Here is a 57,671-nt window from a genome sequence, read left to right on the forward strand (position 1 = left end):
GGCGAAACGGGAAATTTGAAGAAAAACCAACTGACATTACTAACTGAAGGTTGTATCTAATCCTGGGGGCAGGTCAAAGAATATGAACACATGAGGCAGGCAATCTGCCAGCATGCCGAACGGGCGGCAGTTAAATTGAGGGGAAAAAAACAATACTACAAACAGGTTTGTGCATTCATCAAAACCTCACCTTTTTCGCCCGGTGAGACTTACTACGGGAATGTGGCTTCAGAGATACTGATTTCGCCCAGCCAGGATTCCAGAGACATTATAGAGGCTGCGATGAGAGCTCTTGATCGGGTGTGGATAAGCGGCCATCGCTATGCCAAGGCAGGCGTTATGCTGAACGACTTCACTCCCTCAGGTGTTGCCCAGCTCAACCTCTTTGACGAAGTTCAACCGAGAGCGAACAGCAAGCCTCTGATGCAGGTGATTGGCCATATTAATCAGACCGGGATAGGGAATATCTGGTTTGCCGGAAGGGGCATAGCGCCTGCTTGGCAAATGAAGCGCGAGATGCTTTCACCAGCCTATACTACAACGCGCTGGAGTGATATTCCTGTCGCCAGACTCTAGACAATCCATATATGATGATTATTCGCAAACTTCTATGGAATGAATACGATGACGAATCCTTTAAGCTGGAAGAAATGGAGCGAGGTTTATTTAAACAAGAAACACAATAAGAGAGCCTCACTTGAACGATGGGGGCTACGAAATCTACATTCTGTAGAAACGCTTGATCACATTGTATCTGAAGTTAAAACAAAATACTTAAATAACAATCCTCATATCAAAGTCACCGCAAACTCAGTTTGGGTTGATGGGACACCTCAGGCTAAATTCACAGTAAGCAATTACAAACGTGTTTATGGCAGTTTATCTGCAATCAGCGGAAATGCTACACAGCCAAACGTTAGACCAGGCAAGGATGAAGTCCTGAACTGTGAGCTGGCAGACCTTCTGTTTATTTTCAATGAATTTGATAATCAAAATAGTTTCAAAAGAGTGCGCGCCGTTTTGTTACAAGGTAAATGCGCAGATAAAAATAATGTACTACCCGATGGTCCTTCAACAGAAAAAGAAAGGAAACTACTTGAATCAGTTAACCGGAATAAAGAGCTGACCTTGTATCCTGGTACAAAAGCGTCTGGTGCTGATATAGGATCGTATACGCTCGGAGGCAATACACCTGGACTCGCTGATTGTGCGAAGTATCTTATGATGCCAAAACATGAAAAATGGAACTACAAAGCACCTAAAAATACAGATCCTTATGTTATTGGTTGGCCAGAAAGTTTAACAAGCAAAAGTCTCGGTGTGACAAGTAATTACTTAGATGCTGTCATCCATGAAATGCTTCAGTCTCAAAGCATGGGAAAAGAAGTGAAATTTGACAATGGTGCAATTGACAGGACGTGCGAATGGTCAAAAATGATAGATGACTTGCTAACAAGTTACCAGTCCGTAACAATGAAAGGCTATAACTGCCAAAGACGTTTTTATAATTCATCTGGAGATATTCCTGACATCATCAACGGCCTTAGTTTGATGACCCATCATTTAAACTCGCTTAGATTTTTATCGCATGAAGAGCATTTTATTTTGCGACGTTGGCCTAGACATAAAAAATATTGGCAACCCCGTTTCGAAAATCTTGTAAATTTTGTTTTATCAGGTCAGGGGCCTATCATTTCGACAATAACTGTAAATGTTGATTATCATGAAGGTGAATATATCCGAGACTGAATAAGTAAAAGGCAGAAAATAAAACCCCGCATCTACGGGGTTTCGCGCTTGTCCTGATCAGGAGCCCATTCAAGTCCGCATTTATCGCAGGACCATTTGCCGTTTGGGTTTTTTCTTATGCCATAAAAGTTGCAAAAGGGACATGTTCTTGGCTTATACACTATTTTCCTTCCTCCTTCTGATAGACAGGGTCCGTTCCACGCGGAAACTTCAAGGCTTCGTTTCTGTAGTGCTGCAGTCTTTGTCTGAAGTATTCCTGAAGCTCTTCCGGTTGCTGTCTCTCGACTTCCTGAGGAATCGCCGGCAGGTTCATGCGTTCTTTATAAGCAACCCCTGATGCAGCCAGATGCACGTTGACCTTATCCCACTCTTCTTTGCTTTTTGCTGCTATGTTATGTGACATATGAAGCCCACCCTGAAAAAATCATATCAGGAAAGTTTTTTTTCAAGATTAATCTGTGGCTTTATATGAAGATTTTAGAAAAGCCAAGAGAGTATCCCTGCGCCCTTTTTTTATAAAAGTAATATAAAAAATTCAGCAAGATAAATCCTTTACGTATTTTTTACATCAGTGGTTATTGCTTTTACACTATCGCCCTTGTCCTATCGGATTTACCTCATCCACCCCGTATAGAGCAGGAGTATATCCTGCTGCTAAAGTTAATCGTGTTAAAAAAGTCGGAGTACAAGTACAATATTTTCCGTTTCCCAAGCGGCCCTTAGTTTCAGCTCTCCGGCAGGGTTTAGGCACGGAAAAAGCCCCCCGGCGTTACTGCTTTCCGTGGGGCCAGGTTATAGACAGGTGTTTTCCATTGTGTTGGGTTTGGAATGCAGGGGGATATCCCCCATCAAACTCTCGCAGACCATTGTGTATGGCAGTAAAACCACTTCATTATTTCGGAAATAGAACTGATTATTTCCTCTGAGTTTTTCCCATGTAACGACACCTCAGCAACAACCTGTCTTTCATCAGAAAAATAATCTCCATTCTTTGTAAATATTTTATAATTTGTAACCTGAGGGAAAGGGCATGATTCGGGTATATTTTCAATATAAGCATCGGTCATATTATTGGGAATTATTATCCACCCACACAGATTTTCAGGTTCTTTCTTTATTACTGGGGGTTTAACTTTAGCATCCAGATAAGCCATGAATGCTGTTTCTTTAGGATTGAAATTAAATACCGTTTCAATTGACGTCATAACAGGTCCACCTCCCGCTCTGGCAGCAATTTCGCATAATTTCAGTGTTCCATCAGTGCAGTAAAAAACCTCGGCATGAAAAGCAAAATTGACCGGGGAAGGTAGTGCAGAAATACATTCACTGACATATTCCACAAGTGGAATATATAAATCATCATCTGGTGAAAGAAGACAACTAGATATATAGTCACCATCTGGGAACCCCATACAGTTAGATACATACAGTGAAGGCCAGATGAATTTTATCTCATTATTAATGACTACGCCGTCAATATGGTACATGGGACCGGAAACGAACTCTTCAACCATCATATTTACAAGGTCTTCTGATGATTGTTTTAGTCCCTTATGGAGGGCATGGTAGAGGTCATTATCATTATGGAGTACACTAATACCTCTAGCTCTTTTGGATGTACGGGGTTTTAGTAATACGGGATAGCCATTATCCTTGATAAAATCAATAATATCTATTGCTGTAGTGATAATTTTAAAGTCAGGTACTGAAATGAGCTTTTCTTTCAGTATTTTCTTCATTATACCTTTGTCACGATAAGCCTCAATAGATTCGATACTGGCCCCCGGAAGAGACCAATTATTCCTTATAACCGCTGCTGGTAAGAGGTCAAATTCTCTCACACCAATAATGTGGTCAAATTTTACATGATTTTTTAATTGTTCGGCATGATAAAAAATCAAATCATCATTTTCAGGATGAAAACTGTTTATGGCGACGATCTCTTTAAAAGATGACCGGGTCTTCTCATCCATAGAACGAAATGATTGCTCAGACGTAATAAGATAACAATCATGTCCCTTATACCAGTCTGTCACCGGATTTGTGTTCAGTGCCTCATAATCAATAATAAGTAAGTTCATGATTGATCCTTTTTGTCAGACATCAGTTGACAGTTTCCTGGGGTTTATATTCAGCATCTGCGGGCAGCCAATTTTTCTTTTTCCATATTATGAACATACAAATGGCCTCAATAGCTCGATAGGCGAGAAATAAAAACCATAAAAATGCGATGTCATAGTGATGATATACGCAAAAATAAAGCGCACTCGGGATGAAAAGGAGCCACTGTAGAGGGATGGTCGTTATTGCAATTTTTTTGTTATAGCCAGCACCGAACATTGAAAATTTTAAAATCTGGGCAAATACTTCAGAAATTACCATAACAACAGTAATTTTGAACAGCCACACATAATCATTGACTATTCTGATATCTTTAATGAATACACTCATCACCTGGTGAGGATTGATCAGGATTAGCATTTGGATTATGAATATCACCATTCCCATTTTTAATGCAATATTCCCCCATTCTTCTGCATCCTTCAGTCTTTTGGCCCCAATCGATTTACTGACATATACTGCGGAGGCCATACCCATTCCGATTAATGGAGTAATGCTGAGCAGCATTAAATTATTCAGGACGGTGATGACGGCAAGAGACGGAGCGTTCATTTGTCCTGCTATGACGAACATCACAGCAAATCCCCCTGAGAAGAATAACTGCTGAGAACCCGCATAAAATGAAAGCGACGATATCGATTTTATTTTACTGAACGCATCATGTATTTTGAAAAAATGATATTTTTGCGGGAGGAATTTACCGCTTATAAGAAATGATAATGCACCAATGTAAAAAGCGAGACTTGTTCCCGCCCCGGCGCCGGAGATGCCATAACCTGAGTACACGAGTGTAAAACCAATAATAAAGTTAAAGAAATAAATTAATAAGATAATAATAACGCTGATTCTGTTCTCTCCAATAGCTGCGTAATATCCCCTTAAAGCTCTGACCATTCCAATAGCAGGAGCAGCAAATGAAAGCATATGCAGGTAACTGATACAGTTTGCCAGCAGGTAGTGATCATGTATAAAAAGAATAAGCACAGAGGGAAGTAAGTAACTCAAACCGATCACTCCAGCCCCAAGTAAAACAGCCACAATCAGAGCGCTGTGCAAAGCATTAATCGCCATATCTGAACGGTTGGAACCGACACTTTTAGCGACCTCTGTCTGTACACTAATCATTATCCCAGTAATTCCACTAGTCATGATTGAAAAGATGAAACCACAGAGACCAACAGCCGCAATAGCATCCATGCCAATACGGCCTACGATAAACATATCTACTATACTGTTAATGCTCTGTGACATCATCAGGAGCATAAACGGAAAAGAAGTACGTACTATCTCACGATATTTCCCGGATAGTTTAAATCTTATCATGGCGAACGTTACCTGCTTGCTTCGTTATGATGTCTTCCTGTTAAAGACAGGAGCAGATCAGCATCCTGCTGTGAACTTACCGACGCCCTAACCCATCCCGGAAGGCCAAAAAGGCCACAGTCTCTCATCGCTGCCCCTACAGCGGCCGCAGCCTCTGTATATTCGCAGCCCCCCTGTGGAGGCCTGAAACAGACAAAATTTGTACTGGAAGGAATAAACTCAATACCACATGAAACAAACTGCGATTCTATATACTGAATCCAGCCTTTAGTTTTTAATATGTTTTTCAGAAAAATATCATTATGTTGCAGAATAATAGGAACCATTTTCTGAGCAAATCTGTTAATTCTGAAAGGTAAAGCCAGTGCAGTATTGGCAACATCTTTGATGAGCTGCTCTGCTCCAAAAGCAAAACCAACTCTCAGCCCCGCCAGCCCATATGCTTTTGAGAATGTACGCAGTACAATGGCATTTCCTCCATCCGCTATATAGCTCAGAACTGAGTGCCGATCTTCATCAGCGAACTGAATATAAGCCTCATCTATTACAGGGATTACATTCAGTTCATTCATTTTTTCAATGAAAGAAATCACTTCAGATCTGGTTAGTACAGACCCGGTCGGATTATGGGGATTACACAGGAAAGCAACCGACGTATCCTGATTTACACTTTTAACAAAGTTATCAATACAACATTTAAGACTGCCGGAAAGTTCAGTATGAATGACACTTCCCCCACAGACTCTGGCTGCAGTTTCATAGCCAGGAAAAGTAGACATACTTGTAATAATGCTTTTCTTTTTTTTAAGTAAAGTCAGGCAAAGAAGAAGAATTATCTCATCTACACCATTGCCAGGCACTATCTGGTCAGGAGATATCAGATAATGACGTGAAATAGCATTTATCATCTCTGTATTACCAGGGTCAGGATATGTGCTTATCTTACTAAACTCATCACAGAATACCTCCCGGAAATCGTCAAGATTACCGCTGTCACTTTCGTTCAGATGTAGTCGGTGAGATACATGCACATCACTGGCATTGAAATTCATACAGCCACCTCGTCCTTTTTATATAAAATGCCAAAACAATAACTGCCTTTTCCTGCCCTTCTTGTTATGAACTTATGCTCGTGCCCTGCAGGTACATGAATAACTGCAGGTGAGGAATAAGTGGTCGTTTCCATATTGATGGTAACATCAATAACGGCCTCACCTGGTAAAGGTGAAATGAGGAAGTAGATTTCGTCTACTTCATGTTTATGGGTGTCCGCCACTGGTTTATCAACCAGACCAGAAATATCACCTCCTGCCAGTTCAAAAGGAACGCCATAAAACATTTCCTTCGTGATAAAGAAAGGCACTTTATTATGATGACCCTCAACCAGGAGCATCAGAGGGAGGTCTGTAACTGCTTTTTTATTTTTCATGCAAAGTCCCTGTGTAACACAAACAAATATGTGTTAGGTACATTTAGATATGTGACCCGCTCCAAGGAAAAGCCTGCCTCTGAAAAAAATCTCAAATATTGTTCTTTGTGGAATAATTTTATTTTCATAAAGTGATGAACGTACTCAAATCCATAGGTAAAAATAGGAGTATCATGCTTTAATGATTTTTCTTCAGATAAAAAGGTATCCGCAATGATAAAGGTCTTTGCATTAGGGAATGTCGACTGTAACTTCTTAAGTATCTCCACGGGATTTTTAATATTAAACAGATCATGCATCATCATGAAGGATAATACTGTATCAACGCGGGAGAATTTATCTATCAGATATGGTGAATCAATTGCATCAAGGACATTCTGATTGATGACTTCGACTCTGCCTTTAAGATTGTTTTTTTCAATGTTTATTTTAGCGGAGTCGATTGCTTTTGCACTAATGTCAATGCCAGTCCCAGTAACCCCATCAAATTTTCTACAAATGTCTATAAGCGCACCTGCCGCGCCGCAGCCTAAATCGGCAAAGCTCCTTGTTTGAAGTGATGATAATTCTTCGATGATAATATCCCACATGAACTGCTTATTAGCCTGGCGAGAACCTAATGCTACATTTGCACCATCAATCATGCTGCTCATGGTCATTTCTTTTTCTTTACTTATGTCAGTAAAGTTTCTTAAGAAACTACCATATCCGCCAACGGCCCATGTGAAAAAACCAATATTTTTCCGTATGTCATTACCTAACTCAGTTAACCGGTACTGTTCATCATTCTCATGGAACATTCCAAATTTAACAGCATAGTCAATGATTAACCTGATATTTTCCAAGCGTGTTCCGGAAAAATTTGCGTCATTTATTTCTGATTTACTTAGCGTGCTTTTATCTTTAAATAAATCTAGGATCCCCTCACGTGAAAGGTGATAGCATAGGTGGGAGCCGATATATCCGTTAAAAATATGGGAAGCCAACATTAATGATATCCTTTTTAAATTAAGGTCTCGTATGTCGTTCTGTACTGATACTTCACGATGTTATGCGAAGTCCACTTATCCCAGGGTTTTATTAATCAAATATCGAAGCGATGTCTCAGCCTGAGTGTGGCTGATATGTTTTATTTTTGAAATATTTTCTGTCGCAAATCTAACTCGCAATCATAAAAACACTGAATGTATAGATTTGTAAAGTCATATTTTTACATCAAACCCACTTAATCATTCCTTCAATTTGGAATTAAATCCTGTTTTTTTTATAATTAATAACATAAAAACTCATTGGCTTGATTTTTTTTATCATATAAGCAATGCACTCATGCCACGATTGGTTTTTTTCTCTAATCTGTATTTCTGCACGCCGTCAGCAAAAAGCCCCTTAATCCGGATACTCTTCTGCGTATCTGTGTACCTGTCGTTATTTTTCATACTTTTGGGTCTACCTGATGGCAGAGCAATACGTTATACACAGGCCCCCCCTGAGCCAGTAGTAAATATGGTCACGTCTAGTAAAGGGAGCACCGCAATTACTATGTGCATGCTCTGCGCAGAATATCTCATAGTCAGCATGCTCTTTGTTCGTTCTCAGGCACCGGACAATCCGGTGCCTGAGGACAGCGTTACTCCGCTTCACCGCATGCCGCCGCATGAATCTGACTGAAAAGACGTTTAGTCCAGGCATCAGTGACGTGCGTCGGATCGGATGAGATATACGTTGATACAACAAAGCTCCCGGCTTTGTTGCCGGTGGCGCCCGTGCCTTTGAACGTCCGGTGAACCTCAATCGTCAGCCTGTCATTTCCGGCCCAGTTCCTGGACATACGGTAATAGTTGCCGGGCTCTGCCGACCAGCTGGTGCCCTCTGAAATGGCCGAGGCTGACCAGCCCGCATTCCCCTGTCCGCTGTTGCGTGCGGCAGCCCCATCCCCGTCTGAGACGAAGCCAAACTTTTCTTTCAGACGCATCGCCACCGTATCGGCCGGTATGGCAATTGGGCCACAGGCATCGCTGACCTGATTGCGTTTTTTCCGGTGTGGTCTGGCCTTTTACATCTGAAGGAATTGGATGACCGTCATACAGCGAACCAGACTTGCCAATACCGCTCACGAAGCTGCTGCAGCCTGTAAGCGTGGTCGCCAGCACAATGGCAGAAAGAGTAAGTACTTTTTTTTGACATGGCATTCTCCGGTTTAGGGGCAGGATGCACCCGGCAGCTCGTGCCCCTGGCCACAAAGACGAATGGGATAGCGTCATTAGGAATGGCAATTACCGCAGAAAGATCAGCACTGGCATGCCCGCTGTCGCCGTCAACGTCCTGCAGGGCTTTTTTCAGCGCTGCCGCCTGTCGAGAGCTGATCTCGATTCCGGCTGAATCGCAGAAATCGTCAAAGGTGCTTTTTACCTTGTCCAGTCCGTCACGCAGGCTATCCGGATTGCTGATTTGTGCACCCACTCCCGGCAAGATGAGTTCGACGTCATGACTCGTATTGTGGCGGGTCATCAGCGCGAGGTTTGCCAGCGCAGCGGCTAGATAACCTGAAGATGCCACGCTGGTTCGCCCTATGGCATCCTTAGTTAGCTTGAATGAACAAGGAGCACATGTATTTTTACATGAATTTCCTATTTAACATTCATCCATTTATTTCAAATAGTTAGTAAGTCCAATAAGATCCGGTCCGTTAATTGTAAAACCTACTTATGCTTTTTGAGCAATTTACACTATTTCTTAGCGCCATATGCCCGTCTTTTCTCGATCATTCTTATATAAAAATCATGGAACTCTTTATATTGGCTTTCTCTCATTTCTTCAGGAAGCATTTCACGAGATTTTGACCAGGCATCCAGTTCCGGCTTACATTTAATGTATGCATCTTCGACGATTTTATTTGCTGGAGTTGTTGTGCTTATGAAAGGAATCGTATTGTTATTGAGGCATTCAACTTCGGATGTCATAAAACCGGGAGTGTTTGAAAATGCCAAAGCGGGATAAAAGATGCCTAAAAATAATACACGTCTCATTATGTAGTTTCCTCTTACTAATAAACTTGGTTAGTGATCTCCATTAATGCATTTCTGTAATTTAGTACGAGCTTATCTATGCCGAACCTGCTTGTTGCTCTCGGCGATGGAGGCATTGCTCATCAGTGCTATCACCGCCCGTCTGCTCCGCGCATCCTTTCGTAGAAATCTCGACTATCACCCAATCCCGGAAATCAAAACCTTACCATCACCTAAACCAAGCTCACTCACCCACTGAAATACAGCTTTAAAACCCCCCCAACGCAAAAACCCCCGCCGAAGCGAGGGTTTCAAATTTGTGGTGCCCGAACCCGGAATCGAACCAGGGACACGGGGATTTTCAATCCCCTGCTCTACCGACTGAGCTATTCGGGCAACGGGGCGCATTAAACCTTATGCAGGCCCCAGCGTCAAACGCTTTTCACAAAAATGAAATCAACTGACGGGTTTTCCATCAACCCGGATTGTCACGGACGAAAATTTAGCGATGCGCTCAAAAAGACACCGGATTTTCGCGCTGCCGAACGCCCTCTGACAGGCGATTTTTCGCTGCTATTTTGCTTTATCCACGATTTATCCGCGCTCTTTTTCCCAACCGTTTTTTTGCCATAAATCCGTCATCTGCGCTCATTACTCTAAGATTATTCCTGGACAATCAAGAGCCGCATCATGCAGTTACCCGCCTCTGTGAATACTGTGATTTCCGCCTCAAGCCGTTATGACGCACGGGTGCTCTGCATTGATGTTCCTTTTGTCAGCCCCGACACGGATAACCGTGCCGTGATGGCGCTGTTTGCCGAGCATAAAGATCTTATCGGCCTGCCCGTGGTTGAAAACGGCAAGCCGTTTGGCATGATTAACCGCCACATCTTTTTGTCGCAGATGGCGCGCCCGTTTTTCCCCGAACTCTATGACCGCAAAAGCTGTATCGCCTTTATGGATAAGTTCCCGCTGGTGATTGACGTGGAAAATACCCTGGAAAGCGTTGCACAGCAGGTGGTGGCTAACGGCGATAAGTCTGTGGCCGATGGGTTTATCCTGACCGAGCACGGGCACTTTATCGGCATTGGTTTAGGGATCGATCTGATTCGCCGCGTCTCCGATTTGCAGGCGCGCCAGCATCAGCAGATTTTACAGAGCATTGATTATGCGCGGGTGATTCAGGACGCGATGCTGGACCGCTCCAACCAGTTAATCGCCTCTCTGCTCGACGACTGGTGTTTGTACTGGCAACCGCGTGACGGCGTGGGTGGCGATTATTATGCCTTTCACCGTCACGACAGCGGCTGGCTGGCGGTGATCGCCGACTGCACAGGTCATGGGATTCCCGGTGCCTTTATGACGGTGATTTTGCAGTCTGCGCTGGAAAACGCGCTGCGCGAGGCCGATCTCCAGGCCCCGGCCAGCATCCTGCATGCCCTTAACCACCATATCAAACAAACGCTCGGCCAGTTGAATGCCTCCCAGCAAACGTCACTCTCTAACGACGGCTGCGATGCCATCGTGATATCGGTCGATACCGAGCGGCATCAGCTGCGCTGGGCCAGCGCCCGAACCCAGGCGTTTATGCTCAGCCACATCAGTAAAGAAATTACCTCGCTCAGTCAGGATCGCGTCGGCGTCGGCTATACCGATACGCCAGAAGACTATCACTGGCCTGAGCAGAGCTTAGCGTTTAACCGTGGCGACATGCTGTTTGTGCTGACAGATGGCGTCACCGACCAGCCGGGTGGCGAGCGCAATATCATGTTTGGTAATAAGCGCATCCAGTCTCTGCTGATGCGTTATCAGCAGTTGCCCATGCCGCAATTATCACTGGCGTTTCAGCAAGATTATTTAAGCTGGCAAGGTAACCAGGCGCGACGCGATGACGTCACCTGGTTTGGCTTTCGCTATTGACCGCACCGGGAAGAAAATGAAAAACGAGTCACTACGGGGTCTGCCCTTCAATACCGAATCGCAGTCCGGCCTTATTGCACTACAGTACACCGGCTTTTTTTCACCCCAGAACATCACGGCAATGGGTGAAGTAGTCAAACTGTTTCTGGAAAACCATGAGCAGTCGCAAAAGGTCAGACGGCGCCTGTTCTCCAGCTTTGTCGAGATTGCACAAAACATTTTACGTTACTCTCAGGACAGCCGGGCGCTGAGCCATAACGATCAGCTGTATCGCTTTGGTTCATTGAGCCTGCGCTACGATGATGGTCGCTACTATCTGGAAAGCGCTAACCTGGTCGCCAGTGACGCCACTCATCAGCTGCGCGGTGATTTGGATTCGCTGCGGGTGATGAATGCGGATGAAATTAAACAAGCTTATCGAAACCGTTTACGCGCTGAGAGTCCGGTCTGGAGCAAAGGCGCAAATATCGGCTTGCTTACCCTGGCGCGCGACGTCAGTGAACCGCTGGAATATTGTTTCCAGCCACTGGAGGCCAGCGAGCTCTCTGCCTTTTGGTTAAAGGCCACTATCTGCCATGACTGAAGAAACCCTTATGCAAACCATTCAACTTACCGCCACTGAATGTACGCCCGCCGTAGAGTTTGACTTTGCGGCCCACCGATTCTCCCTGAAAGGAGAATCCTGGCCAGAGAACGCCGCCGCCTTTTACCGGCCGCTGCAAAGCGCGCTGGAGTGCTGGCAGCCGCAGGCCAGCCAACCGGCAGAGGTGAATATTGACCTGAGCTATTTCAACAGCTCAAGCACCAAGATGCTGTTTGGGCTGTTCGATCAGTTCAACAGGCTGGCGCAGAACGGCTGCACGATAATACTCAACTGGTTCTACGATGCCGAAGACGACGTTTCGGAAGAGTTTGGTGAGGAGCTGTCGCTGGATTTCACCGCATTAACCGTGAAGCTGCATGCGGAACAGCGCCAATGACGCAACTTAACGAGCTGTTTCTGGAAGAAACCCAGGCACTCAATCAGGCCAGCCATATCGCGGCACAGCAAAGCCTGCACGCCGAAGAGTATCGCCAGGCGTTGCTGCAGCTTAACAGCCACTACCAGCGGCTGATGCGGGAAACCTACCGGCTAATCTCGCGCAGCGATCGGGCAGAGCGTGAGCTGAACCGGGTGAATGAACAACTTAACGAGCTGGCAACAGAGCTGGAGTACAAAGCCACGCACGATCCCCTGACCAATGTCTGGAACCGCAGCGCCATTATTCAACGCATCAGCGACACGCTGGATCAAACACCAGCGGCCTTAATCATCCTCGATATCGACTTTTTTAAACGCATCAATGATGAATACGGGCATCCCGTCGGAGATAAGGTGATTTGCGAGCTGGTGCAGCGCATTCAGCGTAATACGCCCGACATGGCCAGCATCGGCCGTATCGGCGGTGAAGAGTTCACCATCATGTTACCCAATACCTGGCTGGGTGATGCGGTGATCGTTGCCGGGGCCATTCTTGCCTCATTAAACGCCTCGCCGCTTAATGCCCTGCCAGAGCGGCTGGTCACGGCCAGCCTCGGCGTCAGTTGGGGCGCGGCGGGCACCCGGTTTGAAACGCTGTATACCCATGCCGATGCGGCGCTTTACGATGCCAAAAAGCACGGGCGTAATCGGGTATTCTTCCGCTAGCCTGCCCGATGCTGTACCACCTCGACCGGCGGTGTGGTGGTCGGCGGCAGGAAGATATGGTCAAGCAGCTGGCGCATGACCGGCGCGGCAACCACGCCTTCACCTCCGCCGTTTTCCAGAATCAGGGCCACCGCCACTTTGGGATCGTTGAAGGGCGCGAAGGCAGTGTAAAACGTATGGTCGCGCAGCCGTACCGGAATCATTTTGGCGTTATAGGTCTGGTTTTCTTTCAGGCTAAATACCTGCGATGTCCCGCTTTTCGCAGCAATGCCGTAGGGCGCAGTATGGAAATATTTATAGCCTGTCCCGTTCGGTGCGTTGGCCATGCCAAACATGGCATGCCGCACCAGTGACCAGTACGGTGAATGCGGATCGCCAACCTGCGCCTGGGGCAGTTTAGCCTGATAGAGCTGAACGCTGGTGCCGCGCTGCGATTTTTCCAGCAGATGCGGCGCAATCACCCGGCCATTATTAATTAACGTCACCAGCGCTTTCACCATCTGTATCGGGGTGGCAATCCAGTAGCCCTGCCCAATCCCCACCGACACCGTATCGCCCTGATACCACGGCTTTTTATGCACTTTCATTTTCCAGTCGCGGCTCGGTAGCAGCCCGCTGTACTCTTCGTTCAGGTCAATGCCCGTGGGCTGACCGTAACCGAATTTGCTGAGCATGGTGTGAATACGATCGATGCCCATCATAAAGGCCACCTGATAGAAGAAGGTGTCGGCAGACTCTTCGATAGCTTTGGTGACATCGAGCGTGCCGTGCCCGCTTTTTTTCCAGTCACGATAGCGACGATCGGTGCCCGGTAAGGTCCATGTCGGCCCACCAAAAAAGGTGGTTTGCGGGGTAATCACATGGGTTAACAGCGCAGACATCGCCATATAGGGTTTTACGGTGGAAGCCGGGGGATAAAGGCCCTGCGTGACACGGTTGATCAGCGGCAGATTTTTATCCTGCAGCAGCGTTTTGTAGGCCTTGTAGCTGATGCCTTTCACAAACGGGTTAGGATCGTAGCTGGGGCTGGAAACCATGGCCAGCACGGAGCCGTCGTGAGGGTCCTCCACCAGCAACGCGGCGCGCTGCCCGGCCAGCAGGCTTTCAATATACTGCTGCAGATGCAGGTCCAGTGTCAGGGTGATGTTCTTACCCGCCACCGGGGGCACTTCTTTCAGCACCCGGACAATGCGCCCATGGTTATCCACTTCCACTTCCTGATAACCCGGCTTACCGTGCAGCAGGGATTCATAATAGCCTTCAATCCCCTGTTTACCGATGTTGTGGTCAGCCGCGTAGTTTTCTGCAATACCTTCTGCATTCAGCCGTTTGTAGTCGTTGTCATTGATTTTAGAAACGTAGCCGATGACGTGTGCCAGATCGGCCCCATAGGGATATTCTCTGTCCTGATAGGTATCAATGCTGACGCCGGTAAAGCGAAACTGGTTTACCGAAAAGCGCGCCACCTCTTCGTCGGTGAGTTCCTCTTTGAGGATAACCGGCTTATAGCGGCTGCTCTGGTGAAGATCGTGCTGAAAACGTTCTATATCGTCCGGGGTCAGATCGATAAGCGGCGTGAGCTGGCGCAGCACGTCTTTCATATCATCCACTTTATACGGGGTGATGGTGATGTCGTACCAGGTTACGTTGCGCACCAGCGGAATGCCGTTACGGTCAAAAATCAGCCCGCGCGTGGGCGCGATAGGGATCATCTTGATGTCGTTTTGATTTGAACGTGTCTGGTAATAGCTGTGATCGCGTACCTGCAGGCGATACAGGTTTAAACCAAGAATGGTGAAGCAGATGCAGACCAGCACAAATGCCATCACGGCACGGCGTACAAATAACTTCTCTTCAGCGTCGAAATTTCGGAAATTCATCAGGCAGGTATTTTCAGTCTGGCATATTGTTATTTATTGTTCGTCTTCATGATAGTGACATAAGCGATCCTTGCCAGTGCCAAGATGCACAAGCCTGATGAAAAGTGTGTCATTTGATGAGAATGTTGCGAAAAGAACGGGAAGCGTAAATTTTCTGACGCGTTAACCCGGCAACAGCGCGCTGCCGGGTTAAGGATGACATTAATGACGTCGGGGTTTAATCACCCAGCAGTACTGATTCCAGCGCAATCTTAATCATGTCATTAAAGGTTGTCTGACGTTCTGCCGCAGTGGTCTGCTCATGGGTACGGATATGATCCGACACGGTGCAGATAGTCAGCGCTTTCGCACCAAACTCGGCGGCTACGCCGTAAATGCCTGCAGCTTCCATTTCAACGCCGAGAATGCCGTACTTCTCCATTACGTCAAACATCTGCGGATCGGGCGTGTAGAACAGGTCGGCAGAGAAGATATTCCCTACGCGCGCGTCGACGCCCAGATTTTTAGCCGCATCAACGGCGTTACGCACCATATCGAAGTCCGCAATCGCGGCAAAATCGTGATCTTTGAAGCGCATGCGGTTGACTTTCGAGTCGGTAGACGCGCCCATGCCGATAACGATATCACGCAGTTTCACATCGGCACGCACGGCACCACAGGAACCCACACGGATAATTTTCTTCACGCCAAACTCGGTGATCAGCTCTTTCGTATAGATGGAGCAGGAGGGAATACCCATACCGTGGCCCATTACCGAGATTTTGCGGCCTTTGTAGGTGCCGGTATAACCCAGCATGCCGCGCACGTTATTCACCTCAACGGCATTTTCCAGAAAGGTTTCTGCAATGTGCTTCGCACGCAGCGGATCGCCCGGCATCAGTACGACGTCTGCGAAATCACCCATTTCTGCATTAATGTGAGGAGTTGCCATAATTCTCTATCCTTTTTAAAAATTTCGCTGTTTTTACAGCATGTTCTTGCCGTAGTCCATGGGGGACAGGTCAAAATAGTGCGCGATCGTCTGGCCGATATCGGCAAAGGTTTCACGATAGCCCAGCGATCCCGGCTCAACCTTTGGTCCGTAAATTAAGATCGGGATGTGCTCGCGCGTATGTTCGGTGCCCTGCCAGGTCGGATCGCAACCGTGATCCGCCGTAAGGATCAAAATATCATCCTCTTTGACCCATTCCATGAGCTCTGGCAAACGGCGATCGAACAGCTCCAGCCCGCCCGCGTAACCCGCAACGTCGCGGCGATGGCCCCAGGTGGAATCAAAGTCGACAAAATTGGTGAACACAATCGCCTGATCCGGCGCAGTCTTCATTTCCTGAATGGTCGCATCAAACAGCGCGTCCAGCCCGGTGGCTTTCACTTTTTTCGTGATGCCCTGCTCGGCATAGATATCGGCAATTTTACCGACCGAAATCACATGACCGCCCTTTTCGTCCACCAGCTTTTTCAGCATGGTCGGCGATGGTGGCTCGACGGCCAAATCGTGGCGATTGCCTGTGCGCTCAAAGCTGCCTGCTTTGTCACCCACAAACGGACGGGCAATGACCCGGCCAATGTTATAGCCGCCTTCGGTCAGCTCTTCGCGGGCGATTTCACACAGTTCATACAGCCGCTCCAGCCCGAAGGTTTCTTCGTGGCAGGCGATCTGGAATACCGAGTCCGCCGAGGTGTAGAAAATCGGCTTACCGGAAGCCATGTGCTCTTCGCCCAACTGGTCGAGGATCACCGTACCCGATGAGTGACAGTTACCGAGATAGCCCGGTAAACCGGCGCGTTCCACCAGTTTGTCCAGCAGTTCCTGCGGGAAGCTGTTCTGCTTATCACTGAAATAACCCCAGTCAAACAGCACAGGCACACCAGCGATTTCCCAGTGGCCTGACGGCGTATCTTTGCCAGATGACAGTTCACGGGCGTAAGCATAAGCGCCCGTAATCTTAGCCTCAGGGTCCAGTCCCGGCGGAAAACGCCCGGTTGAAAGCGCTGCCGCTTTGCCCAGCCCCAGCGCGGTCAGATTCGGTAAGTGCAGCGGCCCTTTACGACCTTTATCCGCCTGACCGTTAAAACAGGCTTCTGCGATATGACCTAACGTATCTGAACCTGCATCACCGAATTTATCGGCATCTTTGCTGGCACCGATTCCAAAGGAATCCAGCACCATAATAAAAGCACGTTTCATGCCAGTCTCCTGCGCCAAAAGCGCGCGACAAGTCAAAAAAAAGCGATCAGATCAGTATACCCGAATCCTGTGCGGTATACAGTCGCTATCCGCGTTAACCCACCTCAGTCACCCGGCGATACACGACGGGCGTGGCCGCTGGCGCGCTGTCACCCAGCGTGATGGCCGCTTTTACGGCGGCAGCGGCCTGCTGCCAGTGCGCTTCGCTGCTGGCATGAATAACGGCTAACGGACGGGAGGCATCCACCTGCTCACCCAGGGTAATCATGTCGCTCAACCCGACGCTGTAATCAATGGCATCGCTGGCGCGCTGGCGTCCACCGCCCATCGCTACCACCGCCATGCCCAGCGCGCGGGTATCCATATGGGTAACACAGCCCGCGCTGTCGGCATAAACCGCTTTGCTCATCGTCGGCGCAGGTAAATAGCTGTCGTAGCGCTCAACAAAATCGCTCGGGCCCTTTTGCGCCGCCACCATGCGGGCAAACACCTCTGCAGCCTTGCCGTTATCCAGCACCGTCATTAATTTTTCGCGTGCCTCAGCATCATTTTCTGCCAGTTTGCCGGAGATCAGCATTTCGCTGCACAGCGCCAGCGTCACTTCCAGCAGGCGCGGGTTACGCTGCGCACCGGTTAAGAAGCGCACCGCTTCACGCACTTCCAGCGCGTTACCGGCCGTGGAGGCCAGCACCTGATTCATATCTGTTAACAGCGCCGTGGTTCGGCAGCCCGCACCATTGGCCACGCCGACAATGGCCTGCGCCAGGTTTTCAGACGCCTCATAGGTCGGCATAAATGCGCCTGAGCCGACTTTGACATCCATCACCAATGCATCCAGGCCCTCGGCCAGCTTTTTCGCCAGGATCGAGGCGGTGATCAGCGGAATGGAATCCACGGTGGCCGTGATATCACGTGTGGCATAGAACCGTTTGTCCGCCGGCGCCAGGGAGTTGGTCTGGCCGATAATCGCCACGCCAACCTGTTTAATGGTCTGGCGGAAGTGGTCATCACTGGGGAAAATATCAAAACCAGGAATCGCTTCGAGCTTGTCTAAGGTGCCGCCGGTGTGCCCCAGCCCGCGACCTGAGATCATCGGGATATAACCGCCACAGGCGGCCACCATCGGCCCCAGCATCAGCGACGTGACATCGCCGACGCCGCCCGTGGAGTGCTTGTCGACCACCGGCCCGTTGAGGTTCAGGGATTTCCAGTTCAGCACAGTGCCTGAGTCACGCATCGCCATCGTCAGCGCCACCCGTTCCGCTAGCGACATATCGTGAAAATAAATGGTCATTGCCAGTGCGGCAATTTGTCCTTCGGAAACGCTGTTATCGCGCACGCCGTTAATGAAGAAACGGATCTCGTCTTCACTCAGCGCGTGGCCGTCACGTTTTTTTCGAATGATTTCTTGTGCGAGGTACAAAGTTGCCCCCTTACGTCAGGGAAAGAGGAGAAAAGGCGGCCGGATGCCGCCCAGAAATATCAGTAGCCTGACTGACGAGTATCGCTGCTGTGTCCAAGCGTGTTCAGCAGGCTTGCCAACAGACTGGAGGCACCAAAACGGAAGTGGCGCGCATCAGCCCAGTCAGCGCCCAGCGTATCTTCTGCCAGTTGCAGATAGATGGCGGCGTCTTCCGCCGTGCGCACACCACCGGCAGGTTTAAAACCGACCTGCGCTTTAACGCCTTTATCGCGGATCACACTCATCATGATCTGCGCCACCTCTGGCGTCGCGTTTACCGCCACTTTACCGGTTGAGGTTTTGATAAAGTCAGCCCCGGCGTCAATGGCAATTTCTGAGGCCTGACGAATCAGCGCTTCCTGCTTCAGCTCGCCGGTTTCGATAATTACTTTCAGCAGGACATTGGCGTCAGCGCAGGCGGTTTTACACGCCTTCACCAAATCAAAACCCACCTGGGCATTGCCCGCCATCAGCGCGCGGTACGGAAAAACCACGTCCACTTCGTCAGCACCGTAAGCGATAGCCGCACGGGTTTCGGCCAGCGCAATCTCAATGTCGTCATTGCCGTGGGGGAAGTTGGTCACGGTGGCAATACGCACATCCGGGGTTCCCTGCTCACGCAGTGTTTTACGGGCAATGGGAATAAAACGCGGATAAATGCAGACGGCTGCGGTATTGCCCGCCGGGGATTTAGCCTGATGACACAGTGCAATCACTTTCTCATCGGTGTCATCTTCATTCAGGGTGGTTAAATCCATCAGTTTCAGCGCGCGCAGGGCCTGCTGTTTGATATCGGTCATAGCGATCTCCAGAACATGGGGTGAATCGTTGAATCACCCTTGCATGTGATAATAGTAACAATTCGGGGCCGGGTAATATGTGCCATACGTCACATCAAAGTATGAAACAACTGCAATATCTAACAAGAAAGTGGATTAATGCACGCTATCCGGCCGAGTCAACCCAGTATAAGCCAGCACTGAGAATGTTACTATTATAACATTTTGGTGAGAAAGGGGTAAACCGGCGGGATTACGGAAGAAGAAAAAGGCTGTGGCTGTTATGCCATAGCGCATCGGCGATCGTGTCGGGCGATTCGTCACGCAGTTCACACAACACCTGCCACACCTGAAAGGCACGCTCTGGCCGGTTAGGCTGTCCCTGAAAACCGTTGAGGGGCATATCCGGTGCATCGGTCTCCAGCAACAGCGAGGAGAGCGGTAGCTGCGCAATGGTCTGCCGGGTTTTACTGGCTCGGGGATAGGTAATGGTGCCGCCCACGCCAATCGCATAGCCGAGTTTGATAAACGCCTGTGCCTGTTGCAGGCTACCGGCAAAACCGTGCACGACGCCGCGGCGCGGAAGATCGTGACGGCGCAGATGCAACGCCAGTTGATCGTGCGTGCGGCGCGAGTGCAGGATCACCGGCAGATCGTAACGTTTCGCCAGCTTCAGCTGCGCATCCAGAAAATATGTCTGCTGATCAAAATGGGGCTCTTCACGATAACGATCCAGACCGATTTCACCGAGGGCGACCAGTTTAGCGGGCCGCTGTTGCAGCAACCTTTCAAGCTCAGCGAGGTGCGGCTCTTTATGATGTTCAATCACAATCGGATGCAGCCCCAGGGCAGCATAAAGGGCCTGATGCCTGCGAGCTAACTGGCAAACCAGGTCAAAGCGCCCGGCCTCCACTGACGGCACAATAATTTTTTCAACGCCCGCGTTCGCGGCCTGGCGCAGACTGGCGTCGACCTCATCCACGAACGGCGGAAAATCAAAGTGGCAGTGGGTATCCACAAACCTCATGCCAGCGAACCTTTACTGTAGGCATCATCGTTGCCTGCCAACGGCGTGATCACCGCCGCGCGCTCCGGTTCATTCGCCACCGGCGCTGATGGCAACACGATATCCAGCCCGGTTGCGGGTTCGGCATCGCTCAGCCACTGGCCAAGCGTGGCCATAAAATAGCGGCCACAGCGACGTCCAAGATGGTAGTCCTGATTGAGCGAAGCGACCCGGCTGCCCAGCGCGTTACTGGCTAAGGCGCGCGGCGGGAAGATTTCGATGATGCGTAAATCACCCGGTGGCTTCTCAATAAACTGCTGGGTTTCACGGTAGCTCTGCTCGTGATGATGCAGGATATTGATCATCGGCTGCAGCGCACTGCCGTTGAACCAGCGCTCCATGCGCGTCATCCAGCGCGGCGTGTCAAACATCTGAGAGGGCACGGTGCGGATCACCACAATGGTATCCGCGCCGCGTTTTGCGGCCTCCCGGACGGGAATCGCGTCACTGACGCCGCCATCCAGATAGCTTATTCCTTCCAGATCCACGCCCAGCCGATAAAAGCCCGGAATCGCACTGGAAGCTTTAATAATTTCCAGCCAGTTATCGCTGGTGGGCGCAAAATAACTGGGCGCATAGTCATCACTGCGACAGGCACACATATAGAATTCGCGCCCGTTCGCAAACAGCGTTTCGGCACTGCTCATCGCCAGGGGAAATTCACTTCGGGTAATATCGATCAACCAGTCGAGGTCAATAAGATTGCCCCCGCGTAAGAAACGTAGCGGATCGAAAAACAGCTTGCTGGTGGTATAGCGCGTAATGACCCGACGTGCGTAGCCCGGCTGTGCACACACAAAGGCAGACAGGTTCTGTGCCCCGGCTGAGGTGCCAAGCAGTAACTGGAAGGGGTTGAATTTAGCCCGCTGAAACTCATCTAAAACGCCAGCGGTAAAGATGCCGCGTTGACCGCCGCCCTCGCAGACTAAGGCGATTTTCCTGGCTTTAAAAGGTGTGAGAGCAAGGGGTTCAATCGCCCCCAGCGTCACGGGAATACGTATACCCAATGTACCGACCTCAGATTGGGTTCCCGATAGACAAATGTAGGGAATGCAGGGAGTAGAATTGTGGGTCGATACTAGCACGGAGAACCAGCTATGGTGTCCATAAATTGTGCTATTGGCGTTGCGCCGTTTAACACATCGTTGCGAATATGAAGCATCCTTTGCTTCACAATAACATTCGCTACAAATAACTGGTCTCCGTTTAATACTGGCTACGCCAGCATTAAACTGTCTGGATCATCGCTATAGCTTTTTACGGCCAGTGAACAAGCTGATGAGGAACAGAATAATACCCACCACGAAGACCACTTTAGCGGCCCAGGCTGCGGTACCGGCCAGGCCACCAAAACCTAATGCAGCAGCGATCAGTGCAATCACCAGAAAAATAATGCCCCAACGAAACATAAGCCTCTCCTTCACCATTTAATATTGAACTGCTTGTTTCATCCCAACGATGGGTATTTTTATCAGTGCGGCCTCGCGGGGAAGCCGCACCGGGTCGTGTTAAGACTTGACCTTCAGGTCATTTTTAACACTTTTTACGCCTTCGATAGCTTTAGCGATGCTCTCAGCACGGTCAGACTGTGCCTGATTCGCCACTTCACCTGAGAGCTGAACCACACCATCCGTGGTTTCAACTTTCACGTTACGTGAAGGAACCATGTCATCAGCTAATAGCTTAGCTTTAATTTCGCTGGTTGTAGCAGCGTCACCGGCATAACCTTTCATTGACTGGTTTTTTGCGTCTTTCACGTGCAGTTTGTCGCTGACGGATTTCACGCCTTCCACTTTTTTCACCACGGCCACGGCTTTTTCAGCCTGGTCTTGTGAGGTGACAAAACCGCTCAGCGTCACCACGCCCTTATGGGTTTTGACAGAAATGTCGGTGCTTTTGATGGAGTCGTCATCAACCAGGGCCGCTTTCGCTTTGGCGGTCACGGCGCTGTCATCCATAAAGCCGCCCACTGATTTCATTGAGCTGTCGATTTTAGAACCGGCGCTGTCAGCCGTCTGTGACGCTTTCTGAGACGCGGATTCCTCTGCAAATGCGCTTCCGCTCAGCAGAGCAGTACCGATCATCGCAGCCATCAATGTTTTAGTAATCTTCGTTGTGTGCATCGATATCATCCTTCTATCTGTTAACTCGCCCAAAACTGTGGGCGCAAGAGCAGCAAACAGTGCTGCTGCGGCACTGGACGCAGGGAGAAATAAGTCTCTTTAACCGTCCGATGAAGTAATCATAGTCGGGATTTAGAGATTTGCTTGGGTAACTGGTTGATCGTGCGTCAAAAGCGAGGAAAAAGCGTGTTTTAGGAGGGTTCTGTATCTGTTAAAACAGGGCCATCCCGCGCTGGAATGGCCCTGCAGGCGCGGATTAATGCTCGCGGGTTTTGCGGAACGTCACATCAGGATAGCGTTCCTGCGTAATGTTCAGATTCACCATCGTCGGCGCGATATAGGTCAGGTTATCACCGCCATCCAGCGCGAGGTTAACCTCGTTTTTACGCTGGAAATCTTCAAATTTTTTGGCGTCACTGCACTCGACCCAACGCGCCGTAGAGACGTTAATCGCCTCATAGATGGCTTCAACGTTGTACTCGCTTTTCAGACGCGCAACGACCACGTCAAACTGCAGTACACCCACGGCGCCCACAATCAGGTCATTGTTATGCACCGGGCGGAACACCTGCACCGCGCCCTCTTCCGACAGCTGTACCAGCCCTTTCAGCAGCTGCTTTTGCTTCAACGGATCGCGCAGGCGGATACGGCGGAACAGTTCTGGGGCGAAGTTCGGAATCCCGGTGAACTTCATGTTCTCACCCTGAGTAAAGGTGTCGCCAATCTGAATGGTGCCGTGGTTGTGCAGGCCGATGATATCGCCCGGATAGGCTTCTTCCACATGCGAACGGTCGCCTGCCATAAAGGTCAGGGCATCAGAAATCACCACGTCTTTGCCGGTGCGCACCTGGCGCAGCTTCATGCCTTTTTCATAGCGGCCGGAAACCACGCGCATAAACGCCACCCGGTCACGGTGTTTAGGGTCCATGTTGGCCTGAATCTTAAACACGAAGCCGGTGAATTTCTCTTCTTTGGCTTCAACCTTGCGGGTATCGGTATCGCGCGGCATGGGACGTGGCGCCCACGCCACCAGGCCATCCAGCATATGATCTACGCCGAAGTTACCCAACGCGGTTCCAAAGAACACCGGAGAGAGCTGACCGCTAAGAAATGCCTCTTCATCAAATTCGTTTGAAGCACCCTGCACCAGCTCCAGCTCATCACGCAACTGAGCGGCCAGCTCTTCGCCTACCGCCGCGTCGAGTTCCGGGTTATCCAGGCCTTTGACGGTGCGGACTTCCTGAATGGTGTGCCCTTTACCAGTCTGATAGAGATAGGTTTCATCTTTATAAAGGTGATAAACCCCTTTAAACAACTTACCGCAGCCTATCGGCCAGGTGATGGGCGCACAGGCAATTTTTAACTCGCTTTCCACTTCATCCAGCACTTCCATCGGATCGCGGATGTCACGGTCGAGTTTGTTCATAAAGGTGAGGATGGGCGTATCACGCAGGCGGGTGACTTCCATCAGCTTGCGGGTACGATCTTCAACGCCTTTTGCCGCATCGATCACCATCAGACAGCAGTCAACGGCAGTCAGCGTACGGTAGGTATCTTCAGAAAAGTCTTCGTGCCCCGGCGTATCCAGCAGATTTACCAGGCTGTCACGATAGGGAAACTGCATAACCGACGTCGTAATCGAAATACCACGCTGCTTTTCCATCTCCATCCAGTCAGACTTAGCATGCTGGTTAGAGCCACGGCCTTTTACCGTTCCGGCGGTCTGAATCGCCTGTCCGAACAGCAGGACTTTTTCGGTAATGGTGGTTTTACCGGCATCCGGGTGCGAGATAATTGCGAAGGTGCGGCGGCGTGCCACCTCTTCTAAAAAGGGATTAGACATGAGTAAATTCTTCTCAACGTAGCCACGCACTAACAGGCGCAGCAGATAAATCACGGTGGCCGGCAGAACCTTACCGGCAGGTAAACGGTGCCAAATGCGACTTTATGTCGTCGCGGGGTGAGCGCAAAGTTACATTGGCGTGCTTCCGGTTACCTGGTCAACTTTAAGGCGGCATAGCATACAATATTTTGTGCTAATGGCCTACAGCGTACCGAAGAGAAAGTCACGTCGGCCTGAAACTCCGCCCAGCAAGGCTTAGCACAGATGCGGCGGTCAGTGCGCGCGGCACAGTCATCCCGCCGCCAGCCGTGGCTGTGAAAGTGAAAACCCCCACGTCACTGCGGCCCGGTACCGGTTAATCCACCAATTCAATCCCTAAGCTTTCCAGCAGAGACACCGCCTCAAGGCGCGAAAATTTGGCTTTAGTGACCGTATTGTTTAAGACATCAATGCTGTAATTCCATGCGTCGGTAAAATCGGCGCCCCGCAACAGCGTGTGATTGAATAAGCTGCCTGTCAGCTCCGATCCGCTGAACGTTGCGCCAGTCAGATCGCACTCTCTGAAGTCAACCTCCGCCACTCTGCACGCCTCCATTTTTAGCCCCTGAAGCTTAAGGCCATAAAAGGATGCGCTGGTCAGCATGCAGCTCACAAAATACAGCTCATGATCCAGATGAAAATCAGGCCAGTAGGCTTTTGTCCAGTCGATGCCGGTCAGCTTGCACTCCGTGAACTGCAGGCCATAAAAGCGGGTATTCGGCGCATCCAACAGGCTCAGATTACAGTGCCTGAAAGTACAGTTAATGAACTTACAGGCGGTAAACTGCGCAGAGGTGAAGTTGACGTTACTAAAGTCGCAGTCTTCAAAATGGGTTTCAGCGATGGTCAGACCGGTGAAATCCTCTTTTGAAAAATGGGTATCATAAAATTCAGCGTGACTGTCGATACGTTGCATATTCACCCTTATCGGTTAACGGTGGCATTTTACCAAAAGCTTATGCGATTTTTTCGCGACGGAACCTTCTGACGATCACCCTTCACATTTTGCCTCATGAACCGTCATCGAACATGTCTGTTCAGCGTGGCGGGCAAAAAAACGCGCGGTCCGATCGCGTACCTGATTTTCCTCTGTCGCCTCCCCAGGCCGCATACAGACTGCGCCTCAGCCGTCCGCAACATCGCTGAGGATCGGCGCACGCCTCGCCTGGTTAACATTCGGGGAGCGAATTGACCGTGCGAAAAGCAGACCACAATGATAATCGCTCGCATTCAACAGTTGAAATAATTCTTTTTAAATCAATCAGATAAATTGCAACTTTTTCAACAAAAGGCTTCCCATTCGTTACCAGACTGTTGCATAATTCACCACTAATTTAATGACAATCAAAAGGACGCGGCCATGCTGACTGCTGAAATGACTGGACGTTTAAACGACCAGCTGAACCTGGAATTCTTCTCCGCCAATCTCTATTTACAAATGAGTGCGTGGTGCAGCGATAAAGGCTACGAGGGCGCAGCGTCCTTCCTGAAAATGCATTCGCGTGAAGAGATGCAACACATGCAGCGCCTGTTCGACTATCTGAGTGATACAGGTGGTATGCCGGTGCTGGGCAGCATTGCTGCACCGCCCGTTGCTTACAATTCGCTGAACGAAGTGTTGATTCAGGCGCTGGATCACGAAAAGCTGATCACCAGCAAAATCAACGAACTGGCGCACTCTGCCATGACGACGCAGGACTATTCAACCTTTAACTTCCTGCAGTGGTATGTTGCAGAACAGCATGAAGAAGAGAAACTGTTTAAAACCGTGCTGGATAAACTGGCGATGGTGGGCGACAGCGGTAACGGTCTGTTCCTAGTCGATAAAGACCTTGGACGCATGAGCACCGAAAACCACTCAGCCTGAACATAAACCGGCCCACGCAGGTGGGCCGGTTATCAATATTGCGGATGACGACAGCCTGATGCGCTATCGCTTACGCCAGCCGATAACATGACGTCCTTTCACCGTTGATCCACAGCGAACGCTGCTCACCCGGCGGCAACATAATCGCTATCTCACGCCACGCCGGCAGATAATCGCCGCGCTTTTCAATGGTCAGATCCAGCCGTGACGCGCTACTGGTTAAAGACCAGTTCAACCATAACGCATTGCCTTTCTGCCAACCGTGGGTTTCGCCGTCGTCATCGAACACCTCACCCTGGGTAGTGGCATCGCCCGGCACAGGCCAAATCTGCAGCTCACGCACGTTATCACGTTGCGCATCGGTGGTGGTTTCGCACTGTCCCAGAGGGATAGCGGCCCCGGCTCGGACCAGCAACGGCAACCGATCCAGCGGCGCATCCAGCGTCACGGTTTGTCCGCCCGCCAGCCAGTTGCCGGTGTGCCAGTCATACCAGCCGTGGGTATTTTCCGGCAGATAAACCTGGCGCTGGCGTGCGCCCTGCTCCACCACGCTGGCCACCAGCAGATCGCGCCCCAGCATAAAATCATCGCACTCGTCGTACGTACGGGGATCGTCCTCATGATCGAGGAAGGTCGGCCGCAGCATGGGTTCATCCTGCTCGCTGGCCTGCCAGGCAAGCGTATACAGATAAGGCATCAGACGATAACGCAGGCGGATCGCCTCGCGGATCATCGGTGTGGCTTCCGGATACATCCATGGCTCGTTCACCGTATGATCGTCATTCCAGGAGTGAATGGTAAACCGTGGATGCATCACGCCATTCTGCACCCAGCGTACAAACAGCTCCGGATCGGGTTTATCCCCGGCAAAGCCGCCCACATCGTGCCCCACGTTAAACAGGCCTGACAGGCTCATCCCTAATCCCATGCGGATGTTGTAGCGCAGGGTTTGCCAGTTTGTCCGGTTGTCCCCGCTCCAGGTCTGCACATAGCGCTGCATCCCTGCACAGCCAGAACGCGAGATCAGATACGGCCGCTTCTCTGGGGCAAAGCGCTGCTGAGCTTCCATCGAGGCCCGCATCATCAGTAGCGGCATCACCGGACGAATATGCTTGATGGCGATGGGCTGACCAAAGCCATAGCAGCGCGCTTCGCCGTCCCAGACTTCATATTCGTTATTGTCGTTCCAGGTAGAATCGATGCCTTTTTTCAGCAACTGCTCAGTGACGTTTTGCTGCCACCACGCCACGGTTTGTGGATGGGTAAAATCCAGATGCGAGCCTTCGTCATCCCAGAACACCGAGCGTTCAGGTCGATCATGTTCCGAATCGCGGATAAACAGTCCCTGGTCCGCCACTTCTTTGTAACGTGGATGATCCTGCAGCAGACAAGGCTTGATATTGGCTGCCAGCTTCATCCCGGCCTGATGGAAAGAAGCGCTCATCCCCTCCGGGTTCGGCACCTTGTCGTAGTTCCAGTTAAACACGTAGCGCTTATTGTTAATGGAGGTGTAACCCGACGACAGCTGAAACGAATCGCAGGGAATTTCATGCTCGCGGCACAGCTGGATAAAGGACAGGAGTTGCTGCTGCGCATCAGGCGCATCCGTGTAGTGCATAGTGGAACCGCTATAGCCCAGGCTCCACTTCGGCTGAAACAGGGTACGACCGGTAAGGCGAACAAAGGCCTTGGTGACATCCAGCAGCGTCGGACCCAGCATCATGTAGTAATCCAGATCGCCCGCCTCCGCACGGTAGCGACGATAAGGCAAATGGTAATTATCTAACTCATTGCCCAGATCCAGCCAGCTGCTGCTGAGGTTATCGTAAAACAGGCCAAAGCTGACGCCGTCACGCTGGGTCAGCGTGAAGGGAATATGCTTGTAGAGCGGATCGGTACTGGCCGCGTTATAGCCCATGGCGTCCAGGTTACGCATCTCATAACGACGGTTAACCCGGTTGAGGTCGCCACTTTTTTCACCCAGGCCGTAAACCCGATCCTGCGGCTGGCGGCGCTGATAATGTTCCACACCATCGCCATGCATGTTCAGCAGGTAAGCCCCGGTATGGCGATCGACCGCCAGCGGTTGCCAGCCAGTGCCGTCAAAATGTTCCCAGCTGAGGCACAACGGATAATGCACGGTGACGCGCAGCCGGTCAGTGGCCAGACGGATTTGCTGCGCCTCCTGCTCAACGGTAAAGGCGGGCAGCGTAAAGCCTTCTAACGACTCGCGATCGCGTCCCTCCCATGGCACATCCTCCTGGGGAGCAATGCTCCAGGTGCGGTTGAGCGCCAGCTCTCCATCGCGTTTCAGCAGCACGCGCATCAGGCCATTTTCTAATACGTAAATACGTAAAAAGTGACGTTGCTCGACTTTCAGTTCGACGAAATTCGCCGCCTGGTGATGAAGCGTCCATGTCTTAAGCGTTTTCATCAGGTTACCCTCAATTTTTAGCAGTACGTTGGCGGCGTTCGGCGATAAACATCACCAGGAAAACCGCGCCAATCAGGTCAAAAAAGCCCATGGCAATAAACAGGGGATTAAAGCCAATGGTGTCGGCCGTGACGCCGATAATCAGCGAGAAAATAAAGCTGGCGATCCAGGCACAGGAGCCGCGCATCCCGTTAACCGTTGCCATCTGGCGGCGATCAAAACGCTCGACCACCAGCGCACTCAACATGCAGGAGATCACCTGGTGACCGAACCCGCCGATGGAGATCAGGGCGATGGCCAGATAGGGATCTTTAACCAGCGTCATTAGTGCCAGAGAGATCATCAGGGCAGCCCCGGTCACAGAACTGGCAACGATAGAGTTGACGCGGGAGCAGCCAAACCAACGCACATAGAGTTTGGTCAGATAACCGCTGGCGATGCTGCCCAGATCCGCAGCCAGGAAGGGCAGCCAGGCAAACATCACGATCTGTTTCAGATCCATGCCGCGTTCATTGGCCAGGTAGAGCGGCACCCAGAAGCTCAGTACCGCCCAGGCGGGTTCAGCCAGAAAGGCCGGAATGGCAATACCGTAAAATTTCTTCTCTTTACCAATCTCTTTCATGGCGGTGAAAAACGGCAGCTTTTCGCCGATGACTTCTTTGTCCTGGGTGATAAACGCCCGTTCTTCCTCCGACAGACGCGGATGGCTTTCAGGCGAGTGATAACCCCACCACCAGAGCGCGACCCAGATCAGGCCCAGCCCGCCGGTCAGCAGAAATGCGCCCTGCCAGCCAAACGAGATATGCGCGACATAAATAATGGGCGGCGCCAGCATCGCGCCAATGGAGAAACCCACGCCAGCCCAGCCTGCTGCTACCGGTCGTTCCTTTTTCGGAAACCATTCCCCAATGGCTTTGGCATTCGCAGGCGTGGCTGCGGCCTCGGATGCCCCCATCACAAAGCGCAGCAGCGCCAGATGCAGCCAGCTTCCGGCTCCGGCGTGCAGCAGACAGGTAATGGACCAGATAACGGCGCAGATTAAAAAGCCCATCTTCAGGCCGATAATATCGATTAACCAACCGCAAAGAGGCTGAAACAGCGTATAGGCCAGCTGAAAGGCGGCTACCACCCAGGAATATTGCTCCGTAGTCATATTCAGGGTGTTTTTCAGTTCGGGGGCCAAAATGCCCAGGGAGTTACGGGTGATGTAGTTCACCGTCACGCCCAGCAGGAACATCCCCAGCATCCACCAGCGCAGATTTTTAATAACCCGTACCGTGCGCGACGCGCTGGTGCGGGTGGTCGAGTCGAGACTCATGATGAAACTCCTGTAGCCAGTAATAACCGCGTTGCCGCGAAGCAAACCTTTTTGTCTGATCCGACCTTAAAAAAGCGCAAAACGTGGGTACAGCCCATTTTTTGCAACTCTTTTCATGACACTATCTGGAAATAACAAAAAACCCCTCTCAGACCAGTAGGGACACGATTCAGCACGTTATGAAAATTTTTTCATTTGCAGATTTGAGGGCGATCACAGAATGAAACAAAGCTTAAAAGTGAGCGAGATTGCCGCCCTGAGCGGCGTGTCAGTCAGCACGGTTTCTCGCGTCCTGGCCGGGAAAGCCAATATCCGTACCGCCACGCGCGATAAAGTCCTGCGCATTGCCCAACAGCAAGGCGTACTAGACAACCTTCATCATGGGCGGCTGCTGCTTAATGATCTGATGGTGTTTGCACCGCCGCGCGCGTTTGATATCCGCACGGATATCTTTTATTACAAGGTGATCCAGGGCATCAGCGAGGCCGTCAAACCGCACGATGTCCGGCTGCGCTACTGCCCGCTGGAAGAGGTGGAAAGCGATGCCGCCCTGTTTATCGACAAGATGCAGCAGACGGAGGCGGCGCTGTTAATCGGTATCGACGACGAGCACATCCATCAGTTGGCAGCCGAAATGAATAAGCCCTGCGTGCTGATCAATGCCCGCGATCGCCGAATGCGGCTGCCCTCGGTATCGCCCGATCATCAGCTCATTGGCGAGTTTTCGGCGCGCTATTTGTTTGAACAGGGTCACCGGCAAATTCTGTCGCTGCACTGCCTGCGACGTTACACCATGGAACAGCGGCTGCAGGGAGTGCGCGATGCCTGGCATGCCATGAATCTGCGCTTCGACAGCCGTCAGCACCTGATTACGCTCAACAGCTTTAGCAGCAGCGAAGCCAGCGCCTGTCTGGGTGAATATCTGCGTCATTGTCCTCAGGCACAGCGGCCCACGGCGATTCTGGCAAGTGGGGATTATATTGCGGCGGGAACCGTGCAGGCGTTACAACAGGCCGGCCTGCGGGTGCCGCAGGATGTGTCCGTCATGAGCATGGATGGTTTTAATCTGGCGACCGTCCAGGAGATTCCGTTAACCTCGGTGCAGGTGCCACGGGATGAGCTGGGAGAAGCCGCGGTCAAAGTCCTTCAGGCCCTGCGTTTAGACCCGGACCTGCCACCCGGCAATCTGCTGCTGAACGGCAAGCTGGTGGTACGCGACTCTGTCCGCCGCATCCGGGATAATCCGGGCCATGCCTCGGTGCAGCAACACGGGCTTTACAGCTGAGGAGGCATCGCGCGCTCAGGCAAAGCTTTCCCAGCGGGATGACAGCGTGAAATGACGCTGCCAGTTCAGCGTCGCGGGCGTTCGGGCGATTAACTGCTGACACAACGCCGGATCGACAAAAGCGGGGATCACCTGTTCCGCCCCGCTGTGTTGGATCAGCGCCAGTTGATCGTCCAGCGGTGGGTGAACATTCCAGGGTAGCCACTGCGCCAACCCGTTTTGCAGCATCTCGAAGGCCCGCGTGCCGCGCGCCACATGGCTACTAAAAATCAGACTGAATTCGGGTCGCTGGCTCAGCGTGGCAGCCAGGCCACTGTCTGCCACCGCATCGGCTGCGACAATAATGCTGTCAGGCCGCCATTGCGTTGGCGTCGGCTCGCGCAGTAGCGGCAGTAACGCCAGCGCGGTAGCGGCAGGTAATGTATTTTGCGCCAGCAGCTGTGACACTTCCTCACGCACCTGCGGGCAAAGCACGACAGATAAACCCTGGCTACGCAGCCGTAATGCCATCTCCGGGCCTCTGCCATGCAACGGCGCCGTGACCACCGCGCCTTTTCGGGCTGCCTGCACCAGGGCATCAACCTGCTGATTCAGACGCTGATTGCGGTCGCCGTAGGATGCATCGGTAATCAGCCAGCGCGCCCGTGGCGGCCGGTCAAAAGGCAGCAGCAGCGACTCACAGCTCCAGTCTCCCATATAGGTAATCCCGCCCGCGACCGGCAGATGAAACCAGACGGAGCCGGGCGAGTGGCCGCTCCGGCCGGTAAACAGGTTAAGCGGCCCCATCGCGCACTGCCCGTGCAACGGCAGAGAATGCCGCCAGCGGGCGGGCACCGGGCAAGCGGCCAACTGCTGCCAGGTCAGCTCCGTGGCATAAACCGGCGGCGATCCCAGCTGTTGCCAGCTGTCGAGCGCACCGGCATGGTCGCCGTGGGAGTGGGTAAGACAAATCGCATCAACCTGGCCTGTCTTAGTCAGATCCGGCTTTACGCCCGGTTCAGGCCCTGCGCCCAGGTCCCACAACAGGCGATATCCTTGGATCTCAAGCAGGAAAGCGGCGGGCAATTTACCGCCCACGCCGCTCACCACCGTCAGGCTTGCCATGGCAATACTCCCTGCGGCAGGCGGCGCGTCAGACGCGTTGCCAGCAGCATCAAGGTCAGAACAACCAGAATCATCAGGCATCCCACGGCGGCAGCCAGCGGGGCGGAACCGCCTTCATCGAGAAAGATGATGGTAGGCCCCAGGGTTTGTGTGTCAGACGTCACCAGCAGCACCGATACCTGAATTTCATTTAGCGCGGTCAGAAACACCAACAGGCTTCCCGCCAGCGCCGACGGTGCCGCCAGCGGCAGTAAAATATCGCGCATGCGACGCATAAAGCCGGCCCCGCACAGGCGGGCGGCTTCATCCAGCGACGGCTCAATTTGTGCGAAGCCTGCCAGCGTGGGCCGCAAGACTAAAGCCAGAAAGTTGGACAGATAGGCAGCAAGAATGATCCAGACCGTGCCGTAAATCGACACCTCCAGCAGCGGAAGCGGCGGCAGAAAGAACAGTATGGCCGCCACGCCTGTCACAATGCCGGGCAGTGCGTACGTCAGTTCACTGGCAAACCACAGGCCGCGAACCAGCCGGGTGCGCTGCCAGCTCAGGAAAAAAGCCAGAAACAGCGCCATGGCGGTCAGGATCAGCGTCGCCAGGGAGGTCAGCCACAGGCTGGTCGCGAAAGCATGACGGATTGCAGGATAGCCCCACAGCGCCTGGTAAATGTTCTCCAGCGTCAGGGTTTGCCACGTTAAGGCCTGACCAAAACCCCGCGTCAGCGCCGTGGTCAGCAGCGCGCTGACGGGCATGATGAGCGTGGCGGCCATCCACAGCCAGGCCATGACTTCCATGGGCAAGCGAGCGCCTTTTAGCGGTTGATGGAACGGGCGCGGCGAGCCACTGACCCGGACATCCTGCCGACCGCCCAGCCAGGCGCTTAGCATCATGCCGGTCAGCGTGATCAGCGCAATCAGCAAGGAATAGACGGCGGTATCCGGCAACGCGCTGGGGCCGATGGCGTTGAGCTGTTGATAGACCAGGGTAATTAAGGTCGGTAAACGCGCCGGAATGCCCAGCATCGCCTGAATACCAAAATTACCGACGGCCGCCACAAATGCCAGCGCCGCCCCGGCGAAAATGGCGGGGCGCGCCAGCGGCAGAATGATGGTGCGCAGAATTTGCCCGTGCGATGCACCGCTGATCTGCGCCGCCTCCACCAGTTCGGCGGGTAAACGCCGAAGGCCGGCTCGCACCGTCAGAAACACCAGCGGCGCATTGTGCAAACCCAGCAGCAGCACGATTCCGCCCCACGAACAGAGCGGCTGCTCACCCGGCGCAAACCAGGGTAAATCCAGCCGCTGAAACAGCGATGCCAGCAGGCTACCCGGTGCCAGTGCCTGGAGCCAGGCGAGCGCCGTCACCTGCGGCGGAATCATTAACGGTAAGATAAACGCAAAGACCCAGGCCGCTTTGGCGCGCATATCGCTCAGCGCGACCAGCCAGGCGGCGAATGTGCCGAGCAGCAGCGACAGCAGCGTGGCGCTCAGCCCGACGCTTAACGTATTTAGCGTGGCGCTGAGCACCCGACGGCTGACCAGCAACTGCGTCAGCCGGGCCAGATCCGGCACGCCCTGCGGCGCCACCGCTGTCCAGATCAGCCGCCCAAAGGGCGCGACAGAGAGCAGTCCGATCGTCAGCATCAGCACCCCCAGCACCCACGGCTCGGCGCGGAAACGCCAGCGCGCGGGCTGCAAACGGCGGGGCCGACAGTCGTTACTCAGCACGCTCATGTTCAGCCACTAAACAGCGCGGTAAACTGCTCCCGCACCTGCGCATCGTCCGCGACCGCCTTCTCAACGTCCGGCGTCAGGAGTTTGATCTGGTCGACAGGGACAAATCCTTCAGGCGCGGCAACGCGGTCATCGACCGGCCGGTTACCCTGCTGCACCACCAGTTTCTGCCCCTGTTCGGAGAGTAAAAAGTCCACAAAGGCTTTGGCGGCAGGCAGGTTATGTACCGATTTCATAATGGCAACCGGTTCGGTGACGTAAGAAACCCCTTCTTCGGGATAAACCAGGTCGATGGGCGAACCCTGTTTTTTGGCCCGGATGATGTCAGCATCGGTAATCACGCCATATTTATCCATCCCGCTGGCCACGGCTTTTAAAGCCGGTCCGTTGCCGCCCTGCGGCGCAATACCCAGCGCCGCCAGCTGCTTATAGAAGTTCCAGCCGATGTCCGGCGTCGTAATATCGGTGTGCAGTTTATACAGGGCCGCCCCGGAGTAAAGCGGGCTGGGTACGGCTATTTGCCCTTTGTTATCAGCATTGAGCAACGCTTTCCAGCTGTTGACCGGTTTGGCACGTTGTGTGTTATAGGCAATCACGGTGGCGATGATTTTGGTACCAAAAAAGGTTTTATCACGGTCATAAAACGCAGGCTTCAGGTGATCTACAGGCGCATCCTGATACGCATACAGCTGCTTCTCTTTCTTCAGCGCGCCGAGGTTGATGGCATCCGCCACCAGCAGCACGTCAGGCTTGACCTTGCCGCTCATCATTTCCGTGTGCAGGACATTCATTAACTGCGTGGTGCCGTTGCGCGTCCATTCCACCTGAATCGCGGGATAAGCGGCTTTGAACGCATCCATGGTTTGCTGCGCAATTTCCGGTGCCTGCGAGGTGTACACCACCAGCTTGCCGCTGGGCTTGTCAGCCGCCTGCGCCAGCGTTGAACCTGTCAGCACAGCCGTGAACAGTAGCGAGGTAAGAATGACCTTTTTCATATTGTCTGAAGTCCTTTATGCGGGAAGAATCCAGCCGTCATTAACAGCAATACTTACGGTGTCGTTCACCGCAAGCGCAGAAACATCATCAAGGGCCAGGGTGAAAGAGACATCCGGCTGCGCCAGCGGGCACAGGTGAATATCGTAATGACCGCCACGGTAGATAATGCGTTCAACCTGCGCGTTAAACTGACCGCGATTAACAGGCATCAGGCGGAAACTGGCACGATGAAAGCTGGCTTTGCCGTGGGGTAACGTTGCCTGCTGCGCTGAACAGCGCAGCAGCAGTCGTGCGCCGAACAGCATGACCGATGCCTGCCCCTGTCCCACCGGTTCAATATCCTGTACCGGCAGAACCCGTCCCTCATCAATGAAGGTGGCGACCCTCTCGTTGGCGGGCTCGCGCCACAGCGTTTGGGGCGAAGCAAACTGCATGACCTGCCCCGCATTCAGCACCACAACGCGATCGGCCAGCGCCATCGCTTCGCGCTGATCGTGAGTGATGTAGACCAGCGTTGCCCCGCTGTGACGATGAAAGCGGCGAAACTCCTCTTCCATCGCGCTACGCAAATGCACGTCAAGGTTAGCCAGAGGTTCATCAAGCAGGACCAGCCTGGGCTTTGCCACCAGGCAGCGGGCCAGCGCCACGCGCTGACGTTGGCCGCCGGACAGATCGGCCGGGCGACGATCGGCAAAGGGCAGCAGATCGACCAGCGTCAGGGCTTGCCGGATACGATCTGCCCGCTCTGTACGGTTCACGCCGTTGACTTTCAGGCTGTAGCCCACGTTTTCGGCTACCGTCATGTGCGGCCAGAGCGCGTAATTTTGAAATACCACGCCAAGATCGCGACTTTCGGGGGGAAGATGAAAACCCTGAGTGGCAAACAAGGTGTCGCCTACCCAGATCTCACCGCGATCCAGAGTTTCGAATCCGGCGATCAAGCGGAGTAAGGTTGTCTTGCCGCAGCCGGAGGGACCCAGCACGGCGATAAATTCACCCTGCTGGATCTCCAGCGATACCGCGTTAAGGACCGGCTGCGCCGCGAAGGCTTTATGCAGCCCGGAGAGTGAAATTGCGGCCATGATTACGTCGCCTGTGCCATAAACGTTCTATGCAAAACGTTACGACACATTGATGACAACACCGTGACAGCAGGCTACTTCGGCAGATGGACCGCCACGTAGCGCTCATAGCGCGACGGCTTAATTTTGGTGAGATCCGCCAGAACCAGCCCGTCAATACAGTTGTTGAAGTCGGGGTCGCTGCCAAAATCAATAAACTGCACGCCGCCGGGTTCGTACACTTCGCAATACTGTTTGTAGAGCGTCGGGATTGCCACGCCGAGGTTGCTGAGCAACTGCTTCAGGCGCTGGAGATCCTCTTTGTAATCATTGCCGCTGAACTGGGCCAGCACGTCAGGCAGCGAGGCCGGATAAGGACAGCGCGACGTGGCCAGGGGGAAGTCCGTCGGAAAATAGATGCGGTAGAACGCCACCAGCAAATCACGTGCCGCCAGCGGCATGGTGCCAGAGATAGAGACCGGTCCGAACAGATAGCGCACCTCAGGGTATCTGGCGACGTAGGCTCCGATGCCCAGCCAGAGATAATCCAGCCCGCGTTTGCCCCAGTAAGCAGGCTGGATAAAGCTACGTCCCAGCTCAATGCCCTGACGCAGGATAGGGATCATGCGTTCGTCGTAATGAAACAGGCTGTGGCTGTAGAGTCCTTCCATGCCGCGGCGTTCCAATTGTTCGCCACCGGGAATAAACCGGTAGGCACCGACGATTTCCAGCTCTGCATCGTCCCACAGGATCAGGTGATAGTAGTCATCATCGTAGCTGTCTAAATCACGTCGGCGGCCGCTGCCCTCGCCCACGGCACGAAAGGCAATCTCCCGCAGTCGGCCCAGCTCACGCAGTATCGGCACCGAAGTGGCCCCGTTACGTCGCCACAGATAGATCTGTTTGCCATCCGGGGTATTCCCCAACAGTTCGCTTTGCAGCAGCGCTTTTTTCAGGTCGGCACGATCTTCCGCCAGCGCAATGGCGGATTCAGTCTGAAAAAGGCCCTTTTTTCCCTGCCCCAGACGATAGACATGTTTACGCACGCGCTTTGCCAGCTCTTTGCCTGGCGTATGGCCGTCGTGCCAGTGCGCAAACGGAATCTGTGCACCGATACGCAGTTTGATGCGCATTCCGCGCTGTTTAAACATTTCCCGCACCAGCATTAACATTGCCACAGGCGGTGCGACTTTGGCGGTAGCATAGAACAGCCAGCTGTTTCGGCCCTCAACGTGCACCGGCACCAGCGGTGCCCGCGCTTTCGCCGCAAGACGCAGGAAGCTGTGATGCCATTCACGGTCACGCACGCCCGCACTGCTAAGACGGGACACTTCACCCGCCGGGAAGATAATCAGCACGCCCTGATTGCTAAGATGCTGCTGCATGCTCTGCAACTGCTGGCGGCTGGTACGATTCCCTATATTGTCGACGGGCAACATCAGGCTGTTGAGCGGTTCCAGCAGCATAATCAACCGGTTCGCCACAATTTTCACGTCGGGACGCACCTGTGATATCGCATGCAGTAACGCCATGCCGTCAATGGTTCCCAGTGGATGGTTGGCCACGATGACCACCGGCCCACGTGGGGGGATCTGCTCCAGATCGCGTTCGCTAAGCTCGCAACGTACATCGAGGTGCTCCAGCACCTGCTCGACCATATCCAGGCCTTTCAGGTGAGGATAGCGCGCGGCAAATCGCTGGAATTCATCTTCACGTAAGATCCACTTCAGAATCCGTTTCTGCCAGTTGGCGGGATGCTGGTTGGGCCAGAAACGCTCAATAACCTGATCGACTGAAAACATAGTTAACCTTTCGTGCCTGTCCCGGAGATACAGCGAAAGTAAGTCGCATTGTTTGCACTTTTATGAATAACGAGTGGTCGAGAGACAAATATGTTGGCGCAGTCAGCGACACATGGGTGCCGCATCAGGTTTTTAGCCATAAAAAACAGAGGGATAAGGCAGGATATTTCACCGGGGTGATACGGTGTCGGGACATGAAAAATCTTAATACTGCTGGCGATAACGGCATTCGTACCCGTTCGCCACCGCTTGACAAGAAAAGGCGGAACCGGTTTCCGCTGCCGGTTTGTCGGCAGCGGCACTGTCATTAATCCTGAGCAGCCGGTCCCGTGTCGCGTTACTGGTTGTGCATCATGGTCGCAACCGGGAGCCAGATCTCGGTCATCGCGCCCGCTTTACCGGTGAACGGGTCCCGTTTCGGCAGCGCTACTGTTTTTACTTTTTCCTGCGACAGCTTCAAATGGGCAATTTCATCGCGCAGGATTTCAGGCTTCAGGCCTTCCGGATAGGCACCCACCGCCAGGAAATCTTCGCTGGCAGACACCTGTCGATGTCCGACACCGGCCGGGATCAGCACGGCATCGCCTGCCCGCAGAGTAATCATACGACCACTGTCGCCACCAAACAGCACTTCCGCCCAGCCTTCAGCCACGCCGAGGAGCTCATGCGTGTTGGGATGGTAATGCATGTAAGGGAACAGCTGATCGCGCCAGTCAGGTGGCCAGCCATTTTTTTCAAACGTCTGCTCGAACCAGGCGGCGATATACTCTTCATCCTCTGGCACCACGCGCGGCCAGATAATGAGCGGTAACGGATTATTCGGCACGCCGCCAGACGGACTGGCGAACATCAAATGCTGAGGGTTATCTGATGCCCCGGCTGAAAATGTTCCTGCTGCGAAAGACATCAGCAACATCAGACTGGAAGTTTGGGCAGTCATACAATGTCTCCTTTTTTCTTTAGTGTGACAAAGGTCGCAGGGTTTGTAATGTGCGCTATGCATCACAATTTACACAACCACCCTAACTCGCTAACCAAAGTCAAATTAGTTGTTAACAATTTCACCCTAAGTAAGTAAGTCTCTTTTACGTGGTAGGATTAATCTGTAAAAGAGACAACGCCCGTGGTTGCACGCTGAACCGGCAGTCGCTGCGCATCCGTCAAAGTGAAGATTAAGGCTAATAACCCCAGAAAATGACGGGCCGATGACAAGGCATCAATCTGTTTCGCGGCGACAAAAAAACCCGCCAGGGCTGGCGGGTCGATGCGCGGTGATGGCCTGTGGCTGACGCCATTTTCAGGCTCGCCTGACTCAGTAAACAATGCCGGGTGGATTGACGGTGGAATGGGCGACCGCTTCATCCTCTTCGCCCCAACGCTGGAGAACCTGCTGATACTGCCCGCCGGCAATGGTGCCATCCAGCGCGGTTTGCAGCGCCGCTGCCAAGCCGTTGCCCTTTTTGGTGGTCACCGCCACCCAGGCGCGGAACGGTCCCTCGCCGACTATTTTCGTTTGCCCGCGCGACGCCACTTTCCATGCCGCCGTAGAATGCGGGCCAAACAGCGCATCGGCCCGCCCGGAGAGCAGAGAGAGCGTCGCCGAGGCATCATCCGTCAGGTAGATGGGTTGGACAGGCGGCAACCCTTTGGCCCGGTTCTGCGCGTCCCAACTGAGTAAAATGCGCTCCTGATTGGTGCCTGATGCCACGATGATGCGCTTGCCCGCCACGTCTGCCGGTGAGTTGATCGTGCTGACAGGACTGTCCGCTTTGACGACAAAGGCGTGGTTATCGGCGCGATAGGTCGCAAAATCAAACTTCTTTTTCCGCTCTTCGGTGACCGCAATGTTAAACATGGCCACGTCGTAGCGTCCGGCGCGAATCCCCAGCGGCCAGTCCTCCCAGGACGCGGGCACCAGCTTAAGTTTCAGCCCCAGACTGTCCGCCAGCAGGCGGGCAATGTCAGGATCGCTGCCAATGCGGGTCAGGTTATCCGACGCCAGCAGCGCCAGCGGGGGCGAATTGGTGGCAGAGGTCGCCACGGTTAAGGTGCCCGGCTCAACAAAATGAAAATCCGCCGGGATTTTTTTTACCGCGTCGGGATTCACCGGCGCATGAATCGGCTGTTCATTGTTGGCGGCATCCCGTTTTTCCCCGGCAAACACCGCGCCGCTCACCAGCATCGCCAACAGCGTCAGATACGCATATTTCATCTCGGCCCCTTATAATACGCGAGCCAGAAAGCGGCGCGTTCTCTCATGACGTGGATGGTTTAACACTTGCGTACTGCTGCCCTGCTCCACAATTTTACCGTCCACCATGAACACCACGTTGTCAGCCACCTCCCGGGCAAAGCCCACTTCATGCGTGACGATCACCAGCGTCGTACCTGACCGGGCGAGCTTTTTAATCACGTCCAGCACCTCCCCCACCAGTTCGGGGTCCAGCGCTGACGTCGGCTCATCGAACAGCATGACACGCGGTTGCAGCATCAAGGCCCGGGCAATCGCTATGCGCTGCTGCTGACCGCCAGACAGATGACGAGGCCAGGCATCGGCTTTATGGCGCAGGCCCACAATATCCAGGAGCTCGCCCGCCCGGGTTATCGCCTCGCGCTTTGAGAGCTGTCGATGGGCGATGGGCGCTTCGATTAAATTTTCCAGCACCGTGAGATGGGGAAACAGGTTGAAGTTCTGAAAGACATAGCCAACGTTAATGCGCTGACGCAGAATCGCCCGCTCCTTCAGTTCATACAACCGGTCACCCCGGCGCTGATAGCCAATGTACTCCCCGTCAATCTGGATAAATCCTTCGTCTACCCGCTCCAGATGGTTAATGGTCCGCAGCAGGGTCGATTTTCCTGACCCGGAGGGGCCAAGAATTACCGTGACGGAACCCGGCTCCAGCGCCAGTGAGACATCGTCCAGCGCCTTGAGCTTGCCGAAACGTTTGCTGACGCCGGTCATGCTAATGGCCCCCTGCGCAGGGGACAAACGGTAATCAATGGCTTCGGACATGGCTGATCTCCTCAACAGAATTAAGCGGTGCGACGCGCGTGCGCCATTGTCGCCAGCGCGACGGTTGCGGTTCACGGCTGACGCTGCGAGCCAGCCAGCGTTCAACGCTGTGCTGAATCACTGACAGAACGGTGGTGATAATCAGATACCAGGCTGCGCCGACCATCAGTAAGGGGATCACTTCCTGATTGCGGTTGTAAATCATCTGAATGGTGTAAAACAGCTCCGGCATCGCCAGCACATAGACCATCGCCGTGCCCTTCGCGAGACTGATAATTTCGTTAAAGGCGGTCGGAATAATGGCGCGTAAGGCCTGGGGCAAAATGATGCGAAAAGTACGCCGCGAGGCCGACAGCCCCAGGGCAGAGGCCGCCTCCACCTGACCGTGATCGACGCCCAAAAAGCCGCCGCGAATGATCTCGGCACTGTACGCCGCCTGAACCAGCGTCAGACCAATCACCGCTGCGGGAAACTGCCCCAGCACGTTAATCGTCTGAAAGTGGCCCCATGACAGGTGGGTAAATGGCACCCCAACGGACAACGTGTCGTAGAGATAGGAGAAGTTGTAGAGAATGATCAGCACGACAATCAACGGCAGCGATCGAAACAGCCAGATGTATCCCCATGCCAGACTGCTTAACAGCCAGGAAGAGGAGAGCCGCGCCAGCGCCAGCAAACCGCCTAACAGCAGGCTGAACACCGTGCCCAGCAGGGTCAACAGCAGTGTCTGCCCCAGGCCATGCAAGATCACCGGGTCGAAGAACCAGCGGGCAAACACGCCCCATTCCCAGCGGGGATTAAACGCCACCGACTGTACAACGCCTGCCAGAATAAACAGCGCCACCACGGCACCCAGCGTTCGGGCTGGATAGCGGGCGGGCACCACCTGTAACTGTTGATGATGACTCATGAGCGATCCTTAGCTTGCCTGCGCAACGCTGTGCACATCGATAATTTTGATAAAACGCAGGCGACCATCGTGTGGCGGCTGGCCAAAACGTTCCAGATCGCCATTCAGGTCGAACTGCGGCTGATAACCGTGACCGATATACAGGCGCACGGCCTCGGGCTGGCGAAAGCCGGTGGTCAAAAACAGACGCTGATAACCCGCCCGTTTTGCTCGCCGCTCCAGCTCTTTCAGCACCACCAGCGCTAATCCCTGGCGGCGCAAGTCGCCACGCGTCCAGATCCGTTTTAGTTCGGCGGTTTGTGCGTCATAAGGTTTGTACGCGCCCATGGCAATAATCTCGTCGTCACGCTCCAGCACAATAAATAAGCCTTGCGGGGGCAGATACCATTCGGCCAGCTCCTGTTCCTGGTGGCGGCTAAAATAATCGCCATAGCGGGCCGCATACTCACCGAACAAACCCGTCAGGATCGGCACCAGTTCAGGCGCATCCGGTGACAGCTCGCGAAATTGCAGTTCACTCATTGTGCGCTCCTCAGTCACCCAGACCCGGTGGATTAATCTCGGAATGATCGATGCGTTCAACGCCTTCTCCCCAGCGATCCAGCACCTTCTGGTAGTCACCATTTTGCATGACGCCATTCAGAGCCGTGCTGATGGGTTCCGCTAATCCGCTGCCTTTTTTGACCGTGACGGCGATGTGCGCGGCGTTAGGCCAGCCGCCATCCACACTGCCGACCAGGCGGGTTTTACCGTTCAGTGACGCCTTCCAGGCCCCAATCACGTTTGGACCAAAATAGGCATCCGCACGTCCCGCCTGCAGCGCCAGCGTTTGGGCGGCGTCATCTTTGGTATAAATCGGCGTAAACGGCTTACGGCCTTTGGCCTGATTTTCTTTATCCCAGGCCAGTAAAATGGCCTCCTGGTTGGTCCCGGAACCGACAATGATGCGCAGCCCGGCGATATCTTCGGCTTTGGTCAGCGACTGGATGGGGCTGCTGGTTTTCACGTAAAACCCCAGAGAATCTTTTCGGTAGGTGGCGAAATCGAACTTCTCTTTGCGCGCCTTCGTCACGGTGATGTTGGTGATGGCGGCATCATATTTCCCCGATGCCACACCAAGCGGCCAGTCTTCCCAGGAGGCCGGCACGACGTTAAGTTTCAGCCCCAGGCTGTCCGCCACCAGCCGGGCAATATCGACTTCGCTGCCCAACAACGTTTTATTGTCATCAGAGAAAACGGTCAGCGGCGGCGAGTTCAGGGCCGCCACCGCCACGGTAAACGCGCCCGGTACGGCGAAGCGATAGTGGGCAGGCAGTTGCGCCACGGCTTGCGCATTTTTAACGGTGTGGATGGGGGTTTTATTGGCCTCAAGACTGACGCGCTGACCATTCACGGCAACACGGGTTCCTTCCGCAAGGCTGCTACCGCTGGCGGTCAGCATCAGCAAGGCGATAAGCATATTTTTCTGCATAGCAAAGGCTCTTATTGTGATGTGAATTGATTAACCGGCTGCGACAGGGCAAAGCTGTCACGCAGCGTGGAGCCCGGATAGTGACGGCGCGCTAAACCGCGCGCCTGTAGCACAGGCACCACCTGGTCAACAAAACGCTCAAAGGTGTCTGGCGTACCGCCATTGATAATGAAACCGTCTGCGGCCTCGCTCTCAAACCACAGTTGCAGACCGTCGGCGACCTGCTCGGGCGTGCCATGAAACAGCGGACGCGGCGTTGCCGCTTCCAGTGCCGCCTGGCGCAGTGAATGACCCTGCTCACGCGCTTTGTGTTTAATCTCGTCGGTGGTACTGCGGAAACTGTTCTGACCGATGTCGCCAATATCGGGGAAAGGCGCATCGAGCGGGTACTGTGAAAAGTCGTGATGGTCGAAGAAGCGGCCAAGATAGTTGAGCGCATCGTGAATGGAAACCAGCGCGGCGGTGGTTTGATATTGCTGCTCCACGTCCTCAGCATCGTTGCCAACGATGACGCTCACGCCCTGGAAAATATGCAGATCCTGCGGCTGACGGCCATTTTTCACCTGTAGCGCTTTGACGTCACGATAAAATGCCTGGGCTTCCTCGCGCGTCGGCTGATGCGTAAAGATGGCATCGGCATGACGGGCTGCCAGCTTTTTACCGTCGTCAGAGGCGCCCGCCTGAAAAATGATCGGTCGGCCCTGTGGCGTGCGTGAAATATTGAGCGGTCCCTGCACCTGGAAGAAGTCGCCGTGATGGTTAAGGGTGTGCAGCTTAGCGGGGTCAAAAAACTGGCCGCTGTCTTTATTGCGGACAAACGCGTCCTGTTCCCAGGAATCCCATAATCCTTTCACCACCTCAAGGTACTCATCCGCAATGCGATAACGCAGTGCATGTTCAGGATGCTGCTGCCGTGAGAAATTCTTTGCCGATCCTTCCAGCGGTGAGGTCACTACGTTCCAGCCGGCACGTCCTCCGCTCAGGTGATCCAGACTGGCAAACTGTCGTGCCACGGTGAAGGGTTCGCTGTAGGAGGTCGAGACCGTGCCCACCAGCCCTAAATGTTCGGTGACACCGGCCAGCGCCGACAGCAGCGTTAAGGGTTCAAACCGGTTCAGAAAGTGGGGGATCGATTTTTCATTAATATATAAGCCGTCGGCGACAAACAGAAAATCCAGTTTGCCCTCCTCGGCTTTCCGCGCGATTTTTTTCGCGTAGTCAAAGCTGATGCTGGCGTCCGCCTGGGCGGCCGGGTGGCGCCAGGCCGACATATTTCCGGACGCGCCATGCAAAATGGTACCCAGTCGAAGCTGTCTTGTGGTCATGATGTGCTCTCTTTTATGCGTCAGGATGCCAGGCGGTTGTCCGGGACAGCCGCTCAGGCAAGTCAGAAAGTTGAACTTAATTCAGGGCGGGTTCACGACATCGGTCGTGAAGATGGTGCAACGCCTGCCGGGCGAGCTGTGCAAAGTAGTGGGCGGCGGGCGCTATCGAGGATTCGTCGGGCGTAAAACCGGCATGATGCAGGCCAAAGTCGCTGGCGCTGCCAATGCTGACAAACGCGCCCGGTACCTGCTGCAGGTAGAAGGCAAAATCCTCGCCCCCCAGATGTAAATCAGCAGTCTGTACCCGATAGCCCACCTGGCGAGCCACCTCACTGCTGAACTGCGCCCAGCGCGCGTCATTGATCAGCACGGGCGGTCCGGCGTGCCAGCTCAGGCTGGCCTGCGCACCATTGGCCTGCGCGATGTTCTCCACCAGCGTGCGTACGCGTTTTTCCAGTTCGGCGCGCAGGTGCAGATCGTGAGTACGGGCGGTGCCGCCAAACTCCACCGTTCCCGGCAGCACATTCCAGGTTTTGCCGCCGTCAATGCGGGTGATACTGAGCACCAGGCTGTCGAGCGTGTTAAAGCTGCGACTGGTCAGCGTCTGAAGAGCCTGAATAATCTGGCTGGCGACCACGATGGCATCCACGCCCTGCTCTGGATGCGCCGCGTGCGCGCCCTTACCTGTCACGTGGATAACAAACTTGTCGGCGTTGGCATAAAACGCCCCGTCACGCGTGGCAAAGGTCCCGCTCGGCAGGCCGGGTTCGTTATGCATGCCAAAAATAGCCTGTACCTGATCCAGTACGCCGGCCTGGATAAACTGTCTGGCACCGCGTGCAATCTCTTCGGCGGGCTGAAATAAGATGCGTACCCGACCGCGCAGTTGCTGCTGCTGTGCCTGCAGTTCAAGGGCCGCGCCCAGCATCACGGCACTGTGCAGATCGTGACCACAGGCGTGCATCACGCCTGGCTGGCGAGAGTGGAAACTGACGCCGCTGGCCTCATGGATCGGCAGCGCATCAATATCGGCACGCAACGCAATCAGGTTTTCACCGTTGCCGATTTCCGCGACCACGCCGGTTTCAAGCGGGTAGTCGAGCAAGCGGATACCGGCGTTCTGGAGCCACTGGCGCAACCGTGCGGTGGTGGCAAACTCCTGGCCAGAGAGTTCGGGCCAGGTATGCAGCTCGCGTCGCCACGCAATTAACTGTGCTTCGTTCAGACTCATGGTGTACCTCGGCTAACACATCATGCTCAGGCGGCGACCCACTGATGGGTTGCCAGTAACTCCAGCGATCGGTAACGCGCGCGGGCATCGGCAATCGGCGTGTCGATAACAAACTCATCAATGCCGAAGTTATGCTGTAGCGCGTCGAGCTGGGCATGAACCTGGGACGCGGTGCCTTTCAGCAGGGATGGCGTGCGCGGCTCAATCAAATAATCGGTAAAGCCACCCTGACGAACATAGCGTTCCGCCTGTTCCAGGCTGGCGACGTTGACGCCCGGGCCACCTTTCACCTGCACGTGGAAATGTTTGAGATCGGCAACCAGCAAATCGGCCTGCGCTGGCGAATCAGCGACCACGACCTGCACTGCTAACAGCGCCCGTTTACCCTGTGTCTGTCGTGAATAGGCCTGCAGGGATCGCTCAAGACGCTGGCGATCGCCATTGATGTGCGCGGCAAATACAAACTGCCAGCCCAACTGCGCCGCCAGCTGGGCGCTCTGCTCGCTCCCCCCCAACAGAAACCGCTGCGCCGGACGCGCGGGCAAGGGCGTAGCCCGTAGCCTTTCGTCGTCGTCGTGCCGTTCCACCTCAGGTTGCAGCCAGCTGTCCAGTTGCTGAAGCTGCTCGGCAAAACTGCCCTTTTCATCCTGATGCACCCCAAGCTGTAGCGCCCGGGTTGAAAGCGGCAGGCCGCCAGGCGCTTTACCGATGCCCAGATCGATCCGCCCCGGTGCCAGCGACGCCAGCAAATTAAAATTTTCCGCCACTTTATAGGGGCTGTAGTGCTGCAACATCACCCCGCCAGAGCCAATACGAATATGCTGGGTTTGCGCCACAAGCCAGGCGATTAAAACTTCAGGTGACGGGCTCGCCAGCTGTTCAATATTGTGATGTTCCGCCAGCCAAAAACGGTGATAGCCCCATTTCTCAGCCTGTTTCGCCAGCTGCAACGTGCGCTGAAGCGCCGCCGCCGGTGTTTCACCTTCTGCCACGGGCGATTTATCTAACAGACTTAATTGATATGCCATTCACCTGTCCTCACTCATTTCCGTTAAGGCTCAGTGTGGCGATGCGGGTATATTTCGTAAAACAATAAATATGACAATATGAAGTTAAAAAGTGGCAATAGAATTAAATGAATAAACGCATTCCGCGATGACATTATTTATTACCTTCCTGCCAAACCCGCCAGAATCGATATTAATTCCGCGTTTAACCATGCTGTATTTGCTAATTTTCGCTAAGCTTTGATTAATTCCTTACTTTATCGACTCACGGTATTGCCCGATGATGATCCATCGGGTCAAACAGGTGAGAGAGAGGGATAAAGTATGTTAAAAGTCAGTAGCTTATTACAAATACTGTTCACGCATAACAGCGAGACGACTTGCCAGCATAGCCCCGTTAAAAAGCCCCGTGCAGGTGCTTGCTCTGCGTCTGACAGAGAATTATCCACCCGCGATTATTCAGGCAGAGAGAATGAAAATCATCATTATGATGCGTACTCGACGTCGGTGTCAGTGTTATCAACCCAGGATCATGCCCTGACGCAATTGCCCGATTACCCCTGGCAACCCAATAACCTGTAACGGCTAAGCAGGAATAGCCGAGATTGCGTTGGACTGTTTGAACAAGGAGACTCATGACTTCATTTTTACTGGAACGACTGGTGCAGTGGCGTCGTGAACTGCACCAACATCCTGAACGCTCAAATCAGGAGTTTGCCACCACGGAACGTATTACGCGCTGGTTGCAGCAGGGCGATATTCGTTTGCTGCCCTTGCCATTGACGACCGGCGTGGTCGCGGAAATCGGCCAGGGCGACCCCCTTATTGCCCTGCGCGCCGATATTGATGCACTGCCTGTCGACGAGGCCGTGCATTCTGCCTGGATGTCCCAACAACCCGGCGTGATGCACGCCTGCGGACACGATATTCATACGTCGGTAATGCTCGGCGTTGCCCATCAGCTTAAGCAGCGTGAAGCCATGCTTCCGGGCCGGGTACGTATTCTTTTTCAGCCCGCAGAAGAGACGTTTGAAGGTGCCCGACAGCTGCTTGCCGCAGGTGCGCTGGACGGCGTGCAGGCCATATTTGGTATGCACAACGCGCCGGATCTGCCACTGGGTACGCTACGAACCCGGCCTGGCGCGTTTTACGCCAATGTCGACCGCTTTATTATTCGGGTGCACGGCAAGGGCGCACATGCCGCCCGGCCTCAGGAAGGTATTGATGCCATTGTGATTGCCAGCCACATGGTGACGGCATTACAGACGTTACCTGCGCGGGTGTTTAGCGCCCTGGAAACGGTCGTGCTGAGCGTCACCCGTTTCACGGCGGGTAATACCTGGAACGTGCTTCCGCAGGAAGTGGAACTGGAAGGCACGGTCCGCACCCACCATGCTGCGCTGCGTCAGCAAATCCCTGAACGTATGACGGCGCTGATTCAGGGAATCGCATCGGGCTTTGGCGCTCGCGCCGGGCTGGAATGGATAGCGGGGCCGCCTGCCCTGATAAACACGCCAGAATGGGCAGAAATGGCCCTGGATCAGGCCGTCCAAAGCGGTTATCGCGCTGAACAGGCCGTTACGCCGCTAATGGGCGGTGAAGATTTTGCCTTTTATCTGCAACAGGTGCCGGGGGCCTTTGTGAATATTGGCAGTGCCAGCGAATATGGCCTGCATCATCCGGCGTTTAATCCCGATGAAGCCATGCTGGGGCCCGCTGTCGACTATTTTACACAGTTGGTACCGCGCGCCCTGGCGCGGGTGGCGGCGCAGTCGGTCAGCAAACGCGAAACTGTTATATAAAAAATGGCCTAATCTGTGTCTGAACGCCTTGATTGTTATCTGTTCTAATAGCTATCAGTTGAAAGTGAGGGGAACGATGGACGCCATTAAACAGATCTTGATCGACGAAATTAATACGCTCAACCGTGAAGAACGCCGGGATAACCTGCCGCGCTTCAGCTTCTCTTTTTTGAAAAAACATCCCGGACTGTGGGCAGTGATGTACCTGTGCTACGGCCTGTGCGTGGCACTGATTTTTTCCACTGAGATGTTGGGCTGGCCAGCCTTCTGGTTCGCGACCGCCTTTGTACTGGTGATGAGCTTTCTGATGTTGCTGGATATCAATCCCAAATACCGTTTTGAAGATATCGATGCGCTGGATCTGCGGGTTTGCTACAACGGCGAATGGTATTACGTGCAGCCGCTGCCTGAACAGGCGGTATCGCGCATTATGTCTTTGCCGGATACGCCAGAGCGCGTCAAAACAGGGATTGACCGTTTGCTGAAGCAGAAAGGGGAAGTGGACTTTTACGATGTTTATTACCTGACCTGGGGGCACCGCCAGGCTGCGCAGGTTTAACCGCGCGCCATGTCGGCCATGATCTCACCCAGGGTGACGACCGCCGCCTCGGCTCGCGAATCCCAGGGCCAGGCGGTGTTAAGCCGAAAACAGTGGCTGAACTGTTCACCGGCGGCAAACAACTGCCCCGGTGCAATACTGATACCTTTTGCCAGCGCGCGCTGGTAAAGCTGGGTGGTATTAATACTGTCCGGTAGCGTCACCCATAAAAAGTAGCCCCCGGCGGCGTCGCTCACCGTGGACGGTGCGGGCAGCACCTTCATCAGTGCCTGACGCGCCAGTTGCTGGCGCTTTGCCAGACTTTGCCGAAGCCGTTTCAGATGATTATCGTAGCGGCGGGTCGCCAGAAAATCCGCCAGTGCCAACTGCATCGGTGCACTGGTCGAAAGCGTACTCATCAACTGCAGGCGTTGAATACGTTGAGCATGCTGGCCCGCAGCGACCCATCCCACGCGAAATCCCGCCACCAGCGATTTTGAAAAAGAACCGCAGTGCAGCACATTGCCATGACTGTCCCAGGCTTTTGCCGGCAGGGGCGGCGCGCCCTCACCCGACAGCTCAGCGTACACATCATCTTCGATCAGCGGCACCCGATGACGGGCAAGCAATTCCACCAGCTGCTGTTTACGCTCGGGGGTCAGCGTTGCACCTGAGGGATTTTGCAGGGTCGTCATTAACCAACAGGCTTTAACAGGCCAGCGCTGAAGCGCGTCCTCAAGCTGCTGCAAATCAATGCCGTTCTGCGTGTCGACGGGAATAGCCAGCGCCTTGAGCTTAAGCCGTTCAATCGCCTGCAGTGCGCCATAGAAACTGGGCTGTTCAATCACCACGTAGTCGCCGGGTTCGGTAAGGGATTGCAGACTGAGATTCAGCGCTTCCAGCGCCCCGCTGGTAATCACAATTTCATCGGGAGATAACGTGATGCCCTGACGGGCGTAACGCTGCGCCAGCAGCTGGCGCAGCGTGGCGTTGCCGGGGGGCAGATTATGCAATGCATCGGTCGGCGTCAGCTGGTGTGAGACGTTCGCCAGCGAACGCATCAGCTGACGCTGGGGAAACAAAGCCGGGTCGGGGAATGCCGAACCAAACGGCACAATGGCCGGATCGCGCGTGGCCTGCAAAACGTCGAACACAAAGTCATTAATATCCACCCGCTCGCTGATAGCCACGCTGAGCGGTGCGGCTGCCAGCGCCCGTGGCGCGACGTAATAACCGGACTGCGGGCGCGACACAATCCATCCCTGACTTTCCAGCAATTCATAAGCATGCAGCACGGTCATCAGGCTCAGCCCCTGCCGGGCGACCTGCTGGCGCAGCGAAGGCAAACGGGTGCCCGGTGGCCAGATACCGGCTTCGATTTGCTGCTGAATGTCATCCATTAACTGCTGATATTTCGCCACGGCATGTCGCTCCTGATGCTGAGGCGTCACTTTATCATGTTGATCACCTGTAACAAAAAAAGCCGTGGCGGTTAACGCCTTAATACTCCAGCGCTGCGGGTTTGTCTGCTTCAGTGCCCACAAACTCGTTAAGCTCTTCGATACGTTCCGGTGGAAGGGGGCGACCCAACAGATATCCCTGTAGCGTGTTGCAGCCAAGCTGGGTCAGAAAGGCCTGCTGCTCGGGCGTTTCGACGCCCTCAGCCACGACTTTTAACTGTAAAGACTGCGCCAGCGCCACAATCGCCGAGACGATGGTCGCATCTTCCGACTGGTGCTGAAGCTCGTTCACGAAGGCCCGATCGATCTTCAGCTCACTGGCTGGCAGGCGTTTGAGATACAACAAACTGGAATAGCCGGTTCCAAAATCGTCAATCGAGGCTTTGACGCCGAGCGTCGTCAGTTCGGTCAGAATACGGACGCTTTCATCGGGATTACGCATTGCCGTCGTTTCCGTGACCTCCAGCGTTAACTGCGTGGCGGGAATATGGTGCAGCGCCAGCGCCGCTTTAACCGTTTCGACCAGATTGCTCTGCTCAAACTGCAGCGCCGACAGGTTCACCGCAACGGACCATGCCTGATGGCCCTGCAGGTGCCACTGATGCAATTGACGGCAGGCTTCGTTAATTACCCAGTTACCGATATTCACTATCATGCCGGTTTTTTCCGCCATCGGCAGAAAGCAGTCCGGCGTCAGCAAGCCGTGTTTCGGATGCTGCCAGCGCAGCAGGGCTTCAAAGCCCATAATCGGGCCGTGTGGTGCACAGTATTTGGGTTGGTAAAACAGCCGCAGCTCGTTGTTATCCAGCGCATGCCACAGATCGTTATTCAGCTGTAACTGACTTTGCGCCAGCAGATTCATGGAGGGCTGGAAAAAGGTATAGCCGTTGCGGCCGTTATTTTTGGTGTGGTACATCGCGGCATCCGCATTGAACATCAGCTCGCGCTCATCCTCGCCGTCACCGGGATATACCACAATGCCGATGCTCAAGGAGACCACTAACTCGTAACGGGAAATCGAGAACGGGCGAACCACCGCTTTTACCAGTTGATCGGCGACCGCCGCCGCATCATTTGGCTCGGTGATTTCAATCAGCAGGACAAATTCATCGCCACCCAGACGCGCCAGCGTGTAGTAGCCTTTCATCTGTTCACTCATTCTTTCCGTGACGCTGACCAGCAAACTGTCGCCAATGTGGTGACCAAAGGCATCGTTGACCGCTTTAAACCCATCGAGATCCATAAACATCAGAGCAAACTGGCTGCTCTCACGATTGGCTTTATTCATCGCCTGTTCAAGACGGTCTTCCAGCAGGATGCGGTTTGGCAGTCGGGTCAGATTATCGTGGAGCGCCAGCTGGGCCAGTTCACGATTGGCCTCAGCCAGTGAACTGGCCAGGATAGACGTACGTGCCTGCATGCGCGCATCCAGCATGGAAACCAGCAGGGTGATACCGAGTATGGCGATGGTCACTACGGTGACCACAATGGCTAACCAGTTGCTGTTAACGCCCGAAGACATGGTATGGCTGCCTGCAGGGAATGAAGCCGCCATCATGCCGGTGTAGTGCATACCGGCAATGGCGGCGCCCATCACCACCGATGCACACAGCCGCAGTGTGGCGACGCGTCCCTGATGCCCTTCACGCAGCTTAAACGCCAGCCACAGGGCAGCAACGGAGGCGGCCAGCGCGATGATCACCGAAATCAGCACCCAGCCCCAGTTCCAGATGATACGGGTCGAGAGCACCAGGGCGGCCATGCCGGTGTAATGCATAGCGACAATGCCGCTGCCGAGGACAACAGCACCGCCGGCTAAGCGCGGCAGAGGCAGGTCCCCCTGACAGACGAGCCACAGGGCGAAAATGGATGCACACACCGCAATACCGGCAGACAGCGCCGTGAGGGATGCGTCATAACTCATCATCATGTCCAGGTCCATGGAAAGCATGCCAATAAAGTGCATGGCCCAAATACCAATGCCCATGGCAAAGCCACCGCCAAACAGCCACACGAGTGCGACCTTACCGGTTGAAGTGGCTACACGTCCCGCCATATCCAGCGCGGTAAAGGAAGCCAGCATCGCCACTAATACCGAAATGACGACGATGAATGCGTTATATGAGGCCACTAGCATAGTGTTTATCCGAACAGCGCCGAGCGCGCAGCTGTGATGTTGACGTTGAAAAAGATGTTTTGTCTTATTTACCGGTTATCGGCGCGAAAAAAGACTAAATTAGGCTTTTTTAATAGAGGTTCCCAATGCTTCCGAGCGTCCGGACCAATCAACCTGGTCTGCCGACCGAGGAAATTTGTTGTTGTCCGCAGGGCGCTATCCAGGCGATTACCGCTCTCCCGGCATGAAACGACAGGCACAGAAACGCAGGAAAAATTAAAAAAGACTGCTATTCCAATAAATTATAATTAAACATACCGCCAACTCGTCTGCTCGCCTCCGTCCACATCTGCTTATCTTAGACGATTATTCTGAAACCGTTTCTGGCTGGCGCAAGACCATCCCACCGAATTCGAAAGGGTCACGGTGCGCAAAATACGCCCCTGTTTTTATTTTCATTTACCGAGAATCAGCGGCCATGAAGGGTGTCCGGGGGCACGAATGTAACAAAATAATAAAAAATTTATCGTCGGGTTTCGCTACAACGGCCAGGCTGATGTATAGTAAAAAAAATTAATATAAATCGACTTACCTGTTTTCTGGATTGTCGGGAAAAACAACGGCAGGATGCTGACACTCTACGGTTAGGTTTTCTTTTCTCTGGTTTTTTTGTATTACGCCATCAGGTGAAAAAGCACAAGTCCTGAATAATCGGTAAGGAATGATTATGAAATTCAAGCTTTTTCTGTTAGCTGTCAGTTTCACCACGGCGCTGCCGTCCGTGACGTTTGCTGCCACCACCACGGGTGCAATTAACGCTACGCTGACATTAACTACAGGTTGTCTGGTGAACGGCCAGTCAGCCACCACGGGCGTAAACTTTGGTTCGTTGAACTTTGGTAGCAGTGCCGCCACCTTCGATACCCTGAATGCCACCCTGGTGGGCGCGGCAGGAAACGGTATCTACGTGCGTTGTACTACCGGGCAAACGTTTAACGTCCAGGTGACCAGCAGTAATGCGGCACCGGGAACCGTCTACGGCACCGTGTCATCTGCACCGCGCTATCTGGTGCTGGGCGCGGATAATACCCAGGGCATCGCTTATACCCTCTACAGCGACGCCTCCTTTAGCACCGCCATTGCGAATAACACCAATATTGCGCCAAGCGGCACGACCGATCCCACGCTTGGCACCAATTACGCGATTTACGGACGCGTGGTGGGCGGCGGCTTTAACCCTGTGATTCCGGCTGGCACTTACACCGATACCATTAACGTTGCCGTGAACTACTAAGCGCCCGTGTTTGAGTAGCGGCAGATGACAGCAACCTGGTCACCTGGTTCGATCACCGCTGGCGGGTTACTGTTCCTGGTGAGTGTGAATGGGTGGAGCATTACGACCAGCTCCACGACATTTCAGGTTTCAGCGTCAATCGTTGCAGGTTGTGTGATCTCCGGGACCAATACGGGGATCTTTGGCACGCTTAATTTTGGCACCCAGTCCGGGCTGGCAAACAGCAGTGTCAGCGCCAGCTATGTGCAAAGTTCAACGATTAACCTCGCCTGTACACCCGGCACCACCCTGAGCATGACCATCAACGGTGGCAGTAACTATACCGCGACCCGCAACCTGAAGCTGGCGAACAATACCAACACGATTCCCTATTACCTCTTTAGCAATGCAGCACGCACTACCCCGATTCCGGTGAATACGGCAGTGCCGCTGAGCTACAGCAATGCCAATAACATCACGTTACCGATTTACGGCGTGCTGCAGTTACCCGGCCCGACGCGCGCCGGGGTTTATTCCGACACGCTCAGCGTCACGCTGACCTGGTGATAAAAAGTACAAAGGAGCTTTACCATGCCATCCCTGCGCGCCCTGTTTTTTCTGTTTACACTCGTGTTGTTGCCACAGGCGCAGGGCGCTAACTCTGTCATGATTTGGCCCATCGACCCGGCGATAAACCCGGAGGAGAAAGCCAGCGAGCTGTGGCTGGAAAACCGTGGCAGCAGCACGACGCTTATGCAGGTGCGCATCTTCGCCTGGCAGCAGACCAACAGCCAGGAGCAGTATCAAACTCAGCAGCAGGTCGTCGCCAGCCCGCCACTGGTGCGCATCGAACCCGGTCAAAAGCAGCTCGTCCGCCTGATTAAACAGCTACCGCCTGCCGCAGGTAAAGAGGTGGCCTACCGCGTGGTGCTGGATGAGATCCCTACCCCGCGATCGGTCAGCGACAACCAGGCCGGGCTGAATTTTCAGATGCGTTATTCGGTTCCGCTCTTTGTTTATGGCTCCGGTCTGAGCCGCGATAACGCGAAGTCGGCACTCAGCTGGCGTCAGGTCAACGCGAGCGGCCAACGCTATCTGGAACTCACGAATCGCGGCAACGGCCATGCACGACTCAGTAATGTCACCGTTGGCGGTCAGCGACTTGGAAACGGACTTTATGGCTATGTGCTGGCCAACAGCACGCAGCGCTTTCCGTTAACGTCCTCCGTAAGCGGTGAACTGAGCGCAGAGACCAATAACGGGCAGTGGCGCAGCGCTGCGGCTCAGTAAGTTGCAATGATGCAGTTTTCGCCGCATCCCGTCGCGCTGGCTATTGCGGGACTGTGTTGTCTGACGCCCGGTTATCTCTGGGCTGAAACCTTTACGTCGCTACCGCCCCCTCCGTCGGTGGATAACCGTCCTACCGGCCAGCGTTACATGTTAGAGCTGGTAGTGAACCAGCAGGCGCGGGGCGATATCGTGCCGGTCGAGCAGCAAAACGGCCATTTTCTGGTGCGGGCGGGCGATCTCCAGCGTGCCGGAATCCCTGCCGAAAAATATCAGGGGCAGCAGCAGGTTGATGTCAATCAACTGGCGGAGGTGAAAGTGGATTATGACGATCGCCGCCAACGCTTGCTGCTGACCGTTCCGCCCGGTTGGCTGCCAGCCCAGACGTTAGGTGAGAGCAACAACGGGCCGCGCTTTCCTGGACGCGTCAGTAACGGTGCCCTGATCAATTACGATCTCTACGTCACGCGCACCGACGTGGCGGGCACACGGCTGGCGGCCTGGAATGAACTGCGTCTGTTTGGTGAGGCAGGGCACTTCTCCAGTAATGGCGTCTGGCAACAGCAGTTGGAAGGGCAAAATCGCTACCAGGATGAGGGCTATATCCGCTATGACACCCGGTGGAGCAATGAGAATGAAAACGCCATCCTGAGCTGGCGGGTTGGCGACCTCACTACCGATGCGCTGGCATGGACCAGCAGCGTCCGGCTTGGCGGCATACAGGTTGCGCGCGATTTCAGCGTACGACCGGATCTGGTTACCTATCCCCTGCCTGCCTTTTCCGGTCAGGCGGCGGTGCCCTCGACGGTTGACCTGTTTGTTAACGGCTATCGTTCCACCCAGGCCAACGTCCAGCCCGGTCCCTGGTCGCTGACCAACGTGCCCTTTGTAAATGGCGCAGGGAACGCCGTCATTACCACCACGGATGCCGTCGGTCGCCAGGTCGTCACCACGCTGCCGTTTTATGTTTCCAGTAATCTGCTCAAGCCCGGCCTGTCCGATTACGCCTTTTCAGCGGGTGCGATACGTCAAAATTACGGCATCAAAAATGCCGATTACGGTGCGGCAGCCCTGAGCGGCTCGTGGCGCTATGGCATGACGGACTGGCTCACGCTGGAAACCCACGCGGAAGGCAGTAATGAGCTGGGAATGGGCGGCGCGGGCGCGCAGTTCAAAGTGGGCAGTTGGGGCGTGATTAACGGCGCAGCGGCGCAGAGTCGTCTGGAAGGTCAGTCGGGCGCGCAGTACAGCTGGGGCTATCAGTACAACAACAGCCGTTTCAGCCTGGGCACCCAGCACACCGTCCGCAACGCCGGCTTTGGTAATCTGGCCCTGCTGAGCAACCAGAGCAACAGTGCCTATGCTGACAACCGTTACAGCCTGGCGCGACGGACCGCGCAGTACAGCGCCAGCATATCGCTCAATCGTTATGGCAGTCTGGGTGCAGCCTATATCGATATCTCCAGCGGCGATAACCAGCGTACCAGCCTGTGGAACCTGTCGTGGAGTAAAAATCTGTGGGGCAATGCCAGCCTGTACATTTCCGCCAGCCGTGACAGGCAACAGGGCGAATGGAGCGGTGCCGTCTCGCTGGTGATCCCGTTTGGTGAAAACAGTAATGCCTCCCTGAGCCTTGAGCGCGATCAGCAAGGCCAAAATAATCAGCGGGCCTATTTGTCCCGCGCCATGCCCAGTGATGGGGGAGTTGCCTGGGATGCATCCTGGGCGAATCAGGGCGGCAACAGCGGCGATTATCGTCAGGGCAGCCTGCGCTACCGCAACAATAAGATCGATACCTCCGCCGGCTTTTATGGGGATGATGACAACACGACGCAGTGGGCCGATTTATCCGGCTCGTTGGTGTTGATGGATAATCAGGTGTTTGCCGCCAACACCATTAACGATGCGTTTGTGGTGGTCAAAACTAATTACCCGGACGTGAATGTCCGCTATGAAAATCAGTCGATGGGGCGCACCGACAGCAAGGGCTACCTGCTGGTGCCGTCAATCAGCAGCTACTACGC

51 protein-coding genes, 1 tRNA gene and 2 pseudogenes (1 of these 54 running past the window's edge) are annotated in these 57,671 nt (G+C 53.6%); 14 read left to right on the top strand and 40 right to left on the bottom strand.

The window, feature by feature from the left end; translation table 11 throughout:
• Window positions 1-69: 69 nt before the first annotated feature.
• Together NR177_RS15345 and NR177_RS15350 are read left to right on the top strand one after the other, a co-directional pair.
• Window positions 70-576: pseudogene (locus NR177_RS15345) on the top strand (DUF4113 domain-containing protein); the annotation flags it as partial.
• Between the two features lie 48 nt (window positions 577-624).
• Window positions 625-1,749, top strand: a complete 1,125-nt coding sequence (locus NR177_RS15350; protein ID WP_255474518.1) for a lysogenic conversion protein — start codon at window positions 625-627, stop codon at window positions 1,747-1,749.
• Window positions 1,750-1,909: 160 nt separating this feature from the next.
• Here the strand turns inward: NR177_RS15350 and NR177_RS15355 are convergent, their stop codons facing one another.
• The 10 genes and pseudogenes from NR177_RS15355 to NR177_RS15400 all read right to left on the bottom strand — a co-directional run bounded on the left by NR177_RS15355 (window position 1,910) and on the right by NR177_RS15400 (window position 10,023).
• The gene (locus NR177_RS15355; protein WP_145395012.1) at window positions 1,910-2,152 is read right to left on the bottom strand and encodes a DNA polymerase III subunit theta; all 243 of its coding nucleotides are present in this window, start codon (window positions 2,150-2,152) and stop codon (window positions 1,910-1,912) included.
• Between the two features lie 445 nt (window positions 2,153-2,597).
• A complete protein-coding gene (locus tag NR177_RS15360; RefSeq protein ID WP_145395011.1) occupies window positions 2,598-3,830 on the bottom strand; it encodes an acetyl-CoA carboxylase biotin carboxylase subunit family protein in 1,233 nt (410 codons plus the stop codon).
• A 22-nt stretch (window positions 3,831-3,852) separates the two neighbouring features.
• Complete coding sequence (locus tag NR177_RS15365; RefSeq protein ID WP_145395010.1) at window positions 3,853-5,193, bottom strand: MATE family efflux transporter; 1,341 nt, start codon at window positions 5,191-5,193, stop codon at window positions 3,853-3,855.
• 8 nt (window positions 5,194-5,201) lie between these two features.
• Window positions 5,202-6,245 carry a histidinol-phosphate transaminase gene (locus NR177_RS15370; protein WP_145395009.1) on the bottom strand — a complete coding sequence of 348 codons (1,044 nt, stop codon included), beginning with the start codon at window positions 6,243-6,245 and terminating at the stop codon, window positions 5,202-5,204.
• Window positions 6,242-6,622: a cupin domain-containing protein gene (locus NR177_RS15375; RefSeq protein ID WP_145395008.1), complete on the bottom strand. Its 381-nt coding sequence runs from the start codon at window positions 6,620-6,622 to the stop codon at window positions 6,242-6,244. The genes NR177_RS15370 and NR177_RS15375 overlap by 4 nt, the downstream gene beginning before the upstream one ends.
• Entirely contained in the window at window positions 6,619-7,611 is a 993-nt protein-coding gene (locus NR177_RS15380; protein ID WP_256853188.1) for a class I SAM-dependent methyltransferase, read from the bottom strand. The genes NR177_RS15375 and NR177_RS15380 overlap by 4 nt, the downstream gene beginning before the upstream one ends.
• 638 nt (window positions 7,612-8,249) lie before the next feature.
• Window positions 8,250-8,594: a hypothetical protein gene (locus tag NR177_RS15385; protein WP_256853189.1), complete on the bottom strand. Its 345-nt coding sequence runs from the start codon at window positions 8,592-8,594 to the stop codon at window positions 8,250-8,252.
• Window positions 8,595-8,848: 254 nt separating this feature from the next.
• Window positions 8,849-9,199, bottom strand: a pseudogene (gene traF / locus NR177_RS15390) (conjugal transfer protein TraF); the annotation flags it as partial.
• A 149-nt stretch (window positions 9,200-9,348) separates the two neighbouring features.
• Window positions 9,349-9,648 (bottom strand): hypothetical protein, encoded by a 300-nt coding sequence (locus NR177_RS15395; RefSeq protein WP_255474517.1) that lies wholly within the window; start codon window positions 9,646-9,648, stop codon window positions 9,349-9,351.
• A 299-nt stretch (window positions 9,649-9,947) separates the two neighbouring features.
• Window positions 9,948-10,023 (bottom strand) — tRNA-Phe (locus NR177_RS15400).
• Window positions 10,024-10,317: 294 nt separating this feature from the next.
• On the opposite strand from NR177_RS15400, the gene NR177_RS15405 reads away from it, so the two are divergent.
• The 4 genes from NR177_RS15405 to NR177_RS15420 are packed head-to-tail and all read left to right on the top strand — an operon-like array spanning window position 10,318 to window position 13,234.
• The gene (locus tag NR177_RS15405) at window positions 10,318-11,547 is read left to right on the top strand and encodes a SpoIIE family protein phosphatase (RefSeq protein WP_256853190.1); all 1,230 of its coding nucleotides are present in this window, start codon (window positions 10,318-10,320) and stop codon (window positions 11,545-11,547) included.
• A 16-nt stretch (window positions 11,548-11,563) separates the two neighbouring features.
• The gene (locus NR177_RS15410; RefSeq protein ID WP_063881255.1) at window positions 11,564-12,130 is read left to right on the top strand and encodes a SiaB family protein kinase; all 567 of its coding nucleotides are present in this window, start codon (window positions 11,564-11,566) and stop codon (window positions 12,128-12,130) included.
• Window positions 12,123-12,527 (top strand): DUF1987 domain-containing protein, encoded by a 405-nt coding sequence (locus NR177_RS15415; protein ID WP_096011839.1) that lies wholly within the window; start codon window positions 12,123-12,125, stop codon window positions 12,525-12,527. The genes NR177_RS15410 and NR177_RS15415 overlap by 8 nt, the downstream gene beginning before the upstream one ends.
• Window positions 12,524-13,234 (top strand): GGDEF domain-containing protein, encoded by a 711-nt coding sequence (locus tag NR177_RS15420; protein WP_063880891.1) that lies wholly within the window; start codon window positions 12,524-12,526, stop codon window positions 13,232-13,234. Before NR177_RS15415 ends, NR177_RS15420 begins: the two co-directional genes overlap by 4 nt.
• On the opposite strand, the gene mrdA is transcribed toward NR177_RS15420, so the two are convergent.
• From mrdA to NR177_RS15475, 11 genes are all read right to left on the bottom strand, one after another.
• Entirely contained in the window at window positions 13,231-15,114 is a 1,884-nt protein-coding gene (mrdA, locus tag NR177_RS15425) for a penicillin-binding protein 2 (protein WP_096011840.1), read from the bottom strand. The two genes, NR177_RS15420 and mrdA, sit on opposite strands and share 4 nt — an antisense overlap.
• A gap of 217 nt (window positions 15,115-15,331) precedes the next feature.
• Window positions 15,332-16,045 carry a purine-nucleoside phosphorylase gene (gene deoD, locus NR177_RS15430; protein ID WP_063880893.1) on the bottom strand — a complete coding sequence of 238 codons (714 nt, stop codon included), beginning with the start codon at window positions 16,043-16,045 and terminating at the stop codon, window positions 15,332-15,334.
• 33 nt (window positions 16,046-16,078) lie between these two features.
• Window positions 16,079-17,302: a phosphopentomutase gene (gene deoB / locus NR177_RS15435; RefSeq protein ID WP_063880894.1), complete on the bottom strand. Its 1,224-nt coding sequence runs from the start codon at window positions 17,300-17,302 to the stop codon at window positions 16,079-16,081.
• Window positions 17,303-17,396: 94 nt separating this feature from the next.
• Window positions 17,397-18,725, bottom strand: a complete 1,329-nt coding sequence (gene deoA, locus NR177_RS15440; RefSeq protein WP_256853191.1) for a thymidine phosphorylase — start codon at window positions 18,723-18,725, stop codon at window positions 17,397-17,399.
• A gap of 59 nt (window positions 18,726-18,784) precedes the next feature.
• Window positions 18,785-19,564: a deoxyribose-phosphate aldolase gene (gene deoC, locus NR177_RS15445; RefSeq protein ID WP_096011842.1), complete on the bottom strand. Its 780-nt coding sequence runs from the start codon at window positions 19,562-19,564 to the stop codon at window positions 18,785-18,787.
• A gap of 232 nt (window positions 19,565-19,796) precedes the next feature.
• Window positions 19,797-20,570 carry a TatD family hydrolase gene (locus NR177_RS15450; RefSeq protein WP_256853192.1) on the bottom strand — a complete coding sequence of 258 codons (774 nt, stop codon included), beginning with the start codon at window positions 20,568-20,570 and terminating at the stop codon, window positions 19,797-19,799.
• Window positions 20,567-21,616 (bottom strand): patatin family protein, encoded by a 1,050-nt coding sequence (locus NR177_RS15455; protein ID WP_063880898.1) that lies wholly within the window; start codon window positions 21,614-21,616, stop codon window positions 20,567-20,569. The genes NR177_RS15450 and NR177_RS15455 overlap by 4 nt, the downstream gene beginning before the upstream one ends.
• A gap of 240 nt (window positions 21,617-21,856) precedes the next feature.
• On the bottom strand, window positions 21,857-22,018 hold the full coding sequence (locus NR177_RS15460; protein WP_003848537.1) for a DUF1328 domain-containing protein: 162 nt from the start codon (window positions 22,016-22,018) through the stop codon (window positions 21,857-21,859).
• A 99-nt stretch (window positions 22,019-22,117) separates the two neighbouring features.
• Complete coding sequence (gene osmY, locus NR177_RS15465) at window positions 22,118-22,732, bottom strand: molecular chaperone OsmY (RefSeq protein WP_063880899.1); 615 nt, start codon at window positions 22,730-22,732, stop codon at window positions 22,118-22,120.
• 256 nt (window positions 22,733-22,988) lie between these two features.
• Window positions 22,989-24,575 carry a peptide chain release factor 3 gene (gene prfC / locus NR177_RS15470; RefSeq protein ID WP_063881256.1) on the bottom strand — a complete coding sequence of 529 codons (1,587 nt, stop codon included), beginning with the start codon at window positions 24,573-24,575 and terminating at the stop codon, window positions 22,989-22,991.
• Window positions 24,576-24,930: 355 nt separating this feature from the next.
• Window positions 24,931-25,530 (bottom strand): pentapeptide repeat-containing protein, encoded by a 600-nt coding sequence (locus NR177_RS15475; protein WP_256853193.1) that lies wholly within the window; start codon window positions 25,528-25,530, stop codon window positions 24,931-24,933.
• A gap of 444 nt (window positions 25,531-25,974) precedes the next feature.
• On the opposite strand from NR177_RS15475, the gene ftnA reads away from it, so the two are divergent.
• Entirely contained in the window at window positions 25,975-26,481 is a 507-nt protein-coding gene (gene ftnA / locus NR177_RS15480) for a non-heme ferritin (protein ID WP_063880901.1), read from the top strand.
• Window positions 26,482-26,551: 70 nt separating this feature from the next.
• Here ftnA and NR177_RS15485 read toward each other — a convergent pair whose 3' ends face one another.
• Together NR177_RS15485 and NR177_RS15490 are read right to left on the bottom strand one after the other, a co-directional pair.
• Window positions 26,552-28,915, bottom strand: coding sequence for a TIM-barrel domain-containing protein (locus NR177_RS15485; protein WP_172897908.1), 2,364 nt, complete (start codon window positions 28,913-28,915; stop codon window positions 26,552-26,554).
• 10 nt (window positions 28,916-28,925) lie between these two features.
• Complete coding sequence (locus NR177_RS15490) at window positions 28,926-30,233, bottom strand: MFS transporter (protein WP_256853194.1); 1,308 nt, start codon at window positions 30,231-30,233, stop codon at window positions 28,926-28,928.
• Window positions 30,234-30,453: 220 nt separating this feature from the next.
• Between NR177_RS15490 and NR177_RS15495 the strand changes: the two genes are divergently transcribed.
• A complete protein-coding gene (locus NR177_RS15495; protein WP_063880904.1) occupies window positions 30,454-31,518 on the top strand; it encodes a LacI family DNA-binding transcriptional regulator in 1,065 nt (354 codons plus the stop codon).
• Window positions 31,519-31,533: 15 nt separating this feature from the next.
• Here the strand turns inward: NR177_RS15495 and NR177_RS15500 are convergent, their stop codons facing one another.
• From NR177_RS15500 to NR177_RS15570, 15 genes are all read right to left on the bottom strand, one after another.
• Window positions 31,534-32,622 carry an MBL fold metallo-hydrolase gene (locus tag NR177_RS15500; protein WP_256853195.1) on the bottom strand — a complete coding sequence of 363 codons (1,089 nt, stop codon included), beginning with the start codon at window positions 32,620-32,622 and terminating at the stop codon, window positions 31,534-31,536.
• Window positions 32,610-34,352: an iron ABC transporter permease gene (locus NR177_RS15505; protein ID WP_256853196.1), complete on the bottom strand. Its 1,743-nt coding sequence runs from the start codon at window positions 34,350-34,352 to the stop codon at window positions 32,610-32,612. Before NR177_RS15505 ends, NR177_RS15500 begins: the two co-directional genes overlap by 13 nt.
• A gap of 2 nt (window positions 34,353-34,354) precedes the next feature.
• A complete protein-coding gene (locus NR177_RS15510) occupies window positions 34,355-35,347 on the bottom strand; it encodes an ABC transporter substrate-binding protein (RefSeq protein WP_256853197.1) in 993 nt (330 codons plus the stop codon).
• Between the two features lie 15 nt (window positions 35,348-35,362).
• Window positions 35,363-36,430 carry an ABC transporter ATP-binding protein gene (locus NR177_RS15515; RefSeq protein WP_256853198.1) on the bottom strand — a complete coding sequence of 356 codons (1,068 nt, stop codon included), beginning with the start codon at window positions 36,428-36,430 and terminating at the stop codon, window positions 35,363-35,365.
• A gap of 74 nt (window positions 36,431-36,504) precedes the next feature.
• The gene (locus NR177_RS15520; protein ID WP_063880909.1) at window positions 36,505-38,211 is read right to left on the bottom strand and encodes a lysophospholipid acyltransferase family protein; all 1,707 of its coding nucleotides are present in this window, start codon (window positions 38,209-38,211) and stop codon (window positions 36,505-36,507) included.
• Window positions 38,212-38,548: 337 nt separating this feature from the next.
• Complete coding sequence (locus NR177_RS15525; RefSeq protein ID WP_063880910.1) at window positions 38,549-39,151, bottom strand: cupin domain-containing protein; 603 nt, start codon at window positions 39,149-39,151, stop codon at window positions 38,549-38,551.
• Window positions 39,152-39,309: 158 nt separating this feature from the next.
• Window positions 39,310-39,573, bottom strand: a complete 264-nt coding sequence (locus NR177_RS15530; RefSeq protein ID WP_256853199.1) for a hypothetical protein — start codon at window positions 39,571-39,573, stop codon at window positions 39,310-39,312.
• Window positions 39,524-40,423, bottom strand: a complete 900-nt coding sequence (locus tag NR177_RS15535) for an ABC transporter substrate-binding protein (RefSeq protein WP_096011854.1) — start codon at window positions 40,421-40,423, stop codon at window positions 39,524-39,526. The genes NR177_RS15530 and NR177_RS15535 overlap by 50 nt, the downstream gene beginning before the upstream one ends.
• A 9-nt stretch (window positions 40,424-40,432) precedes the next feature.
• Window positions 40,433-41,227, bottom strand: coding sequence for an amino acid ABC transporter ATP-binding protein (locus tag NR177_RS15540; protein ID WP_063880913.1), 795 nt, complete (start codon window positions 41,225-41,227; stop codon window positions 40,433-40,435).
• Complete coding sequence (locus NR177_RS15545) at window positions 41,211-42,137, bottom strand: amino acid ABC transporter permease (protein WP_218995741.1); 927 nt, start codon at window positions 42,135-42,137, stop codon at window positions 41,211-41,213. The genes NR177_RS15540 and NR177_RS15545 overlap by 17 nt, the downstream gene beginning before the upstream one ends.
• A gap of 9 nt (window positions 42,138-42,146) precedes the next feature.
• Complete coding sequence (locus NR177_RS15550) at window positions 42,147-42,659, bottom strand: GNAT family N-acetyltransferase (RefSeq protein ID WP_256853200.1); 513 nt, start codon at window positions 42,657-42,659, stop codon at window positions 42,147-42,149.
• A 10-nt stretch (window positions 42,660-42,669) separates the two neighbouring features.
• Window positions 42,670-43,608, bottom strand: coding sequence for an ABC transporter substrate-binding protein (locus tag NR177_RS15555; RefSeq protein WP_063880916.1), 939 nt, complete (start codon window positions 43,606-43,608; stop codon window positions 42,670-42,672).
• An 11-nt stretch (window positions 43,609-43,619) separates the two neighbouring features.
• Window positions 43,620-44,933: an LLM class flavin-dependent oxidoreductase gene (locus NR177_RS15560; RefSeq protein WP_256853201.1), complete on the bottom strand. Its 1,314-nt coding sequence runs from the start codon at window positions 44,931-44,933 to the stop codon at window positions 43,620-43,622.
• 76 nt (window positions 44,934-45,009) lie between these two features.
• Window positions 45,010-46,164, bottom strand: a complete 1,155-nt coding sequence (locus tag NR177_RS15565) for an amidohydrolase (protein ID WP_063880918.1) — start codon at window positions 46,162-46,164, stop codon at window positions 45,010-45,012.
• 26 nt (window positions 46,165-46,190) lie between these two features.
• A complete protein-coding gene (locus NR177_RS15570; RefSeq protein WP_256853202.1) occupies window positions 46,191-47,192 on the bottom strand; it encodes an LLM class flavin-dependent oxidoreductase in 1,002 nt (333 codons plus the stop codon).
• A gap of 614 nt (window positions 47,193-47,806) precedes the next feature.
• Between NR177_RS15570 and NR177_RS15575 the strand changes: the two genes are divergently transcribed.
• Window positions 47,807-48,973, top strand: a complete 1,167-nt coding sequence (locus tag NR177_RS15575) for an amidohydrolase (RefSeq protein WP_256853203.1) — start codon at window positions 47,807-47,809, stop codon at window positions 48,971-48,973.
• A 76-nt stretch (window positions 48,974-49,049) separates the two neighbouring features.
• The gene (locus tag NR177_RS15580) at window positions 49,050-49,532 is read left to right on the top strand and encodes a YlaC family protein (RefSeq protein ID WP_256853204.1); all 483 of its coding nucleotides are present in this window, start codon (window positions 49,050-49,052) and stop codon (window positions 49,530-49,532) included.
• On the opposite strand, the gene NR177_RS15585 is transcribed toward NR177_RS15580, so the two are convergent.
• Both NR177_RS15585 and NR177_RS15590 read right to left on the bottom strand, forming a co-directional pair.
• Window positions 49,529-50,932, bottom strand: coding sequence for a PLP-dependent aminotransferase family protein (locus NR177_RS15585; protein ID WP_063881257.1), 1,404 nt, complete (start codon window positions 50,930-50,932; stop codon window positions 49,529-49,531). The two genes, NR177_RS15580 and NR177_RS15585, sit on opposite strands and share 4 nt — an antisense overlap.
• A gap of 79 nt (window positions 50,933-51,011) precedes the next feature.
• Entirely contained in the window at window positions 51,012-53,108 is a 2,097-nt protein-coding gene (locus tag NR177_RS15590) for a bifunctional diguanylate cyclase/phosphodiesterase (protein ID WP_256853205.1), read from the bottom strand.
• A gap of 706 nt (window positions 53,109-53,814) precedes the next feature.
• Between NR177_RS15590 and NR177_RS15595 the strand changes: the two genes are divergently transcribed.
• The 4 genes in view from NR177_RS15595 to NR177_RS15610 are tightly spaced (at most 24 nt apart) and all read left to right on the top strand, a layout consistent with a single transcriptional unit that may run on beyond the window.
• A complete protein-coding gene (locus tag NR177_RS15595; protein WP_063880923.1) occupies window positions 53,815-54,381 on the top strand; it encodes a spore coat protein U domain-containing protein in 567 nt (188 codons plus the stop codon).
• Between the two features lie 24 nt (window positions 54,382-54,405).
• A complete protein-coding gene (locus NR177_RS15600) occupies window positions 54,406-54,927 on the top strand; it encodes a spore coat U domain-containing protein (RefSeq protein WP_109716928.1) in 522 nt (173 codons plus the stop codon).
• Window positions 54,928-54,951: 24 nt separating this feature from the next.
• Entirely contained in the window at window positions 54,952-55,650 is a 699-nt protein-coding gene (locus NR177_RS15605; protein ID WP_256853206.1) for a molecular chaperone, read from the top strand.
• A 6-nt stretch (window positions 55,651-55,656) separates the two neighbouring features.
• Window positions 55,657-57,671, top strand: the 5' portion of a protein-coding gene (locus tag NR177_RS15610; RefSeq protein ID WP_256853207.1) for a fimbria/pilus outer membrane usher protein. The gene runs 433 nt beyond the window's last position; the window shows 2,015 of its 2,448 coding nt (coding positions 1-2,015); its start codon is at window positions 55,657-55,659; the stop codon falls past the right edge of the window.

The sequence above is a fragment of the Pantoea sp. Fr+CA_20 genome (assembly GCF_024520835.1).
Classification (GTDB): domain Bacteria; phylum Pseudomonadota; class Gammaproteobacteria; order Enterobacterales; family Enterobacteriaceae; genus Pantoea; species Pantoea allii.

What these genes read in the sequence shown, in the direction of transcription:
- NR177_RS15515 (WP_256853198.1), bottom strand. Translation starts at nt 36,430, where the DNA reads ATGGCCGCAATTTCACTCTCCGGGCTGCATAAAGCCTTCGCGGCGCAG.
- NR177_RS15505 (WP_256853196.1), bottom strand. Translation starts at nt 34,352, where the DNA reads ATGAGCGTGCTGAGTAACGACTGTCGGCCCCGCCGTTTGCAGCCCGCG.
- NR177_RS15570 (WP_256853202.1), bottom strand. Translation starts at nt 47,192, where the DNA reads ATGGCATATCAATTAAGTCTGTTAGATAAATCGCCCGTGGCAGAAGGT.
- NR177_RS15485 (WP_172897908.1), bottom strand. Translation starts at nt 28,915, where the DNA reads ATGAAAACGCTTAAGACATGGACGCTTCATCACCAGGCGGCGAATTTC.
- deoB (WP_063880894.1), bottom strand. Translation starts at nt 17,302, where the DNA reads ATGAAACGTGCTTTTATTATGGTGCTGGATTCCTTTGGAATCGGTGCC.
- NR177_RS15475 (WP_256853193.1), bottom strand. Translation starts at nt 25,530, where the DNA reads ATGCAACGTATCGACAGTCACGCTGAATTTTATGATACCCATTTTTCA.
- prfC (WP_063881256.1), bottom strand. Translation starts at nt 24,575, where the DNA reads ATGTCTAATCCCTTTTTAGAAGAGGTGGCACGCCGCCGCACCTTCGCA.
- NR177_RS15535 (WP_096011854.1), bottom strand. Translation starts at nt 40,423, where the DNA reads ATGAAATATGCGTATCTGACGCTGTTGGCGATGCTGGTGAGCGGCGCG.
- NR177_RS15350 (WP_255474518.1), top strand. Translation starts at nt 625, where the DNA reads ATGACGAATCCTTTAAGCTGGAAGAAATGGAGCGAGGTTTATTTAAAC.
- NR177_RS15520 (WP_063880909.1), bottom strand. Translation starts at nt 38,211, where the DNA reads ATGTTTTCAGTCGATCAGGTTATTGAGCGTTTCTGGCCCAACCAGCAT.
- deoC (WP_096011842.1), bottom strand. Translation starts at nt 19,564, where the DNA reads ATGACCGATATCAAACAGCAGGCCCTGCGCGCGCTGAAACTGATGGAT.
- mrdA (WP_096011840.1), bottom strand. Translation starts at nt 15,114, where the DNA reads ATGAATTTCCGAAATTTCGACGCTGAAGAGAAGTTATTTGTACGCCGT.
- NR177_RS15410 (WP_063881255.1), top strand. Translation starts at nt 11,564, where the DNA reads ATGAAAAACGAGTCACTACGGGGTCTGCCCTTCAATACCGAATCGCAG.
- NR177_RS15460 (WP_003848537.1), bottom strand. Translation starts at nt 22,018, where the DNA reads ATGTTTCGTTGGGGCATTATTTTTCTGGTGATTGCACTGATCGCTGCT.
- NR177_RS15415 (WP_096011839.1), top strand. Translation starts at nt 12,123, where the DNA reads ATGACTGAAGAAACCCTTATGCAAACCATTCAACTTACCGCCACTGAA.
- NR177_RS15530 (WP_256853199.1), bottom strand. Translation starts at nt 39,573, where the DNA reads ATGAAGCGGTCGCCCATTCCACCGTCAATCCACCCGGCATTGTTTACT.
- NR177_RS15450 (WP_256853192.1), bottom strand. Translation starts at nt 20,570, where the DNA reads ATGAGGTTTGTGGATACCCACTGCCACTTTGATTTTCCGCCGTTCGTG.
- NR177_RS15495 (WP_063880904.1), top strand. Translation starts at nt 30,454, where the DNA reads ATGAAACAAAGCTTAAAAGTGAGCGAGATTGCCGCCCTGAGCGGCGTG.
- NR177_RS15385 (WP_256853189.1), bottom strand. Translation starts at nt 8,594, where the DNA reads ATGCGTCTGAAAGAAAAGTTTGGCTTCGTCTCAGACGGGGATGGGGCT.
- NR177_RS15545 (WP_218995741.1), bottom strand. Translation starts at nt 42,137, where the DNA reads ATGAGTCATCATCAACAGTTACAGGTGGTGCCCGCCCGCTATCCAGCC.
- osmY (WP_063880899.1), bottom strand. Translation starts at nt 22,732, where the DNA reads ATGCACACAACGAAGATTACTAAAACATTGATGGCTGCGATGATCGGT.
- NR177_RS15575 (WP_256853203.1), top strand. Translation starts at nt 47,807, where the DNA reads ATGACTTCATTTTTACTGGAACGACTGGTGCAGTGGCGTCGTGAACTG.
- NR177_RS15550 (WP_256853200.1), bottom strand. Translation starts at nt 42,659, where the DNA reads ATGAGTGAACTGCAATTTCGCGAGCTGTCACCGGATGCGCCTGAACTG.
- NR177_RS15600 (WP_109716928.1), top strand. Translation starts at nt 54,406, where the DNA reads ATGACAGCAACCTGGTCACCTGGTTCGATCACCGCTGGCGGGTTACTG.
- NR177_RS15360 (WP_145395011.1), bottom strand. Translation starts at nt 3,830, where the DNA reads ATGAACTTACTTATTATTGATTATGAGGCACTGAACACAAATCCGGTG.
- NR177_RS15555 (WP_063880916.1), bottom strand. Translation starts at nt 43,608, where the DNA reads ATGCAGAAAAATATGCTTATCGCCTTGCTGATGCTGACCGCCAGCGGT.
- NR177_RS15540 (WP_063880913.1), bottom strand. Translation starts at nt 41,227, where the DNA reads ATGTCCGAAGCCATTGATTACCGTTTGTCCCCTGCGCAGGGGGCCATT.
- NR177_RS15525 (WP_063880910.1), bottom strand. Translation starts at nt 39,151, where the DNA reads ATGACTGCCCAAACTTCCAGTCTGATGTTGCTGATGTCTTTCGCAGCA.
- NR177_RS15405 (WP_256853190.1), top strand. Translation starts at nt 10,318, where the DNA reads ATGCAGTTACCCGCCTCTGTGAATACTGTGATTTCCGCCTCAAGCCGT.
- NR177_RS15605 (WP_256853206.1), top strand. Translation starts at nt 54,952, where the DNA reads ATGCCATCCCTGCGCGCCCTGTTTTTTCTGTTTACACTCGTGTTGTTG.
- NR177_RS15500 (WP_256853195.1), bottom strand. Translation starts at nt 32,622, where the DNA reads ATGGCAAGCCTGACGGTGGTGAGCGGCGTGGGCGGTAAATTGCCCGCC.
- NR177_RS15370 (WP_145395009.1), bottom strand. Translation starts at nt 6,245, where the DNA reads ATGAATTTCAATGCCAGTGATGTGCATGTATCTCACCGACTACATCTG.
- deoD (WP_063880893.1), bottom strand. Translation starts at nt 16,045, where the DNA reads ATGGCAACTCCTCACATTAATGCAGAAATGGGTGATTTCGCAGACGTC.
- NR177_RS15595 (WP_063880923.1), top strand. Translation starts at nt 53,815, where the DNA reads ATGAAATTCAAGCTTTTTCTGTTAGCTGTCAGTTTCACCACGGCGCTG.
- NR177_RS15510 (WP_256853197.1), bottom strand. Translation starts at nt 35,347, where the DNA reads ATGAAAAAGGTCATTCTTACCTCGCTACTGTTCACGGCTGTGCTGACA.
- NR177_RS15355 (WP_145395012.1), bottom strand. Translation starts at nt 2,152, where the DNA reads ATGTCACATAACATAGCAGCAAAAAGCAAAGAAGAGTGGGATAAGGTC.
- NR177_RS15380 (WP_256853188.1), bottom strand. Translation starts at nt 7,611, where the DNA reads ATGTTGGCTTCCCATATTTTTAACGGATATATCGGCTCCCACCTATGC.
- NR177_RS15565 (WP_063880918.1), bottom strand. Translation starts at nt 46,164, where the DNA reads ATGAGTCTGAACGAAGCACAGTTAATTGCGTGGCGACGCGAGCTGCAT.
- NR177_RS15590 (WP_256853205.1), bottom strand. Translation starts at nt 53,108, where the DNA reads ATGCTAGTGGCCTCATATAACGCATTCATCGTCGTCATTTCGGTATTA.
- NR177_RS15490 (WP_256853194.1), bottom strand. Translation starts at nt 30,233, where the DNA reads ATGAGTCTCGACTCGACCACCCGCACCAGCGCGTCGCGCACGGTACGG.
- ftnA (WP_063880901.1), top strand. Translation starts at nt 25,975, where the DNA reads ATGCTGACTGCTGAAATGACTGGACGTTTAAACGACCAGCTGAACCTG.
- NR177_RS15395 (WP_255474517.1), bottom strand. Translation starts at nt 9,648, where the DNA reads ATGAGACGTGTATTATTTTTAGGCATCTTTTATCCCGCTTTGGCATTT.
- NR177_RS15420 (WP_063880891.1), top strand. Translation starts at nt 12,524, where the DNA reads ATGACGCAACTTAACGAGCTGTTTCTGGAAGAAACCCAGGCACTCAAT.
- NR177_RS15375 (WP_145395008.1), bottom strand. Translation starts at nt 6,622, where the DNA reads ATGAAAAATAAAAAAGCAGTTACAGACCTCCCTCTGATGCTCCTGGTT.
- NR177_RS15560 (WP_256853201.1), bottom strand. Translation starts at nt 44,933, where the DNA reads ATGACCACAAGACAGCTTCGACTGGGTACCATTTTGCATGGCGCGTCC.
- NR177_RS15365 (WP_145395010.1), bottom strand. Translation starts at nt 5,193, where the DNA reads ATGATAAGATTTAAACTATCCGGGAAATATCGTGAGATAGTACGTACT.
- NR177_RS15580 (WP_256853204.1), top strand. Translation starts at nt 49,050, where the DNA reads ATGGACGCCATTAAACAGATCTTGATCGACGAAATTAATACGCTCAAC.